This is a genomic window from Sphingomonas sp. (assembly GCF_004799495.1).
In the GTDB taxonomy this organism is placed as follows: Bacteria; Pseudomonadota; Alphaproteobacteria; order Sphingomonadales; family Sphingomonadaceae; genus Sphingomonas.
This window is the reverse complement of sequence record NZ_SSMY01000001.1, coordinates 1-57671: the sequence shown is the minus strand read 5'-3', so window position 1 is coordinate 57671 and position 57671 is coordinate 1. Positions and strand designations below refer to the sequence as shown.

Annotated in this window: 49 protein-coding genes (1 of these 49 running past the window's edge); 22 read left to right on the top strand and 27 right to left on the bottom strand. The window is 67.1% G+C overall.

Annotated features, from left to right (window positions below; genetic code table 11):
• Nucleotides 1–232, bottom strand: the beginning of a protein-coding gene (locus E7773_RS00245) for a CDC48 family AAA ATPase (RefSeq protein ID WP_293986747.1). Its footprint begins 2072 nt before the window's first position; the window shows 232 of its 2304 coding nt (coding positions 1–232); its start codon is at nucleotides 230–232; its stop codon lies off the left edge, out of view.
• Between the two features lie 177 nt (nucleotides 233–409).
• On the opposite strand from E7773_RS00245, the gene E7773_RS00240 reads away from it, so the two are divergent.
• The 3 genes from E7773_RS00240 to E7773_RS00230 all read left to right on the top strand — a co-directional run bounded on the left by E7773_RS00240 (nucleotide 410) and on the right by E7773_RS00230 (nucleotide 2214).
• On the top strand, nucleotides 410–811 hold the full coding sequence (locus E7773_RS00240) for a hypothetical protein (protein ID WP_293986745.1): 402 nt from the start codon (nucleotides 410–412) through the stop codon (nucleotides 809–811).
• Nucleotides 812–1082: 271 nt separating this feature from the next.
• Nucleotides 1083–1967 carry a LysR substrate-binding domain-containing protein gene (locus tag E7773_RS00235; protein ID WP_293986743.1) on the top strand — a complete coding sequence of 295 codons (885 nt, stop codon included), beginning with the start codon at nucleotides 1083–1085 and terminating at the stop codon, nucleotides 1965–1967.
• Between the two features lie 97 nt (nucleotides 1968–2064).
• On the top strand, nucleotides 2065–2214 hold the full coding sequence (locus tag E7773_RS00230) for a Flp family type IVb pilin (RefSeq protein WP_293987139.1): 150 nt from the start codon (nucleotides 2065–2067) through the stop codon (nucleotides 2212–2214).
• A 161-nt stretch (nucleotides 2215–2375) separates the two neighbouring features.
• Here the strand turns inward: E7773_RS00230 and E7773_RS00225 are convergent, their stop codons facing one another.
• Complete coding sequence (locus E7773_RS00225) at nucleotides 2376–2834, bottom strand: peptidylprolyl isomerase (protein ID WP_293986741.1); 459 nt, start codon at nucleotides 2832–2834, stop codon at nucleotides 2376–2378.
• A 126-nt stretch (nucleotides 2835–2960) separates the two neighbouring features.
• Here E7773_RS00225 and mgtE point away from each other — a divergent pair, with 126 nt between their 5' ends.
• Both mgtE and E7773_RS00215 read left to right on the top strand, forming a co-directional pair.
• Nucleotides 2961–4379, top strand: coding sequence for a magnesium transporter (mgtE, locus tag E7773_RS00220; protein WP_293986740.1), 1419 nt, complete (start codon nucleotides 2961–2963; stop codon nucleotides 4377–4379).
• Nucleotides 4380–4416: 37 nt separating this feature from the next.
• On the top strand, nucleotides 4417–4821 hold the full coding sequence (locus E7773_RS00215; protein WP_293986738.1) for a DUF1489 domain-containing protein: 405 nt from the start codon (nucleotides 4417–4419) through the stop codon (nucleotides 4819–4821).
• Here the strand turns inward: E7773_RS00215 and E7773_RS00210 are convergent.
• From E7773_RS00210 to E7773_RS00175, 8 genes are all read right to left on the bottom strand, one after another.
• Nucleotides 4818–5528, bottom strand: coding sequence for a DUF2807 domain-containing protein (locus tag E7773_RS00210; RefSeq protein ID WP_293986735.1), 711 nt, complete (start codon nucleotides 5526–5528; stop codon nucleotides 4818–4820). The two genes, E7773_RS00215 and E7773_RS00210, sit on opposite strands and share 4 nt — an antisense overlap.
• 61 nt (nucleotides 5529–5589) lie before the next feature.
• Nucleotides 5590–6306, bottom strand: coding sequence for a head GIN domain-containing protein (locus E7773_RS00205; RefSeq protein WP_293986733.1), 717 nt, complete (start codon nucleotides 6304–6306; stop codon nucleotides 5590–5592).
• A gap of 89 nt (nucleotides 6307–6395) precedes the next feature.
• The gene (locus E7773_RS00200; protein ID WP_293986731.1) at nucleotides 6396–7106 is read right to left on the bottom strand and encodes a DUF2807 domain-containing protein; all 711 of its coding nucleotides are present in this window, start codon (nucleotides 7104–7106) and stop codon (nucleotides 6396–6398) included.
• A 132-nt stretch (nucleotides 7107–7238) separates the two neighbouring features.
• On the bottom strand, nucleotides 7239–7772 hold the full coding sequence (locus tag E7773_RS00195) for a CarD family transcriptional regulator (protein ID WP_293986729.1): 534 nt from the start codon (nucleotides 7770–7772) through the stop codon (nucleotides 7239–7241).
• Nucleotides 7773–8082: 310 nt separating this feature from the next.
• Nucleotides 8083–10116 carry a M13 family metallopeptidase gene (locus tag E7773_RS00190; RefSeq protein WP_293986726.1) on the bottom strand — a complete coding sequence of 678 codons (2034 nt, stop codon included), beginning with the start codon at nucleotides 10114–10116 and terminating at the stop codon, nucleotides 8083–8085.
• Nucleotides 10117–10340: 224 nt separating this feature from the next.
• Nucleotides 10341–10682, bottom strand: a complete 342-nt coding sequence (fdxA, locus tag E7773_RS00185) for a ferredoxin FdxA (protein ID WP_293986724.1) — start codon at nucleotides 10680–10682, stop codon at nucleotides 10341–10343.
• Nucleotides 10683–10770: 88 nt separating this feature from the next.
• Nucleotides 10771–11043, bottom strand: a complete 273-nt coding sequence (locus E7773_RS00180) for an RNA-binding S4 domain-containing protein (protein ID WP_293986722.1) — start codon at nucleotides 11041–11043, stop codon at nucleotides 10771–10773.
• Nucleotides 11036–13507, bottom strand: coding sequence for a helicase-related protein (locus E7773_RS00175; RefSeq protein WP_293986720.1), 2472 nt, complete (start codon nucleotides 13505–13507; stop codon nucleotides 11036–11038). Before E7773_RS00175 ends, E7773_RS00180 begins: the two co-directional genes overlap by 8 nt.
• A gap of 241 nt (nucleotides 13508–13748) precedes the next feature.
• Between E7773_RS00175 and E7773_RS00170 the strand changes: the two genes are divergently transcribed.
• Together E7773_RS00170 and E7773_RS00165 are read left to right on the top strand one after the other, a co-directional pair.
• Nucleotides 13749–15245, top strand: a complete 1497-nt coding sequence (locus E7773_RS00170) for a M23 family metallopeptidase (protein ID WP_293986718.1) — start codon at nucleotides 13749–13751, stop codon at nucleotides 15243–15245.
• 55 nt (nucleotides 15246–15300) lie between these two features.
• On the top strand, nucleotides 15301–16002 hold the full coding sequence (locus E7773_RS00165; protein ID WP_293986716.1) for a DUF4336 domain-containing protein: 702 nt from the start codon (nucleotides 15301–15303) through the stop codon (nucleotides 16000–16002).
• A gap of 252 nt (nucleotides 16003–16254) precedes the next feature.
• Here the strand turns inward: E7773_RS00165 and E7773_RS00160 are convergent, their stop codons facing one another.
• The 5 genes from E7773_RS00160 to E7773_RS00140 form a co-directional block, all read right to left on the bottom strand.
• Nucleotides 16255–17913, bottom strand: a complete 1659-nt coding sequence (locus E7773_RS00160) for an ATP-binding protein (protein WP_293986714.1) — start codon at nucleotides 17911–17913, stop codon at nucleotides 16255–16257.
• A 67-nt stretch (nucleotides 17914–17980) separates the two neighbouring features.
• A complete protein-coding gene (locus tag E7773_RS00155; RefSeq protein ID WP_293986712.1) occupies nucleotides 17981–18697 on the bottom strand; it encodes a TIGR02186 family protein in 717 nt (238 codons plus the stop codon).
• A 158-nt stretch (nucleotides 18698–18855) separates the two neighbouring features.
• Nucleotides 18856–19770, bottom strand: coding sequence for a sulfite exporter TauE/SafE family protein (locus E7773_RS00150; protein ID WP_293986710.1), 915 nt, complete (start codon nucleotides 19768–19770; stop codon nucleotides 18856–18858).
• A 45-nt stretch (nucleotides 19771–19815) separates the two neighbouring features.
• Nucleotides 19816–20832: a hypothetical protein gene (locus E7773_RS00145; RefSeq protein WP_293986707.1), complete on the bottom strand. Its 1017-nt coding sequence runs from the start codon at nucleotides 20830–20832 to the stop codon at nucleotides 19816–19818.
• Nucleotides 20829–22184: a glycosyl transferase family protein gene (locus tag E7773_RS00140; protein WP_293986705.1), complete on the bottom strand. Its 1356-nt coding sequence runs from the start codon at nucleotides 22182–22184 to the stop codon at nucleotides 20829–20831. Before E7773_RS00140 ends, E7773_RS00145 begins: the two co-directional genes overlap by 4 nt.
• A gap of 157 nt (nucleotides 22185–22341) precedes the next feature.
• Between E7773_RS00140 and E7773_RS00135 the strand changes: the two genes are divergently transcribed.
• Both E7773_RS00135 and pbpC read left to right on the top strand, forming a co-directional pair.
• The gene (locus tag E7773_RS00135; protein WP_293986703.1) at nucleotides 22342–28158 is read left to right on the top strand and encodes an MG2 domain-containing protein; all 5817 of its coding nucleotides are present in this window, start codon (nucleotides 22342–22344) and stop codon (nucleotides 28156–28158) included.
• Nucleotides 28159–28351: 193 nt separating this feature from the next.
• A complete protein-coding gene (pbpC, locus tag E7773_RS00130) occupies nucleotides 28352–30388 on the top strand; it encodes a penicillin-binding protein 1C (protein WP_293987137.1) in 2037 nt (678 codons plus the stop codon).
• 293 nt (nucleotides 30389–30681) lie between these two features.
• Here the strand turns inward: pbpC and E7773_RS00125 are convergent, their stop codons facing one another.
• A complete protein-coding gene (locus E7773_RS00125; protein WP_293987135.1) occupies nucleotides 30682–31140 on the bottom strand; it encodes an outer membrane protein assembly factor BamE in 459 nt (152 codons plus the stop codon).
• Nucleotides 31141–31279: 139 nt separating this feature from the next.
• Between E7773_RS00125 and E7773_RS00120 the strand changes: the two genes are divergently transcribed.
• From E7773_RS00120 to E7773_RS00110, 3 genes are all read left to right on the top strand, one after another.
• A complete protein-coding gene (locus E7773_RS00120) occupies nucleotides 31280–31783 on the top strand; it encodes a ubiquinol-cytochrome C chaperone family protein (protein WP_293987133.1) in 504 nt (167 codons plus the stop codon).
• A complete protein-coding gene (locus E7773_RS00115; protein WP_293986700.1) occupies nucleotides 31780–32304 on the top strand; it encodes a DUF177 domain-containing protein in 525 nt (174 codons plus the stop codon). The genes E7773_RS00120 and E7773_RS00115 overlap by 4 nt, the downstream gene beginning before the upstream one ends.
• 97 nt (nucleotides 32305–32401) lie before the next feature.
• Nucleotides 32402–33289: an SDR family oxidoreductase gene (locus E7773_RS00110; RefSeq protein ID WP_293986697.1), complete on the top strand. Its 888-nt coding sequence runs from the start codon at nucleotides 32402–32404 to the stop codon at nucleotides 33287–33289.
• Nucleotides 33290–33323: 34 nt separating this feature from the next.
• Here the strand turns inward: E7773_RS00110 and E7773_RS00105 are convergent, their stop codons facing one another.
• Both E7773_RS00105 and E7773_RS00100 read right to left on the bottom strand, forming a co-directional pair.
• On the bottom strand, nucleotides 33324–34574 hold the full coding sequence (locus E7773_RS00105) for a divalent metal cation transporter (RefSeq protein WP_293986696.1): 1251 nt from the start codon (nucleotides 34572–34574) through the stop codon (nucleotides 33324–33326).
• Nucleotides 34571–34798 (bottom strand): hypothetical protein, encoded by a 228-nt coding sequence (locus E7773_RS00100; RefSeq protein ID WP_293986694.1) that lies wholly within the window; start codon nucleotides 34796–34798, stop codon nucleotides 34571–34573. Before E7773_RS00100 ends, E7773_RS00105 begins: the two co-directional genes overlap by 4 nt.
• A gap of 150 nt (nucleotides 34799–34948) precedes the next feature.
• On the opposite strand from E7773_RS00100, the gene E7773_RS00095 reads away from it, so the two are divergent.
• From E7773_RS00095 to E7773_RS00080, 4 genes are read left to right on the top strand one after another with little or no spacing between them, the layout of a single operon-like run.
• Complete coding sequence (locus E7773_RS00095) at nucleotides 34949–36769, top strand: non-ribosomal peptide synthetase (RefSeq protein ID WP_293986691.1); 1821 nt, start codon at nucleotides 34949–34951, stop codon at nucleotides 36767–36769.
• Nucleotides 36770–36777: 8 nt separating this feature from the next.
• Nucleotides 36778–38040 (top strand): cytochrome P450, encoded by a 1263-nt coding sequence (locus tag E7773_RS00090; protein WP_293986688.1) that lies wholly within the window; start codon nucleotides 36778–36780, stop codon nucleotides 38038–38040.
• 5 nt (nucleotides 38041–38045) lie between these two features.
• On the top strand, nucleotides 38046–42044 hold the full coding sequence (locus tag E7773_RS00085) for an amino acid adenylation domain-containing protein (protein ID WP_293986685.1): 3999 nt from the start codon (nucleotides 38046–38048) through the stop codon (nucleotides 42042–42044).
• The gene (locus E7773_RS00080; RefSeq protein ID WP_293986682.1) at nucleotides 42041–42733 is read left to right on the top strand and encodes a 4'-phosphopantetheinyl transferase superfamily protein; all 693 of its coding nucleotides are present in this window, start codon (nucleotides 42041–42043) and stop codon (nucleotides 42731–42733) included. Before E7773_RS00085 ends, E7773_RS00080 begins: the two co-directional genes overlap by 4 nt.
• Here E7773_RS00080 and E7773_RS00075 read toward each other — a convergent pair.
• From E7773_RS00075 to E7773_RS00065, 3 genes are read right to left on the bottom strand one after another with little or no spacing between them, the layout of a single operon-like run.
• On the bottom strand, nucleotides 42685–44205 hold the full coding sequence (locus tag E7773_RS00075) for a lipopolysaccharide biosynthesis protein (RefSeq protein ID WP_293986679.1): 1521 nt from the start codon (nucleotides 44203–44205) through the stop codon (nucleotides 42685–42687). The two genes, E7773_RS00080 and E7773_RS00075, sit on opposite strands and share 49 nt — an antisense overlap.
• Nucleotides 44206–44254: 49 nt before the next feature.
• Complete coding sequence (locus E7773_RS00070; protein ID WP_293986676.1) at nucleotides 44255–44797, bottom strand: histidine phosphatase family protein; 543 nt, start codon at nucleotides 44795–44797, stop codon at nucleotides 44255–44257.
• 14 nt (nucleotides 44798–44811) lie between these two features.
• Nucleotides 44812–47511: an ATP-dependent DNA helicase gene (locus tag E7773_RS00065; RefSeq protein WP_293986673.1), complete on the bottom strand. Its 2700-nt coding sequence runs from the start codon at nucleotides 47509–47511 to the stop codon at nucleotides 44812–44814.
• An 85-nt stretch (nucleotides 47512–47596) separates the two neighbouring features.
• On the opposite strand from E7773_RS00065, the gene E7773_RS00060 reads away from it, so the two are divergent.
• The 3 genes from E7773_RS00060 to E7773_RS00050 all read left to right on the top strand — a co-directional run bounded on the left by E7773_RS00060 (nucleotide 47597) and on the right by E7773_RS00050 (nucleotide 51043).
• Nucleotides 47597–49174, top strand: coding sequence for a lysine--tRNA ligase (locus E7773_RS00060; RefSeq protein ID WP_293986670.1), 1578 nt, complete (start codon nucleotides 47597–47599; stop codon nucleotides 49172–49174).
• Complete coding sequence (gene nhaA, locus E7773_RS00055) at nucleotides 49171–50364, top strand: Na+/H+ antiporter NhaA (protein WP_293986667.1); 1194 nt, start codon at nucleotides 49171–49173, stop codon at nucleotides 50362–50364. Before E7773_RS00060 ends, nhaA begins: the two co-directional genes overlap by 4 nt.
• A 172-nt stretch (nucleotides 50365–50536) precedes the next feature.
• The gene (locus E7773_RS00050; RefSeq protein ID WP_293986664.1) at nucleotides 50537–51043 is read left to right on the top strand and encodes a hypothetical protein; all 507 of its coding nucleotides are present in this window, start codon (nucleotides 50537–50539) and stop codon (nucleotides 51041–51043) included.
• Nucleotides 51044–51062: 19 nt separating this feature from the next.
• Here the strand turns inward: E7773_RS00050 and E7773_RS00045 are convergent, their stop codons facing one another.
• From E7773_RS00045 to E7773_RS00030, 4 genes are all read right to left on the bottom strand, one after another.
• The gene (locus E7773_RS00045; RefSeq protein WP_293986661.1) at nucleotides 51063–51995 is read right to left on the bottom strand and encodes an electron transfer flavoprotein subunit alpha/FixB family protein; all 933 of its coding nucleotides are present in this window, start codon (nucleotides 51993–51995) and stop codon (nucleotides 51063–51065) included.
• Nucleotides 51992–52738, bottom strand: a complete 747-nt coding sequence (locus tag E7773_RS00040) for an electron transfer flavoprotein subunit beta/FixA family protein (RefSeq protein ID WP_293986658.1) — start codon at nucleotides 52736–52738, stop codon at nucleotides 51992–51994. The genes E7773_RS00045 and E7773_RS00040 overlap by 4 nt, the downstream gene beginning before the upstream one ends.
• A 53-nt stretch (nucleotides 52739–52791) precedes the next feature.
• The gene (gene sucC / locus E7773_RS00035) at nucleotides 52792–53991 is read right to left on the bottom strand and encodes an ADP-forming succinate--CoA ligase subunit beta (RefSeq protein ID WP_293986656.1); all 1200 of its coding nucleotides are present in this window, start codon (nucleotides 53989–53991) and stop codon (nucleotides 52792–52794) included.
• Between the two features lie 64 nt (nucleotides 53992–54055).
• Nucleotides 54056–54367 carry a hypothetical protein gene (locus tag E7773_RS00030; RefSeq protein WP_293986654.1) on the bottom strand — a complete coding sequence of 104 codons (312 nt, stop codon included), beginning with the start codon at nucleotides 54365–54367 and terminating at the stop codon, nucleotides 54056–54058.
• A gap of 20 nt (nucleotides 54368–54387) precedes the next feature.
• Between E7773_RS00030 and E7773_RS00025 the strand changes: the two genes are divergently transcribed.
• Nucleotides 54388–54900: a sterol desaturase family protein gene (locus E7773_RS00025; protein WP_293986651.1), complete on the top strand. Its 513-nt coding sequence runs from the start codon at nucleotides 54388–54390 to the stop codon at nucleotides 54898–54900.
• Between the two features lie 142 nt (nucleotides 54901–55042).
• Nucleotides 55043–55333 (top strand): PilZ domain-containing protein, encoded by a 291-nt coding sequence (locus E7773_RS00020; RefSeq protein ID WP_293986648.1) that lies wholly within the window; start codon nucleotides 55043–55045, stop codon nucleotides 55331–55333.
• A gap of 130 nt (nucleotides 55334–55463) precedes the next feature.
• Here E7773_RS00020 and E7773_RS00015 read toward each other — a convergent pair whose 3' ends face one another.
• Nucleotides 55464–56399, bottom strand: a complete 936-nt coding sequence (locus E7773_RS00015) for a ribose-phosphate pyrophosphokinase (RefSeq protein ID WP_293986645.1) — start codon at nucleotides 56397–56399, stop codon at nucleotides 55464–55466.
• A 429-nt stretch (nucleotides 56400–56828) separates the two neighbouring features.
• On the opposite strand from E7773_RS00015, the gene E7773_RS00010 reads away from it, so the two are divergent.
• Complete coding sequence (locus tag E7773_RS00010; RefSeq protein ID WP_293986642.1) at nucleotides 56829–57026, top strand: hypothetical protein; 198 nt, start codon at nucleotides 56829–56831, stop codon at nucleotides 57024–57026.
• Between the two features lie 32 nt (nucleotides 57027–57058).
• On the opposite strand, the gene E7773_RS00005 is transcribed toward E7773_RS00010, so the two are convergent.
• Nucleotides 57059–57433 (bottom strand): hypothetical protein, encoded by a 375-nt coding sequence (locus E7773_RS00005; protein WP_293986639.1) that lies wholly within the window; start codon nucleotides 57431–57433, stop codon nucleotides 57059–57061.
• Between the last annotated feature and the right edge of the window lie 238 nt (nucleotides 57434–57671).

Genomic DNA, 57671 nt, shown 5'->3' with positions numbered 1-57671 from the left:
CGCGTTGCAGCCCGTCGATCCGGAGCAGTTCGAGCCCCTCGTCCTCGGGATAGGGCGCGACGGCACGCGCGGGCGTGTTGGTCTTGCCGACGATCTCGATCACGTCGCCTTCGCCGATCCCCAACGCCGCCATCAGCGCGCGTGGGATATGCGCGAGGCCGCGGCCGCTGTCCTCGGGCCGGGCATTGGCGACTTGGAGCTTGCGTTGGGGGGCGTCGTCGCCGTCTGCCATCGAAGAACCTCGCTCGAAAGAAGCCGAGCGCGCGAGATAGCGACGTGGTTCCCGATGTGCGAGAGGAGTCGATACGCCAACGACACAAAAACGCGGTTTGGTCATATCGCCGCGCGGTTGACAGGCGCGCGCGGCACGCGCCTATTCAGCCGATCGCAACCGTGAACGGGTGACGTCATGCGCTTGCTGATTCTGGCTTTTGCTACCGTGCCGGTGTTCGCCGCCGCGCAAACCCGGCCGGCGCCGGTGGTCGCGGGCCGGCCGCCGTTGCCGGTACCCGCGCGATGCGCGGTGCCGCTCGCCGACTACCACAAGATTCTCAAGCGGCTGTCGCAGAGCATGGCGGAGGGCGCCTATCCGGACGGCAAGACGGAAAAGCTTCGCTCGATAGAGGAGCAGAACCTGACGCTCCTCGCCCAAACGGCCGATTTGGAGAGTTGCGGCGGCCGGCCGCTACCGCTGTCGCCGCGGCCCTATCTGCTCGCGGCGATGAAGTGCGAACGCGCCCGGCGAGCGTCCAAGGCGCCGGCCTCTCCCCCGGCATGCGACCAGGCGAACTGGAAGCCCTACACCGAGTAATTCGCGCTCGATCGATCCGACGCACATTGGCGCTCGGGCACAAAAAAAAGGCCGGGCTGTGAGGCCCGGCCGGAATAAGTTTTTAGGAGAGGATGCCTGAAAGGCACGCGCTATGTGCGGCGCGGCATTTTATTGTGCAAGTGCGAAAAGAAACCGTTTGCATGCGCTTTTTGCAATCGCGGGTGGATTTCGGACGAGGGGAAATGGTACCAGTCGCATCGACGGAATGTGACGCGATGCACAACCGCGAGGATGACGTAAGGGAAACAGGATGCGCAGGCTCCCGCCGCTGACTGCGATCGAGGCCTTCGTGCAGGTCGCCCGCACCGGGTCGGTGAAGGCGGCGGCGCAGGAACTCGCGCTGTCGGCGCCCGCGCTCAGCCGCCGCGTCCAGGCGCTCGAACGCTTTATCGACAAGCCGCTGTTCGAGCGCCGCCACCAAGCGGTCGTGCTCAACGAGGATGGCGAGCGGTTGCTGCAACAGATCGCGCCGGTGCTCGACCGGTTAACCGATGCGGTCGAGTCGCTGACCAGCGGGACCGAAGTGCTGCGGCTGCGGCTCGGCGTGCTGCCGCTGTTCGCCGCGCAGCGCATCTTCCCGCACCTCGCCGAATTGCGCGCCAGGCACCCGCAGCTCCACCTCGATATCGACACCGCGGGACACAACATGGCGCGAGTCGGCGACGGCCTTGACGCGGCGATCACGATCACCCGCGACCCCGACCCGAGTCTCTACGCCAAGCGCCTCGACCGCAACCAGGTCTATGCAATCGGCGCGCGGTCGATGATCGAGGGGCCCGACCCGGTCACCGATCCGCAACAGCTCGCCAAGCTGACCGCTTTGATCCATCGCGACATGCCCGATACGTTCAGCGCGTGGCGCCATGCCGCCGGGCTCGACGAGCTCGAGCCGCTCGCAATCGACCATTTCGATTCGGGCGCGCTGATGCTCGAAGCGGCGGCGCAGGGGCTTGGCGTCGCGTTCATGCACGCCAGCCATTTCGACGAAGCGCATGATCCCCGGCTGGCCAAACTGTTCGATATCGAGGTGGCAAGCCCCTACAGTTACTGGTTCGTGTGCCGCCCGCGCGCGATGCAGCAGAAGCCGGTGCGGTTGTTCCACGACTGGCTGGTTGAGACACTGGTCGAGGAATAGGGCACAGCCGTTGCCGCATTAACCATATTGCAAGCTCGCCCCGTTATCCCGCCTCGAGGTGAAGGGGAGACGGATTGTGCTGCACTCTTTTCTCGCGATGATACGCAACACGCGCGCCGCGACCGCGATCGAATACGGCTTGATCGCCGCGTTGATCGCCGTTGCCGCGATCGCCGCGATGCAGGGCCTCGGCAACAAGCTCAAGACGACGTTCACGAACGTGTCGAGCAACATGAAGGCAAGCTGAGCGAAGCGAAGCCGGCCGGCGCGCATCATCGCGACCGACGGCGTGGTTTCGCCACGTCGATTTACATCCATCAGAAATTGTGCGTGGCAAAGCCACGCCGTCGGTCGTCGCCATAGCGACGCCGGCCGAGGCGGTGGCCGGGATAGCTATTAGCTTCGCTACTAGCTTGCCGCCGCCTTGACGATCTTCCCCGGCTCGCGCGGCGGCTCGCCCTTGGGCAATGCGTCGATCAACTCCATGCCGCTCTCGACCTCGCCCCACACGGTATATTGCCCGTCGAGGAAGCGCGCGTCGTCGAAGCAGATGAAGAACTGGCTGTTGGCCGAATTGGGATCGTTGGTCCGCGCCATCGATGCGGTGCCGCGCACGTGCGGCTCGCGGCTGAACTCCTGCGGCAGATTGGGCTTGGTCGACCCGCCCGTGCCGTCGCCGCGCCCGCCGTCACCGCCCTGCGCCATGAAGCCGGGGATCACGCGATGGAACGGGACGCCGTCGTAAAAGCCTTCGTTGGCGAGCTCGGCGATGCGCTCGACATGCTGCGGGGCGAGGTCGGGGCGCAGCTTGATCACGACGTCGCCGCCGTCGAGCGTCAGGGTCAGTTTTTCGAAGGTCTCGGCCATCGTGTTGCTCCGTGAAATAAATGCGTTGGATGCGCCCTAGACGGGTCGTTCGGTGCTGGCAAACCGCTGGAAATGGGGCTAACGGCGCCGCTATGGACATCCCCGCGCCCGAACCAAGGTCAGACGATGAGCGAGACCGATCTGGCGCCCGTGGACGGCGCACCCGAAACCGATAACGTAGCCGCGCAGCTGGACGAGGACGACCGGCTGAAGCCGGCGTTCGTGCGCGCCGTGCTCGACGCGGTCGAGGCGGGCGACGCCGATGCCGCGCGCGCGTTGGTCGAGCCGCTTCATCCCGCCGACATCGCCGATTTGTTCGAGCTGACCCCGCACGAGGACCGCGGGCCGCTCGCGCATGCGCTGGCCGACATGCTCGACGCCGACGTGTTCGCCGAGATGAACGATTACGTCCGCGAGGATCTGATCGACGCGCTCGAGCCGCAACAAGTCGCCGACATCGCCGCCGAGCTCGAGACCGACGACGCGGTCGCGATCATCGAGGACATGGAGCCCGCGGACCAGCGCGAGGTGCTGCGTGCGATGGAGCCCGACGATCGCGCCGCGATCGAGGAGGCGCTGTCCTACCCCGAGGAATCCGCCGGGCGCCTGATGCAGCGCGATCTGGTCGCGGTGCCCGAACATTGGACCGTCGGCGACGCGATCGATTACCTGCGCGGCCACGAGGAACTGACCACCGATTTCTGGGAAATCTTCGTAGTCGATCCGGCGCACAAGCCGGTCGGGACGTGCCAGCTGTCGTGGATCCTGCGCACGCCGCGCGGAATTGCGATGGCCGACGTGATGAAGCGCGAACAGACGCTGATCCCCGTCGACATGGACCAGGAAGAGGTCGCGCTGCGCTTCCAGAAATACGCGCTGATCTCCGCCGCCGTGGTCGACGCGGCCGGGCGGCTGGTCGGGATGATCACGGTCGACGACGTGGTCCACATCATTTCCGAAGAGGCCGGCGAGGATGCGCTGCTGCTGTCGGGCGCGGGCGACGGCGACATCAACGAGCCTTTGCCCTCGACGATCCGGACGCGGATGTGGTGGCTGTTCATCAATCTCGGCACCGCGATTCTCGCTTCGGCAGTGGTCGCCGTGTTCCAGGACACCATCTCGCGGCTGGTAACGCTGGCGGTGCTGATGCCGATCGTCGCGGGCATGGGGGGCAACGCCGCGACGCAGACGATGGCGGTGACGGTGCGTGCGCTCGCCACCAACCAGCTGACCAGCTCCAACACCTGGCGGATGATCGCGCGCGAATGGTGGATCGCCAGCGCCAACGGGCTCGGCCTGGGCCTGTTGATGGCCGGGGGGTGTCAGTTCATTTATCACGACTGGATGCTCAGCTTCGTGCTGTTCGCGGCAATGCTGATCAACAGCCTGAATGCCGGACTGTCGGGAGTGCTGATCCCGATCGGCCTCGACAAGGCCAATATCGATCCGGCCGTTACCTCCACCGTTTTCGTGACGACGATGACTGATTGCATGGGCTTCTTCTCGTTTCTCGGCCTCGCTGCTCTGTTCGGGCTGCACGGTTGAGCTTGACCGGCGCGCAGCGGCCTACCACCTGAATCGGGTGCCGCTTCATCTCACCAAGGTCGCGTTCGGGGTCGCCAGCCTCGACCAGTTCGCCGCGCGCTGGGCAGCGCGCGAAGGCGACCCGCCGTACGAGCTCGGCACGCGCTATTTGCCCAAGCGGCATGAGGAGATTGCCGGGCAGGGCTCGCTCTACTGGATCTTGAAGCACCAACTGATCGCGCGCTCGCCGATCGTCGGGTTCGGCGAGTTGCCGGGCGGGCGCGTATCGATCAGGCTCGACCCGCGGCTCGTGCTGGTCCAGGCGCGGCCCAAACGCGCGCACCAGGGCTGGCGGTACCTTGAGGGCGATGCCGCCCCGCTCGATCTCGGTGCGGGCAGCGAAGGCGTCGGGGCATTACCCGCCGACCTGATCGGGAAATTGGCGGACCTTGCCTTGATCTAGGGTTTCGCGCCGGGCCCGCACAGGATCGGTCCGCCGGCAACCGCCTTCGTGACGCAGGCGGGGGTGCCCGTTACGACGATCCGGCCCAGCCCGGTCGAAGTCAGATTGGCGGTGAAGCGCGCAGTGGCCTGGGTCTCGCCCGGCCCGTCGAGCAGCACGACCAGGTCGCCGACTGTCAGCGGCTTCGCTGAAATCGTGCCCGATCCGTTGGTCTGCAGCCGCGCGCGTCCGCTGCGCCCTGCCAGCGCAACGTTGCCCGCGCCCATTAGCGACACGACCATTTCGTTGCTGTCGATTCCGCCAGCGTCGATCGATCCGCTGCCGGTCACCTGGAGGTCGAGCCGCTGACTGCGAACGCGGCCGCCGATCGCCAGCCTGCCGCCGCCGATCACAGTCGCGCTGCGCAGGCTGGGCGCAGTGAGCGTGATCACCGGCGCGGGGCCGCCCGCCGGACCGCGCTCGGCCCAGCCGCTCGCGCCCTTGCGAACGATCAGCGTCGTTCCCTGCACCTGGATGTCGAGGCTTGCCAGCACCTCCGGGTCGCCGCTGGCGACGCTCGACGCGCTGGTGCCGCCCACCGTCAGCCGAACCTCGAACGGACCGTCGACGCGCACGCGGTCGAAATCGGTAACGACGTAGCGGCGGTCGGCGGCAGTGGCGGGTAGCGCCAGCGCCGCTAGCGCGAGGCCAAGGATCAGGCGAGACATGTGGCGAGCATCGCACCGCCTGGGCGGCGCGCGCAAGATCATTCGATGGTTAGAGTTCGCCTCAGCTACAGCTGACGCTGCCCGATCCCATCTTGCTCGTCGTGCATTTCGCGCCGCCGGTCAGCGTCACGTCGCCCGATCCCATCACGTCGACCTTGGCCGGGCCGGCGACCGCGGCGGACACGTTGCCCGATCCCATCACGCTGACGTCGGCCTGGCCGAGCGACAGCTTGGCGGCATCGATATCGCCCGACCCGGTGATCGAGAAGCTTCCCATCTTGGCGGTGCCGGCGGCGGTGACCCCACCCGATCCGGTCAGCGAGAAATCGGCGCGCTGGACGTTCATCGCCGCGATCGACAGGTCGCCCGACCCGGTCGCGCTGACCTTGAAGCCGTCGCCGTCCACATGGTCGATCGCCATGTCACCCGAACCCGTCGTGCTCGCCGCGGTGATGCGCGGCATCGTGACGTAGATCTTGACGTGGCCGCGCTCCCCGCCGCCCCAGTGGAACCCCGAGCTCGACTTGCGCCGGATTTCCAGCGTGTCGCCGTTCTTGACGATCTCCACATTGGCCATGATCCCGGTGTCGCCCTCGGCGCGGACCGAGAAGCCCGATCCGACGCGGACGTCGACATCGTCGGGCCCCGTGGCATCCACCGCGTTGAACCCGTCGAGCGCGAAGCTCTTGGTGCCGTTGACGCCGCTGGCTTTGGACGTGGCATTACCCCCGGAGCAGGCGGCGAGCGGGATCAGGGCAAGCAAGGCAAGATGGCGCATTGGTTTCACTCCGTCAGCGTGTATTGGTCTAATAACACACCAGAATGCGCGGTCAAGCGCCTACGCACCGCAATGGATTTGCGCCTTGCCTATGCGCGTGACCGAACAACGCGCGAGTTTCGGCCGAGATCGATCTGGCCGCTGCCGACGACGGAGACGGTCGCCGGACCGTCGACCGTCGCGCGGACAATGCCCGATCCGGCGGTCGAGACTCGCGCGCTGGCCGCGCGCAGGTCGGGTGCTTGAAGGCTGCCCGACCCGCCGACGCTGACCGCCAGGCTACGCGCCGATCCGCGTGCGGTGATGCCGCCCGATCCGCCGATCGCGACCGTGGCGCGGTCGACCTCGATCGTGCCGAGTGACAGGCTGCCGGACCCGCCGACCGTCGCCTCGAACGCTGACCCGCGCACCCGATCGACGGTCATCCGGCCCGATCCGCCGAGCATCGCGCCGGCGATGCGCGGCAGCGTGACGACGAAGTGCACTTGCCGCTCGAGGTCGCGGTTGGTGTCTTGGTTGCGATAGCGGTGCGCGATTTCGAGCGTGCCGTTCTCGCGGACGATGCGCAGGTTGGCGAAGGCGGCGGCGGGGCCGGTCGCGCGGACCGACCAGGCCGGACCAACCCGGACATCGACATCGCCGGCCAGCCCGAACGCGACCTTGTCGAAATCCATGGCGCGATAGGTAGTGGTGTCGCCTTGGCGCTCGCCGGTCAGCCCGGGACCGCGATCGTTGTTGCCGTCGGTCGCCATCGCGGCGGTTACGAGGAATGGTAAGGCAAGCAGCGGCAACAGGCGCATTATCTCTCTCCCGATGATCTAGGGGCGAGATACGCTTATCGATTACAGTTGTAAACATAATCTCTGAACGCGAAGCAAAAAGGGCGGCCCGTCAGGACCGCCCTCTTCGAATGGATTGCGATGTTCGCGGCTTCAAGCCGGCACCTTATCCTTGTTCCAGATCGCCGCGGCCTTGCGCAGGATGTCGAGGATCTTTTCCAGCGCGCCCTTTTCGTCGGTCTCTTCCATCGCGCCCAGTTCGCGCGCGAGGCGGCTCGCCGCCGCTTCGAAGATCTGGCGTTCGGAATAGCTCTGTTCGGGCTGATCCTCGGCGCGGAACAGGTCGCGGACCACTTCGGCGATCGACACCAAGTCGCCCGAATTGATCTTCGCCTCATATTCCTGCGCGCGGCGCGACCACATCGTGCGCTTGACCTTGGGCTTGCCCTTCAGCGTCTCCATCGCTTCCTTCATCGTCTTGTCCGACGACAGCTTGCGCATCCCGACGCTCTCGGCCTTGTTGGTCGGCACGCGGAGCGTCATGCGCTCCTTCTCGAAGCGCAGCACGTACAGCTCGAGCTGCATGCCCGCGATTTCCTGCTTCAGCAGCTCGACCACACGGCCGACGCCGTGCTTCGGGTAAACGACATAATCACCGACATCGAAGGACAGTGCCTTGGCAGCCATGTGGCTAAAACCTTTCTTGTAACGGACCCGGCGAGTCCGGCGCCTGAAGCAGCGCCGACCGGGGAAATGGTTCGGATGCGTGTGTCTCCACGCGAGAGGATCACGACTCTCGTCACCGCCTATTTAACAGGTTCGTAATAAAATTACCAGCCTTGCGTTGCGAAATAGGACCGGAATGTTTCCCAATTTGGGTTAGGGGCGCGATGGTACGCCGCCGGCAAAGCCGTCGTCCGGATTGGGCTTAGCCCGTCCGCCGTTCGCGCTCGGGCGCGCGACGCCGATTAGCTTGCGCTAATTGGCTCGCCCGAGCTCACCACACATGCACTCGATCCGCGGGCGCCAAGTACAATTTATCCCCCGGCTTCACCCCGAACGCCGCGTACCAGGCGTCCATGTTTCGCACGATCCCGTTGACGCGATACTCCTCCGGGCTGTGCGGGTTGGAGAGGAGTTGCGCGCGCAAAGCGCCCTCGCGCGCCTTGCCCTGCCAGCTTTGTGCATAGGCGATGAAGAAGCGCTGGTCGCCGGTGTAGCCGTCGATCACCGCGGGCTCGCCGTGCCGCGCGACATAGCGGCGGTACGCGGCGTACGCTGCCTCGAGTCCGCCGAGATCGCCGAGATTCTCGCCCAGCGTCAGCTCGCCCTTGATATGCACCCCGGGGATCGGCTCGTAGCCGTTGAACTGCTCGACCAGTTTCTGCGCGTGTGCGGTGTAGCGGTCGGCCGATTCCTTGGTCCACCAGTCGCGCAGCTTGCCCGTCGCATCGAACTGGCGCCCCTCGTCGTCGAAGCCGTGCCCCATTTCGTGACCGATCGTGGCACCCGTCTCGCCGTAATTGACTGCGGGGTCGGCATTGGGATCGAAGAACGGCGGCTGCAGGATCGCCGCCGGGAACGTCACCTGGTTGGTCAGCGGGTTGTAGTACGCGTTCACTTCTTGGACGTTCATGTCCCACAGCGCGCGGTCGACCGGCTTGCCGAGCCGCGACAGTTCGAGCTTCCACCCGAAATCGTCGGCCGCCATCGCGTTGGCGAGCGGGTCGGTCGGCGACACCGTCAGGTTCGAATAATCGATATATTTGACCGGATGCCCGATCCGCGGGTCGAACGCGGCGAGCTTGATCAAGGCTTCCTTACGCGTGGTCTCGTCCATCCAGGCGGCGTTCTCGATCTTCTCCTTGTACGCCGCGCGCAAGTCGCCGAGCAGCTCGGTCATCTGGCGCTCGGTGTCCGCGGTCCAGTGCTTTTGCGCGTAGAGCTCGCCGACCGCTTCGCCGAGATCGTCGTTGAGCAGCCGCACGCCGCGCTTCCAGCGATCGGGCTGCGCTTGCACCCCCTGGAGCGTGCGTCCGTAGAAATCGAACTGCGCGTCGTCGAATGCCTTGGGCAGGAATTGCGCGTGGCTCGTGATGAAGCGCAGCGTCATCCAGTCCTTCCACACCGCCAGCGGCGTGTCGGTGATCGCCTTGCCCGCATCGGCGACCGCGCTCGGCTCGGCGACGATCACGGTCGGCATCTTGCCGAGCCCGATCTTCGCCAGCACCGGCGTCCATTCGAATTGCGGCGCGAGGGCCGCGAGCTGCGCGCGCGTCATCGGATTGTAGGTCTTGACCGGATCGCGCCGCGCCTCGGGGGTCCACTGGCTCTTGGCGAGTCGGGTCTCGAGCGCGATGATCGCATCGGCGCGGCTTGCCTGCGCGGCGGGGTCGGTCACCCCGGCCAGCCCCATCACCTTCATGATGTACGCGCGATACGCCGCGCGGAACGCGACATACTTGGCGTCGGGCAACAGGTAGTAATCGCGCGAGCCGAGCCCGAGCCGCGCCTGCCCGGCATCGACCGTGTACTGCGTCGGGTTCTTCGCGTCGGGGCTGATCCCGATATTGACCGGCGCGGCATAGCCTGGCTCGGCCATCAGCGCGACGAGCTCGCTGGTGTTTTTCACGTTGTTGATGCGGGTGAGGTACGGCCGTATCGCCGCATTGCCGCGCGCCTCGATCCCGGCCTGGTCCATATAGGCGTGGTAAAAGTCCGTCACGCGGCGCATCTTGGGATCGGCCGGGCTGGCGCCGGCATCGTCGACCATTTTGCGCACTTCGGCTTCGGCATCGTCGGGCATGTCGTAATTGTACCCGGCGCGCGACTTGTCCGGGGCGATCGGCGCGTCGCGCAGCCACGTGCCCTCGGCGTAGCGGAAGAAGTCGTCGCCCGGCTTCACGCTCTTGTCCATCGAGGTGTAGTCGACGCCCCACGCGCCGTACTTGGCCTTGGGCGCAGTAGTTTGCGCGAGCGCGATGCCCGAGATGCCCAGAAGGAAAAGGCCGGCTACCCGCTTGATCGCCATGACGAAAGACTCCGCGCTCGAATGTGGTTTGGGCGGTGTGTTGTCAGACTATGGCGGCGCGGGGAAGGGGCAAATTACCACCAAACCCGTCATCCCGGCCTCGAGCCGGGATCCATTGGGCGGCCAGCGAACCCCTTGAGGCTCATGCGGTGCGCGCGCGGCGCCATGGATCCCGGCTCAAAACCGGGATGACGGCAGTTCGATCGGCGCGGTCGGACCGAAGCTCAGTCGCCCTTGCCGGGTTCCGCAGAGAAGTATTTATCATACTTGCCCTCTTCACCCTTATGCTCGTCGGCATCGGCGGGGGTCTGGTCGTTCTTGCGCGTGACGTTGGGCCATTGCGCGCTGAACGTGTTGTTGAGCTCGAGCCACTTCTCCAGCCCGTTCTCGGTGTCGGGCAGGATCGCCTCGGCCGGGCATTCGGGCTCGCACACCCCGCAATCGATGCACTCGCTGGGGTTGATGACGAGCATGTTGTCGCCTTCGTAGAAGCAATCGACCGGGCACACCTCGACGCAATCCATATATTTGCAGCGGATGCAGGCGTCGGTGACGACATAAGTCATGGTCGGCTTCCCCGTGTTTAGCGTTTGACGGCTAGCTATGCCGCTCGCGGATTCGCGTCAATCGATCCGGGCTTGCTGCGAGACGTTCTTAGTTTCCGAGCTGCAGGTCCTGGAAGCATGCTTGCGCTTCAGAGGGTGGCCCGCGGCGGATGGGGAGAGCCTCGACGCGGATCGTGCGGACCTGCCCCAGATGCGTCGCGAAGGTCAGGATGTTGCCGACGCGGACGGGTGCGGCGGCGCGGTCGATCGGGCGACCGTCGATGCGCAGATGGCCCCGTTCGGCCAGCGCCTGCGCGAAGCTGCGCGTCTTTACGATCCGCGCGAACCACAGGAATTTGTCGAGGCGCATGCTGTCAGCCATTCAACATGTCCGCGAGCGCTGCGAAGGCATTGTCCCTGGGTGGCGCGGTCGGCTTGGCGTTGGGGGTCAGGCCCTGCCACGTCCATTGCGGGCGGCCTTCGGCATCGGGGCGGGCAGTGCGGAAGCCGAGCTGTGCCATCAGGCGGGCAAGCGTGTCGGGTCGTAGCCCGATCGAGGTCGCGAGCGCGGGATCGGGTGAGAAAGGCGTACGGCCCTTGCGCCCGTCATGCGCCGCGCGGGCGATACGCTCGACCAGATCGACGCGCACCGCCTGCTGGCCGAACGGGCGGAAACCGTGGGGCAAAGCCGCGCCCGCTGCGTTGCGCGGCAGGACGGTCGCGCCTTCTCGCGGGGCATCGGGCAGGTGCATCACCAACCGCCGCCACTGCGCCGCGGCGGGCTTGAGCAACGCGGGCGCGAACAGGTCGAGCGTGCCGATCGTCACGCCGATCTTGCCGAGCCGCTTGCGCGCCGCCGGATCGAGCGCCTCGACCTGCGGGCCGACCGCGCGGCGCGGGAGCAGCCCGCCCGCCGCCAGCACCGCGCCCGCGACCGCGCGCAACGGCCCGCCCGCGGCGGCATCGCGCAGCACTGCGTCGAGCTTGCCGAATATGGGCAGATGCCGCGCCATCTGCGCCGCGAGCCAAAGGTCGAGCCGCGCCTGCACCGCCTTGCGCGACCTTGGATCGAGCGCGGCAAGCGCGCGGTCGAGCTTGACTTGCGGCTGCGCGAGATTGGGTCCGGGCGCGATGCTGCCAACGGGAAACTTGCGCCACGCGATTGTCAGGTTATCGAGCGCGAACTGATCGTCGCTCGCACCTGCCAACTCTCCCGCCCGCCGCGCCAATTCTGCTGCTAGCCGTTTCTCCGCCGCCGCGAGCAACAAGCGTTTGTCCGCCGCGCGCGCATCCGCCGCGACGGTGAAGGTGAACCCGGCGAGCGTCCCGATCGGGTGATCCTCGACCAGCACCTCGCCCTGCTCGCCGATCATGACGGGTAATGCGCCGGCATCCTTGCCGATCTGGCGCAGCAGCACCGTGCTGCGCTTGTCGACGAAGCGCTGCGTCAGGCTCGCATGGAGCGCATCCGACAGCCGTTCCTCGACCTCGCCGGTCCGCGCCGCCCAATGCGCCGGGTCCGCCAGCCAGTCGGCGCGGTGCGCGATATACGCCCAGGTGCGGATCGCGGCGATGCGGCCCGCGATCGTCTCGACGTCGCCGGTCACGTCGTCGAGACGCGCGACCTCGCTCGCGAACCACGGCGCGGGGATCCGTCCGTCGCCCTCGCTGAGATGCTGGAACACGCGGGCGACGAGCCGCTGATGCTGGTCGGCGCCGAGTTTGCGGAAATCGGGTACGCCGCACGCGGCCCACAGCCGCGCGACCATCGCCGGCGATCGCGCCCGGTCGCGCACCCAATCCTCCTCGGCCAGCCGCTTGAGCACGCCGAGATCGACCGCCGGCGGCGCGGCGCGCAGCGCGGGGTGGGCGGGGCGCGTCTCCAGGCTCTCGATCAGGCCGTCGATCGAATCCAGATTGGGCTCGCCCTCGCGCCAGTAGAGGAAATCGAGCGCCGGGAAGCGATGCTCCTCGATCGCGTAGACCTCTTCGGGGGTGAACGCGCCCAGCCCTTCCGCGACCAACGCGCCGAACGTCCCGTCGCGCTGGTGCCGCCCGGCGCGCCCGGCGATCTGCGCCATTTCGCTGACCGTCAGCCGGCGCGTGCGCTGGCCGTCGAACTTGGTCAGGCTGGCGAACGCGACATGGCTCACGTCCATGTTGAGCCCCATCCCGATCGCGTCGGTCGCGACGAGATAGTCGACCTCGCCCGCCTGGAACATCGCGACCTGCGCGTTGCGCGTGCGCGGCGACAGCGCCCCCATCACCACCGCCGCGCCGCCGCGCAAGCGCCGGATCATCTCCGCCACGGCGTACACCTCCTCGGCGCTGAACGCGACGATGGCGGATCGCTTGGGTAGCCGCGACAGCTTCTTCGCCCCGGCATAGCTCAGCGTCGAGAAACGCGGCCGGTTGACGATCTCCGCCTCGGGCACCAGCGCCTTGATCATCGGGCGCAGCGTCTCCGACCCCAGGATCATCGTTTCGCTACGGCCCCGCGCGCGGAGCAGCCGGTCGGTGAAGACGTGCCCGCGCTCGGGATCGGCGCCGAGCTGCGCCTCGTCGAGTGCAACGAAACTCACCTCGCGGTCGGCCGGCATCGACTCCGCCGTGCACAGGAACCAGCGCGCGTCGGGCGGGACGATCCGCTCCTCGCCAGTCATCAGCGCAACGCGTTCCTTGCCCGTGATCGCGACGACGCGATCATACACTTCGCGCGCCAGCAAGCGCAGCGGAAAGCCGATCATCCCGCTCGAATGCCCGCACATCCGCTCGATCGCGAGGTGTGTCTTGCCGGTATTGGTGGGCCCGAGCACCGCGGTGACCGGGTTACTGTACGCGCTCATGTTCCCGACAACATCGGCGTGGTGCGCGGCCGACGCAAGCCAGGGCATCGAAAAGAGTCGCCGATTCCCAGACCATTAGACGGTTCCCCAACGATCTAGCGTCCATCCCTCGGCGTGCACGGCCTGCCGCAACCTAGTGCCCGCAAGGCCGCCTTTAAATTGACTTTAACCACTCCCCCACACAGTGCTGCCGCCTGCGCCGGGGGTGGATCGGCGATACGTTTCGGGAAATGTTTTCGCCGTGTATTTGCGCAATGACCAGTTCGATTCCGCGGGCGGTGCCGCCGCGCGCGCGAGCGAACTTGTCCTGTTGCCCGAACCGACCCGGCTCGAACGCCTGCGCCACGCGATCGACGATATCGACTGGACGCCCGATCTCGGCGCGCGGATCGGGTCGCGCGACTGGTTCCGCGGGCTTGCGACCTGCACCACATTGCTGTGCGCGACCTGGGCGCTGTCGCCCGGTTTCGCGCGCCCGATCGTGGGTGAGACGCCCAGGGCGCTGAGCGGCGCCGCCTGGGACAATGCCCGCGCGCAAGCGATCGCGCCGCTCGCCTGGGGCGCCGATACCGGCCAGCGCATGGCGGCGAACGACCTCGTTCGCCCACTCGGCGAGACGCCCGACCGCCCGCATCTGCCCTTCTCCTCGGCGATGAGCGATGGCGACAGCCTCGCCGCATTGCTGCGCCGCGCCGGCGCCACCCGGACCGACATCCAGACCATTTCCGATCTCGTCGGCGGCACGATGTCGCTCGACGACATCCGCCCCGGCACGCGCTTCGAAGGCGTGCTCGGCCCGCGCGCGAAGAAGAGCGACCCGCGCCCGATCGAGCAACTCGCCTTCCAGCCCGCGTTCGATTTCCGGCTAACGATCACGCGCACCGCCAACGGCCTGTCGATGCAGCGCCAGGCGATCTCGGTCGACGACACGCCGCTGCGCATCCAGGGCCTCGCCGGCGCGAGCCTTTACAAGTCGCTCCGCGCCGCCGGCGTACCGTCGAAGGCGGCGGCGGATTACCTCAAGGCGATGGCGACGCGCATTTCGCTCGGCAGCGACGTGACCGCGGGCGACCCGTTCGACATCATCCTCAAGCAACGCCGCGCCGCGACCGGCGAGGTCGAGCTGGGCGATATTCTCTACGCCGGGCTCGATATGGGTGGGCGCAAGGTCCAGCTCGTCAAATGGGCCGGGCAGGACAGCGACGGCGACGACGAGGACAGCAGCGGCGAATGGTACGACGCCAACGGCCAGACCCGGCAGAACGGGTTCGTCGGGCTGCCGGTGAACGGCCGCGTCAGCTCGTCGTTCGGGATGCGGATGCACCCGATCCTCGGTTACTACCGCATGCACAAGGGCATCGACATCGCCTGCCCCTACGGATCGCCAGTCTATGCGGTGGTCGCGGGCACGGTGAACTGGGCCGGGTACAAGGGCGGCTACGGCAATTTCATCGGCATCCAGGGCGGGGGCGGGGTCGGCACCGGGTACGGCCACCTCAGCCGGGTCGCGGTGCGCAACGGCGAGCACGTGTCGCGCGGCGAGCTGGTCGGCTATTCGGGCAATTCGGGGCTGTCGACCGGACCGCACTTGCATTTCGAGGTCTATCGCGGCGGCAATGTGGTCAACCCGCGGGGGTTCTCGTTCTCGACGATGGCGGCGCTGACGGGGAGCGCGCTGCGGGCGTTCAAGGCGAAGGTGAGCGAGTTGCTCGCGGTGCGGCCGGGGACGGCGCGGTAGGGCGGACGGCCACTAATGGGTGGCTGACGTTCCTCTACAGGCGTAGGATCGGCTGATGCTTCAGCCGCTTGGGCAAGACCTTTGGTTCGCGGATGGCGGAATCGTGTCCTTCAAGGGCTTCGATTATCCGACGCGAATGGTCGTCGTGCGGTTGGCCGGCGGAGCATTATGGCTGTGGTCGCCGATCGAAAAGACAGCGGCGATCGAGCAGAAAATTCGGGCGCTGGGCCCGGTCGGATACATCGTCAGCCCGAACCGCCTGCACTATCTGTTTTTGGCCGAATGGCAGGCTGCGTTTCCCGAAGCCCAGCTGTCGGGTACAGCCTCCACCATCGCCAGGTGCAAGTCTCTTCGTTTTTCCGAAGCGTTGGCGGATGCAGCTCCAGCGGCATGGGCCGGCCAGATCGATCAATTCTATTTTCCGAACTCGCTGTTTATGGACGAACTGATCTTTTTCCACCGCGCATCCCGAACTGCGATTATCGCCGACCTGTCCCAGACGTTCAGCCAAGCATTTCTGCGTGACCATTGGCCGTGGTGGATGAGGTGGGTCGCTCGCTGGTTGAAGATGGTGGAGGGCCGGAGGTATCCGCCGATTGATTACCGGATCAGTTTTCGTGATCACGCCAGCGCGCAGCCGAAGGTACGCGCCTTGCCCGGGGAGCATCCGGCGCATGTGGTCGTCGCGCATGGAGAGGTCGTGCGGTCGCAAGGCGAAGCTTTTTTGCGCAACGCCCTCTCCTGGTTGCTGCGATGACCCGAGCTTCTGCAATCGGGTCGTCAGCCGCCCCTCACGACACGCTTGCGATGTAGGGTTTCGCCTGACAGGCTTGCCAGGCTCTTTGACATCGCGACGCCTTCCACCGTCCTATCGGACGCAGAAACCCGATCGGTCGAAACCATGTGAAGTTTGGGCCGGCGCAGGAGCGCGTTAGTGTGAAGTGAGTGTGAAGTTAGGCCGCCGGCCGCGGTTCGGCTTATCGCGATTTAGCTTGCGCTAAATCGCGGCCTAGCGCCCTTGCGTCCGCCACCGCCTGATCGTGCGGTCGATGATCTGGTCCTCGCCGCCGGTTTCGCGCCACAGGTCGGAGAAGACCGGGTCGGCCGAGGCCGGGCGCTTGGCTTCCTCGAGCCCGTCGAACGCGACGCGGATCGGGATCGCGACGCCTTCGCCGCAGATGATGCACTCGCGGTTGCGCAAGGCCGGGATCGAATCGAGGAAGCCGCGCGCGCCTTCGGGCATCGCGGCGCGGACGAACGCCTGGTCGCGGTCGTTGTTGAGCCGCATCGAGATGATCGTGCCGCACTGCGACAGCACGCCTTCGGCGAGGTCGGACGGGCGCTGCGTGATCAAGCCGAGCGACACGCCGTACTTGCGGCCTTCCTTGGCGATGCGGCTCAGAATCTTGCCGACCGACGATCCGTCGGCATTGCGCTCGTTGGGGATGTAGCGGTGCGCTTCCTCGCAGATCAGCAGGATCGGGCGCTGCGGCTCGTTGCGGCTCCAGATCGCGAAGTCGAACACCATCCGGCTCAGCACCGCGACCACCACGGATGTGATCTCGTTCGGCACGCCCGACACGTCGATGATCGAGATCGGCTTGCCATCGCCCGGCAGGCGGAAGATGCGGCCGATGAAGTCGCTCATCGTATCGGCGACGAGCATGCCCGAGAACATGAAGCCGTAGCGCGGATCGGCCTTGATCTCGTCGATCTTGGTCTTGAGCCGCAGGTACGGCGCGGTATCCCCGGCGCGGTCCATCTTGCCCATTTCGAGCTGGATCAGATTGGTCAGGTCGCTGAGCAGATACGGGATCGGCGCGTCGACCGTCAGCTTGGCCATTTCCTGCCCCAGCCGGCTCTTGCCGCGCGCCATGAGCAGGCACTTGGCCAGGATGTCGCGGTCGATCTGCGCTTCGTTGCCGGTCGTCGTCAGGAACACTTCGCAATGTTCCTCGAAATTCATCAGCCAGTACGGCATCTGCAGGTTCGACACGTCGAAGATCGCACCGGTGCTGTCGAACGCCGCCGAATATTCGCCGTGGGGGTCGATCATCACGATATGCCCCTGCGGCGCGAGCTCGCAGATGCGGTGGAGGATCAGCGCAGCGCTGGTCGACTTGCCGGTACCGGTCGAGCCGAGCAGCGCGAAATGTTTGCCGAGCATCGCGTCGATGTACAGCGCGGCGCGGATGTCCTTGGTCGGATAGACGTTGCCGATCTCGACGCAGGCGCGGTCGTCGGCGGCGTAAATCTGCTTGAGGTCGCCGGTCGAGACCGGAAAGGCATCGGCGCCGGGGGTCGGATAGCGCGTCACGCCGCGGCGGAAATTATAGAGCTTGCCGGTCAGCCGTTCCTCGTCGCCTTCGCCGAGGAAGTCGATCTGCGCGAGCACGCCCGCCTCGGTCAGGCGGAGCGAGCGGATGTTGGCGATCATCCAGGTCGCGCCGACGCGGATCTTGAGCTGCGCGCCAACCGACCCGGCACCGGCCAGCACGGGATCGGCATCGCCGGCATAGCTGTCGACCGCTGCGCGATCGAGCAGCACCTGGCCGCCCGACCCGGCGATGTCGATCAGCGCGCCGATCTCGCGCATGCCGATCGGCGCGGCGGGTGCCGCCGCTGGCGTGGCGTTGGCGAACGCGCCGTCGCCTGGCATCTCGGTCATCGTGATCCCCTGGTCATTCGCGCGGGTTATGCACGGGGAGGGGTAAAGAATGCGTGATTAACCGTGATCAGACTCTTCGCGCGACATAGCCGGCTGCCCAGCCGAGCAGCACCGAAAGCGCGACCGCGACGAGGCCATAGGTGATCGACCAGCGCTGGGCAGAGCGCGCGACGAAGCGCTCGAACCCCGATTTGCGGATCTCGATCTCCTTGGTCGCGACCGCGAGCACATGACCGTCGCGGATCAGGAAGGTCTCCGCGGTGAAGCGCCCGACCGGCACGCGCGCCGGGATGTCGACGCGCGCGCGGTACAGCACGCCGTCGCTGATCTCGACCCCGGCTTTCTGGTAGTAGAGTCCGCCGCGCTCCTTCAGGTCGGACAAGCCGCGCGCGAAGCGGTCCTGCTCGTCGGGCGGCGCGCTGGAGGCGGGCGACAATTGCAGACTGTCGAGCCCGAGCTCGTAGATCGCGCGCGTGCGCTCATCGACGATCTGGTCGATCGGCCGCGACGAGACGAGGCCGTAGAAGCTCGGCGCCGAACGATAGCGCAACCGCGCCGCGTTGACCCAGATGCCCGCGATCCGCGTCTTCTCGCGCACCAGGATCGATTGCGTCGGGCCCTTCACCACCACGACGATGTCGGTCGGCTTGTCGTCGTTGGGCAGCCGGCCGCCGGGATAGAGGATCGCGCCGAACAGCAGCAGCTCGGCGCCGGTGAACGAATAGGCGATCTCGATCTGGCGCTGCGACACGTCGGGGACAAGGACCGGCTTGGATTGCCCCATCAGCAGCGGCGCGAATAGCAGAAGCGCGGGGAGTCCTTTGCCCGGCTTCGCCGGGGTGCGGCACCGGCCCGCTCCCCCACCCGACCGCCCATAGGATAAGCTGATTGGGCGACCGGGTGGGGGAGCGGGCCGGTGCCGCCATGCCGATGCAATCGGCATCAGGAAAGCTCGACCGAGAAGATTTCGTCGGGGCGCAGCGTCAGCCCGACCAGCATCCGGATCCCGACGAGCAGCACCAGCACCGCGAGCGCGAGGCGGAGATATTCGGGCTTCCACTTGGTCGCGAACCGCGCGCCGATCTGCGCCCCCGTCACTGACCCGACCAGCAGCAGCGCCGCGAGCACGATGTCGACCGCCTTGGTCGTGGTCGCATGGACCATCGTCGCCCAGGCGGTGACGAACAGGGTCTGGAACAGGCTGGTCCCCACCACGACCTGCGTCGCCATGCCGAGCAGGTAGATCATCGCCGGCACCAGGATGAACCCGCCGCCGACCCCGAGCAGGATCGTCAATATGCCGACCCCGAACCCGAGCAGCAGCGGCGCGAGCGGCGAGATGTAGAGTCCCGAGCGATAGAAGCGCATGCGGAACGGCAGCGACGCGACCAGCGGGTGATGCCGCCGCTTTGCCGCGCGCGGCGCCTGGCCTGCCCGCGTGGCACGGATGAACTGGATCGATTCGCGCGCCATCAGCGTCCCGATCGACCCGAGCAACAGGACGTAGACCACGGCGATCACCGTATCGAGCTGGCCGCTCGCCTGGAGCGCCTTGAAGATCCACGCGCCGAACGCCGAACCGGCGAACCCGCCCGCGACCATGATCCCGCCCATGCGGAAATCGACCCCGCGGCGTTGCAGGTGCGCGAACACGCCGGACACGCTCGCGCCCGTCACCTGGCTCGCCGACGAGGCGGCGGCGACGGTCGGCGGGATGCCGTAGATGATGAGCAGCGGCGTCGTCAGGAACCCGCCGCCGACGCCGAACATTCCCGACAAGAGCCCGACGAACCCGCCGAGCAGGACGATGACGAGCGCGTTGACCGACAGGTTGGCGATGGGGAGGTACAGGTCCACATCCCGGCTTAACGCGTGGGCGCGCGATGCGGAAGGTTGCGGTCGCTAGAAATCGCTGCCGATCACCAGCACGGGCCCCGAGCCGGGGCGAGCGCTTCCCGCAACGCGCTGGCGCCAGTCCAGCGAGAGGCGGAGCGACTTGCCGGCGACGGGCACGCGCACGCCGAGCGACGGGCCGATGTCGAGCCGCTGTGCGTCGCGCTGGGCGCCGCCCCAGGCGCCGAGGGCGAGGTCGACCTTGGCACCGCCCAACGCGACGACGGGCCGCGACAGACGGGCGGCCCCTTCGGCGAACGGCTCGGTACGGCGGCGGCGGATTGCGCCGGCCTGGCCGTAGGTCTCCAGGTCGAACCCCAGGGCGAGCGGTGCGGGCCCGGTACCCGCGATGATACCGAGCGCCGGGCCGCTCGCGCCGCCGTCGAGCGAACGGCGATATTCGGCGACGAGCCGGACCGGGAGCTTGGTCGGGCGCCATTCGACGCCCAGCGCCGCTTCGCGACCTCTGCCGCGGAGCGGGCTGGCGACGCGGCCGACGATCGCGACGCGGCGGGCCTCGCCGATCGCATAAGCGACGCGCAGGCCGGCCTGGCTGCCGCCCAATTGCCCGCTGCTCAGCCCCGGCGCGATCCCCTGCCCGTCGCGCAACACGAACCACGCGCTCGCCGACCAGCGGCTCGTTCGGGAGCGGGCGGGCGGTGCGGTAGGCGGTGGCGGCGCGAGCAGCGTCTGCGGCGCGGTTTGTGTCGACAGCGGCGCCGCCGCTTCGGAGGCAGGTGGCGACGGGGGATCGGCAATCATCGTCGGTTCGACGCGTGCCACGTCAGGTCGCCCCGGGCGCTGTAACCGACCGGCGGTCGATGCCGCACTGATCTGTGTGTTGATTGGTGCGACCGCCGGCGCGGAACGCCGACCCTCGATTCGCGGCGCGTCGTCGGCGAACGCGGCGGGCACGAGTGCGCGCGGGATCGCCGCCGGTCCCGCCACCGGCCACAACACAAAGGCGCGCAGTGCGACCCAGCCGACTATCGTGGCGCCGAGGAAGCGCAACGGACGGCCGTTCATGGTTCGACCGTTTCAGGAAAACGATGGCGTGTCTTGTCCCACGCCGGGCGCTGGCCCCGGAGTGCCACGACGTAGCGGCCGATCGCGGTGCGCGCCGCCATCAGTGCGATGTAATTGCCGACGACGACGCGCGGGACCGATAACAGTGCCTGCCACAGGCCGTAGGCGCGGCCAGTGAACCACGCCCGCATCGCCATACGCCAGACCATCAGCGCGAGGTTGACCAGCAGCAGTTGGTGGGTCGTCTCGCCGAACACCGGCCCGCTGTCGCCTGCCAGCACATGCACCATCCACGACGCGCCGCAGGCGAGCATCGATAGATAGGCAATCGCAAGTAGGAGCAGCGCGAGCGGCGCGCGGCGGTCGCGCATCCGCATCCAATGGTCGCGCCAGTCGCCGGTCCGGCCCCAGCCGATCCGATCCCAGCCGTCGAGCGCGATTCCGATCATCCACCGCGCCTTCTGCCGCACCGCTTCCTTGACGCGGTTCGGGAAATATTCGGCGACGGCGATCAGCCGGCCGTCGGAGTCGCGGACGCGCGCGAAGACCTGCCGCCCGCCGAGCATCGCGGTGCGCAAACCAAGCTCATAGTCCTCGGTCAGGCTGGCGGCGTCGAACGGATCGCCGCCGCGCGCAGCCGCGACCTTGCCGAGCAAATCGCGGTCGATCGCGCATCCGACCCCGGCGAGCGGCATTGGCGCACCGAGCCAGCCGCGCACCACCAGCCGCTCGCCGTGAGCCTCCGCAAACTCGTCCGCATAGTGCCCGGAGACGAGCGGCGACGCGTGATCGATCAACGGCGACACCGGCAGCTGCACGACCTGATGCTCGCCGAGCAATCCGCGGTATACGCGCAACTCGTCGCGATGGACGACGTCCTCGGCATCGTGAAATGCCACCGCCAGCGCTTGCCAGCCCTGGAGGCGCTCCTCGCGTAACAGCGCTGCCCATAATTGGTTGAGGCAATCGGCCTTGGTGGTCGGACCTTCGCATGGGTTCAGCACCAGCCGGACGCGCGGCTCGCCCGCGGCGACGCCTGCGACCGCATCGATCGTCGCGGGGTCGTTGGCGTAGGCGCCCACATAGAGGCGGGCATCCTCGTCCCCGAACCGCGCGAGCGTCGTCGTCAGCATCGGCCCGATCACCGCCGCTTCGTCCCACGCGGGCACGAAGACGGCGATCCGTCCCGTGACACCCGGCGGGAGGTCGGCAACGTTCAGGTCGCGGCGGCCGTACAACCGCCCGAGCCAATACACCGCGTCGAGCGCGAGGTCGTCGATTCCCCCGATCAGGAAGCCGATACAGGCCAGGATCACGCTTTCGCGCGCGATCGCGTCAACCAATATTGTCACGACCCCCAATAGCGATCCCCCGATTCGCCAATGACTTAGCTTCGCCAAGTAATGGAGCGCGATCAACCCCCCGGTTTTACTCGTGAATCCGCTGGACTTCGGGTGCGGTTGGGATAGCGTATCGTCCTGCTCACCGAAGCCGATGGAGGGGGTTGGAATGAAGCTCGCGGTCCGTGTCGCGTCGCTGGCCCTGGCGTTCGCGCCGATCGCCGCATTCGGTGACAATTCTCCCCATGTCGTGGTCGCTACCCCGGGCGTCGGCGATGGATCGATCGAGCGCTTCACGGTGCGCTTCGACACCCCGATGGTGGCACTGGGCGATCCGCGCGCAGCGAACCCGTTCCTCGTCGAATGCCCCGTCGCCGGGACCGGGCGCTGGGCCGACCAGCAAACCTTCGTCTACGAATTCGCCTCGCCGCTGCCCGGCGGGATCAAGTGCACCTTCACGACGCGCACCGGGGTGAAGAGCGTGTCGGGCTATGCGCTGGCGGGCGACCAGGTGTTCACGGTCGATTCGGGCGGGCCGATGGCGCGCGCGGTGCTGCCGGGCGAGAACAGCAGCGAGATCGAGGAGGATCAGGTCTTCCTGGTCGCCGCCAATTTGCCCGCGACGGCGCAGTCGGTCGCCGCGAACGCCTATTGCTCGGTCGAGGGGCTGGGCGAGAAGATCCCGGTCGACGTGCTGCCTGCCGATACCGCCGCCAAGATCCTCGGCGAGATGGGCACCGACGATAATTACGAAGTGACGAGCTTCCTCGACAGCGGCGGGATGCCCAACACGCTGCCTGCGAGCCTGACCGACCGGCAGAAGATGCTAGCGAGCGTGACGGCGCTCAAATGCCGCCGCCCGTTGCCGCCGGGACACGACATGTCGCTGGTCTGGTCGGGCAAGATCGCGTCGGCGAACGGCAAGCTCGCGGGCACTGACCAGCGCTTCGATTACACCGTGCGCAAACCCTTCGCGGTGAAGTTCGAATGCAGCCGCACCAACGCGCAGGCCGGGTGCAACCCGGTCGAGAAGGCGTATCTGCGTTTCACCGCGCCGATCGCGATGAGCCTTGCCCGGCAGATGCGGATCACCGCCGCCGACGGCCACGAGATCCAGCCGGTGTTCGACAAGGACGAGCTGAAGTCGGCGACGATCAGCGACATCACCTTCGCCGGCCCGATGCCGTATGCGACCACCGCCAAGGTCAGCATCCCCGCCGACGTGAAGGACGAAAGCGGGCGCCCGCTGACCAATGCCGCGCGCTTCCCGCTCGATATCCGTTTCGATGCCGCGCCGCCGCTGGTGAAGTTCGCGGCCAAGTTCGGCATCCTCGAACTGCGCGAAGGCGGGGTGCTGCCGGTCACGGTGCGCAACGTCGAACCGTCGCTCCAAGGCCAGAATCTCGCGGTCGCCGGCCAGTCGCTGCGCGTCGATGGATCGGACGGCAAGATCGCCGAGTGGCTGCGCACGGTCGACAGCGCCGACGATTACGATGTCGAGGATATCAAGAAAGGCGACGAAGTCGTCGGCCATATCCAGAATACCGGTTCGAAACCGATCCTGACCGGCGCCGATGCCGGCTCGCACATGTCGATCGGGCTTCCCGGCAAGGGCAAGGATTTCGAGGTCGTCGGGATTCCGCTGTCCAAGCCCGGCTTCTACGTCGTCGAGCTGGCCAGCCCGGTGCTCGGCCAGGCGCTGCTCGGACGCCGCGCGCCGCGCTACGTCGCGACCGCCGCGCTCGTCACCAACATGGCGGTGCATTTCAAATGGGGCCGCGAAAAGAGTCTTGCCTGGGTGACCAGCCTCGATAGCGGCCAGCCCGTGGCGAACGCCGCGGTGACCGTGACGGACAGCTGTACGGGGGAAGTGCTCGCGAACGGCAAGACCGACCGGTCGGGCGCGGTGTTCATTCCCGAAGGCCTGCCCGAGCCGCAGGCCTATGGCGGGTCATGCTATGCGGGGTCGACGGACCAGCCGCTGATGGTCTCCGCGCGCGCCGGGGACGATTACAGCTTCACGCTGACCGGCTGGGGCGAGGGCATCCGCCCGTCCGATTTCGACCTGCCCTACGGCTATTCGAAGGCGAGCGACGTTTTCCATACGGTGTTCGACCGCGCGCTCGTCCGCCAGGGCGAGACGATCCACATGAAGCACATCATGCGCCGCCCGGAAGGCGCGGGCTTCTCGATCGCGCCCGCCTTCACCGGCACGCTGCGGCTCTCGCATCGCGGGTCGGACGCGCAGTTCGACCTGCCGCTGACGATCGACGGCAACGGCGTGGGCGAGACCGAATGGACCGCGCCCAAGGGCGCTCCGATGGGCGATTACGACGTCCAGATGATCGGCGCTGACGGCGAGACGCACTACACCGAGCAATCGTTCAAGGTCGACGAGTACAAGCTCCCGACGATGCGTGCGAGCGTGACCGGGCCGAAGGAAGCGTCGGTGCGGCCCAAGACGCTGCCGCTCGATCTGTTCGTCGGCTACCTCTCGGGCGGGGGCGCGTCGAACCTGCCGGTCGAGATGCGGGTCGGCTATTTCGGGCGTTCGGCGACGCCCGAGGGATATGACGGCTACACCTTCGGCGGTACCGAAGTGAAGGAAGGGACCAAGCCGCTCAACGGCGACGGCGAGGAGGAAGAGACCCCGCTGCCCCCGACGCAGACGCTGCCCGCGACACTCCGCGCCGACGGTACCGCGCAGACCTCGGTCGACGTGCCGACGCTCGACAGCCCGACCGACATGCTGGTCGAAATGGATTACCAGGACGCCAATGGCGAAACGCTGACCGCGTCGAAGCGAATTCCGATCTTCCCCTCGGCGGTGCAGCTGGGGGTCAAGACCGACGGCTGGCTGATGAAGCAGGACGACCTGCGCCTCAATTTCGTCGCGCTCGACACGGACGGCAAGCCGCTGAAGGGCCAAAACGTCCAGGTCGCGCTCTACAGCCGCCAGATCCTGACCGCGCGGCGGCGGTTGATCGGCGGGTTCTACGCCTACGACAACCAGATGACGACCAAGCGGATTTCGGGGACGTGCTCGGCGACCACCGACGAGCTCGGGCTCGCCAAGTGCAGCATCGACCCCGGCGTGTCGGGCGAAGTCTATATCGTCGCGACGACGACCGACGCGAACGGCAACGTCAGCCGCGCGGTGCGCTCGGTGTGGCTGGCGGGCGACGACGAATGGTGGTTCGGCGGCGACAATGGCGACCGCATGGACGTCGTCCCCGAAAAGCTGACCTACAAGGCGGGCGAGACCGCGCGGTTCCAGGTGCGCATGCCGTTCCGCGAAGCCGAGGCGCTGGTGACGGTCGAGCGCGAGGGCGTGCTGTCGAGCTTCGTGACCAAGCTGTCGGGGTCGAACCCGGTGATCGAGGTCGCAATGCCGGCGAGCTACGCGCCCGACGTCTATGTCTCGGTGATGGCGGTGCGCGGGCGCGCCAAGCCGGGGGCGTGGAGCTGGCTCCAGGGTATCGGGCGCCAGCTCGGGCTGTCCAGCGCACCGGTCGAATCGCAGGAACCGACCGCGCTCGTGGACCTCGCCAAGCCGAGCTACCGTCTCGGCATCGCCAAGGTGAAGGTCGGGTGGGAAGGCCATCAGCTCGCCGTCGCGGTCAAGGCCGACCACGAGCGCTATGCGGCGCGCTCGACCGCGTTGGCGGACATCACCGTCAAGACCCCCGACGGCAAACCGGCGAAGACCGCCGACGTCGCGTTCGTCGCGGTCGACCAGGCGCTGCTCCAGCTCGCCCCCAACGACAGCTGGGACGTGCTGACCGCGATGATGGGCGAGCGCCCGCTGTCGGTCGTCACCGCGACCGCGCAGACTCAGGTCGTCGGCAAGCGCCATTACGGCAAGAAGGCGGTCGAGGCGGGCGGCGATGGCGGCGGCGGCGATTTGTCGGGGCTCAACCGCGAGAATTTCCAGCCGGTGCTGCTGTGGCAGGGCAAGGTTCCGCTCGATGCGGGCGGCCATGCCGCGGTCCATGTCCCGCTCAACGATGCGCTGTCGAGCTTCAAACTCGTCGCGATCGCCACCGACGGCGCGCAATTGTTCGGCACCGGCAGCGCCGACATCCGCACCGCGCAAGACCTGACGGTCTATGCCGGGATTCCGCAGATGGTGCGCACCGGCGACCAGTACGCCGCCGGGTTCACGCTCAGGAACGGCTCGGACAAGCCGATGACGGTGACGGCGAACGTCGACCTCGAACCGCGGATCGCGGTCGGCAAGCCGCTGACCGTGACGATCCCCGCCGGGGGCGCCGCGCCGATCGCGTGGAACCTCACCGCGCCGATGGGCGCCGGCCAGCTCAAATGGACGGTCAGTGCCAAATCGAGCGACGGCAAGGCGGTCGACCGCGTGACCACGACGCAGGACGTGATCGACACCTATCCGACCGACGTCTGGGCGGCGACGCTGACGCATGTCCAGCCGACTGGGGGCATGATCGCGGTCGCGCCGCCGGCGGGTGCGCTGCCCGGGCGCGGGGTGGTCGACATCCAGCTGACCGACACGCTCGCGCCGCCACTGGCGGGCGTGCGGCGGTTCATGTCCTTCTATCCCTACGATTGCTTCGAACAGCGGCTGAGCCGCGCGGTCGCGCTCGGCGACATGGGGCAATGGCAGGCGCTGGTCGGCGACTTGCCGACCTATCAGGCGGACGACGGCCTGCTGCGCTACTGGCCCGACCCGAGGATGGCAGGGTCGGAGGCGCTCACGGCGTACGTCCTGTCGATCACCGCCGATGCTGGGCTGCCGATCCCCGACGCCGCCAAGACCAAGATGGTCGAGGGGCTGAAGGCGGTGCTCGACGGGCGCTTGCGGCACGAGGATTACGGCGACGTGCGGCTGATGCGGCTGGCGGCGTTCAACGCGATCGCACGGGCGGGGGCGGCGACCCCGGCGATGCTCGGCCAGATCAGCATGATCCCGCAGGAGATGCCGACCTCGAACCTGGCCGACTATCTCGTCGCGCTCGACAAGGTGCCGGGGCTGGCCAACGCCAATGCGCTCAAGGCCAAGGTCGAAGCGGTGCTGCGGACGCGGCTGGTGTACGAGGGCACGCGGCTCGACCTGTCCGACCAGGACAAGGCGCCGTGGTGGCTGATGTCGTCGGGTGACGAGGGGTCGATCAAGGCGGTCATCGCGACGCTCGGCCGGCCCGGCTGGAACGACGAAGCGGCCAAGATGATGGTCGGCGTGGCGCTGCGCCAGGCGCACGGGCGGTGGGACACGACCACCGCCAATGCCTGGGGCACGATCGCGGCAAAGAAGTTTGGCGGGCTGTATCCCGCGGCGGCGATCATGGGCACGACGACGCTGTCGCTCGGCACGCAATCGATCAGCCGGTTGTGGCCGCTCGCGGGCGACCAGCGCACGGTCAGCTTCCCGCTGCCCGCGGCGCAGACCCCGCTGATGCTGCGCCAGGCGGGCGGCGCGGGGCCGTGGGCGGTGGTGCAGGTGTCGGCGGCGGTGCCACTGACCCAGCCGGCGTTCTTCGGCTACAAGCTGACCAAGAAGATCGAGCCGATCAGCCAGCGCGTGGCCGGCCAATGGACCAAGGGCGACGTCGCGCGGGTGATCATCACGGTCGAAGCCACCGCCGAACGTAACTGGGTGGTGGTCAACGATCCAATCCCGGCGGGCGCGACGATTATCGGCAATTTCGCCAACCAGTCGCAATTGCTCGGCAGCCAGGAAAGCGGCGGGGGCGGGAGCAATTTCCAGGCGGTCGATGGTGATGGCAAGCTGTGGGACGTCCAGGTCGGGGTGCAGCCGTCGTACGTCGAACGCCGCAACGATTCGTATCGCGGCTATTTCGGCTGGGTGCCGCGCGGCAGCTTCACGATCGCCTATGTCATGCGGCTGAACGCGCCGGGGACGTACAACCTGCCGTCGAGCCGGGTCGAGGCGATGTATTCACCCTCGATCAACGCGCAGGTGCCCAACGCGGCGTTCACGATCCGCGACAAGTGAGCGGCGTATGATCGCGCGCGAACGCATTCTGGCCACGTGGCGCTGGGCGCGTGCGGTCGAGGCGCGCGTGGACGAAGGGATCGCGCGGGGCGGCGGCTGGCTGCGCGATCATCGGCCCCGCACGCGACGGCAATGGATATGGACCGGGCTCGGCGGCCTGCTCGCCGTGTTCCTGCTGCTCGATTTTCTGACTATGCCGCCGCGGATGCCCGATTACGCCATGGTGCGCGCGGCGTGGCAGCCGTCCGAGGCGTGGCTGTACGACCGTAACGGCGTGCTGATCGATTCGTCGCGCGTCGATTTCGCACGGCGGCGGCTCGGCTGGACCCCGCTCGACAAGATCGCGGCGCCGGTCGGCGAGGCGGTGGTCGCGGCCGAGGACCATCGTTTCTACGCGCACGACGGGGTCGACTGGCTGGCGACGCTCGGCGCGCTGCGCGACCGGATCGAGGGGAAGCGCTCGCGCGGTGCCTCGACGCTGTCGATGCAGGTCGCGGCGTTCCTCGCCCCCGATCTCGCGCGGCCCGGCGCGCGCGGCTGGCTCGACAAGATCCGCCAGATGCGCGCGGGACTCGAAATCGACGGGGCGTGGAGCAAGCCGCAGATCCTCGAGGCGTACCTGAACCTCGCCGGCTATCGTGGCGAGGCGCAGGGTATCGGCGCGGCGGCGCTCGGACTGTTCGGCAAGACCCCCGATGCGCTGAGCCGCGACGACGCGTTGCTGCTCGTCGCGCTGCTCCCCGAACCGCAAGCTGGCGCGCCGACCGTCGCGCGGCGCGCGTGCGCGATGGCGCACGACAAGGATTGTGCGCGATTCGAGGCGGCGGCGTGGTCGATGCTTGGCCCGGCGCGCAGCCTGCAACTCGACCCCGGCCTCGCGCCGCACCTCGCGCAGCGGCTGCTGATCCGGCCGGGGCTCAAGGTCAGGACCACGCTCGACATCAACGTCCAGCGCGTCGCGATCGCCGCGCTCAAGCGCCAGCTCGAGGGGCTGGGCAGCAGCCGCGCGCGCGACGGCGCGGTGGTGGTGCTCGACAATGCGACGGGCGACGTGCTCGCCTATGTCGGCGGGATCGGCGGCAATTCGACCGCCGCGTCGGTCGATGCGGCGAGCGCGTATCGCCAGGCCGGATCGACGCTCAAGCCGTTCCTCTACGCGCAAGCGATCGAGAAGGGGTATCTCACGCCCGCCTCGATCCTCGACGATTCGCCGGTCCAGCTCGACACCGCGTCGGGGCTCTACGTGCCGCAGAATTACGACAAGGGGTTCAAGGGACCGGTGTCGGTGCGCTCGGCGCTGGCGGGCTCGCTCAACGTGCCGGCGGTGCGGACGCTGTTGCTGGTCGGGGTCGATGCGTTTCGCGACCGGTTGTGGGACACCGGTTATCAGGGGCTGGTCGAGGACGGCGATTATTACGGCTACAGCCTCGCGCTCGGCTCGGCCGAGGTCACGTTGCTCGAACAGGCCGACGCCTATCGCAGCCTCGCCAACGGCGGGCGCTGGAGCCCGGTGCGGCTGACTGCCGACGACCCCCGGCGCGATCCGCGCGCGATCACGACGCCGCAGGCCGCGTGGATCGTCGGCAACATGCTGTCCGACCCCAATGCGCGCGCGGTGACGTTCGGGCTCGATTCCTCCCTCCGCCTACCCTTCTGGGCGGCGGTCAAGACCGGCACGTCGAAGGCGATGCGCGACAATTGGTGCGTCGGTTTCTCCGACCGCTACACCGTCGCGGTATGGGTCGGGAACGTCGAAGGCGACGCGATGCGCGCGGTATCGGGGACGAGCGGCGCGGCGCCGGTGTGGCGCGACGTGATGCTCGCGCTGCACGACGGCTTGCCGAGCCGCGCGCCGGCGATGCCGACCGGGGTGGAGGCGCGCGCGATCGCCTTTGCCGGCAACATCGAACAGCCGCGCCGCGAATATTTCCTTCAGGGGACGGGAATGAGCCTGGTCGCCGCCGCCCCCGCCGAATCACGCCGTCCGCGCATCACCAATCCGGTGTCGGGCAGCGTCTATGCGATCGACCCCGACATCCCGATCGACCGCCAGCGGCTGGCGGTCGCAGTGACCGGCGACGCCGTGACGCATCGGCTGACGCTCGATCAAAAGGATCTGGGCGATGCGAGCACCGCGCCGCTGATCCTGCCCGGGCCTGGGCGGCACCGGCTCGCGCTGCTCGATCTCGGCGGCAAGGTGGTCGACCAGGTCGTCTTTACGATGCGGTGAAAACAAAGGCGCCCGGGCGGGCATTGAGATCGCCCGGGCGCCTGCCACTACCGGGGTTGCCGGTAGAAGGGGTGGGTTGCGGATTTGTTGCGGCGCGAATCGGTTCGCGCCATCGTGGGGGAAGCTTTAAGCGAACCGGACTGAACGAGTCGCGAACACGCGAGTCAGGTTAGAGCAAGGGAGCATAGACGTCGGCGAAGCCGCCGCCGGACGGGTTCGGCTGGCGCCACCCGCCGGCCGTGCCGGGCGGTGCGCTTTGCGCACCGGTGCGGACGTTGCCCCGCCTGCGCCCGTCAGGGCTGGCTGTCGTCTCCGCCACCCTTGCCCGCACCCTGCGCGCCGACCGTGCCGATATTGCCGAACAACTCCTCGAAGAAGCTGCGCTTGCGGCCCAAAGTCGGTGTGGTCTTGCCGTACGGGTTGATCGACGCGACCCGCTCCACGCCGGTCCGCGTGATGTCCTGAACGACCCCGGTTTGCGTGAAGCTGATCTTCAGCGTGATCTGGCTCTTCGCCTTGGGCTTCAGGTACGCGAGGTTGCGGCTGTCGCGCGCGATATAATACCAGTCACCGGTGTTGAACTGGCTGGCGAAGCTCGGCTTGCCGAGCGTCTGCAGCACCGAATTGCGGTTATCGACCCCGGGCTGGACCGAGTTCACCAGGTCGGCATCGATGATATATCCCTGATGCGAGCGCAGCGGCGCACACCCGGCGGCGAGCGTCAGCGCCGATAGTGTCGCGGTGAGGGCCATGATCCGGCCAGCCTTGGTCAATTCGATTCTCCCGCGCGCACGCTCGTCACTAGGGACCGCGATTGCATCGCGGGCCGTTCGCCTCAATATGCGGACCATGCCGGTGGCACAAGCCGCTGCCTTTTTCCGAGAGTGAATGATGGGTTTTTTCGACCGATTTAAGGCGAAGCGCGACGAGACCGCGGCGCTCTACGCCGCCGTCGTGGCGCGGGCGCGCGCGCCGCACTGGTATGTCGAGGGTGGCGTGCCCGATACCGTCGACGGGCGGTTCGACACGATCGCGGTGGTGCTGACGATGGTGATGCTGCGGCTCGAGGGCGAACCGGCGGGCGTCCCCGTCGCGACGCATCTGGCCGAGGCTTTCGTCGACGACATGGACCCGCAATTGCGCGAGATCGGGATCGGTGACTTGCTCGTCGGCAAGCATATCGGGCGGATGATGGGGATGCTCGGCGGGCGGCTCGGCGCGTATCGCGACGCGCTGGCGGCGGGCGATCTCAAGCCGGCGCTGGTGCGCAACCTCTATCGCGGCGAGGCGCCGAACGATGCGGCGCTCGCTCATGTAGAGCGCGAGGTGTTGATGTTACACACCGCGTTGGCTGGCACGACTGTCGACCGTTTGATCGCCGGTCAGCTGCCGTGAGCATACCCGAATTCTCGCGGCCGTTACGCGCCGACACGATCGGCGGCGAGCCGCGCTCGGTCGAGATCGATGCCGACGCGGTTGAACGGGCAGCATTGGCTAAGCGCTTCGAGCTGATCGCGATCGAGCGGCTCACGGCATCCTTCACGATCCGCCGTGACGCCGCCGGGGTCGTCGCCGACGGGCGAGTCGAGGCCGACGTGACCCAGGCGTGCAGCGTTACTGGCGACCCCCTCGCTACCGGCGTGGACGAGACAGTCGAACTGCGCTTCGTCGAGGCGAGCGACAGCGGAGATGACGAGGTCGAACTGGGCGATGACGACCTGGACGTGATGCCCTACGACGGCGCTGCGATCGACCTGGGCGAGGTCGCCGCCGAGACGATGGCGCTGGCGCTCGACCCGTTTCCGCGCGGGCCGGGTGCGGAGGCGTTGCTGAAGGCGGCCGGGGTAATGAACGAGGAAGAGACCAGGCCGATCGGCGCGCTGGCCGGACTGAAGGACAAACTGGCGGGGCGATAACCGCTGATAGGATATTCGCGGAGCAACCCCTGCGGCGGAATTGCGTTCTGGCTCGGTAAGCATCGCGCTTTCGGGCGCGCCAGACCGAGGACGCGCCATGGAAGCCGAGTTGATCGACCCGCAGGATAAATATCACAGCGACGGCTTCAGCGAGCAGCCGCAGGAATGGCCCGGGCTCCAGCGCGACATGGACCCGGTCCCGGACTGCGGCGAAGAAAGCTATGCGGGGACGGGCCGTCTCAAGGGCCGGCGCGCGCTGGTCACGGGCGGGGATTCGGGGATCGGCCGTGCCGCCGCGATCGCTTTCGCGCGCGAGGGCGCGAAGGTCGCGATCAACTATCACCCCAAGGAGCAGCCCGATGCCGACGACCTGAAGGCTGTGCTCGAGCGCGACGGGCACGATCTGGTGCAATTGCCCGGCGACCTGACCGACCTCGATTTTTGCCTGAAGCTGATCGACGACGCGGTCGGTCGGCTCGGCGGGCTCGATCTGCTCGTGATCAACGCCGGCTATCAGCAAGCGCGAAAGTCGATCGCCGACATCACGCACGAGCAGTTCGATCGCACGATGAAGACCAATATCTACGCGATGTTCTGGCTGTCCAAGCGCGCCGCGGAGGTGATGCCCGCGGGTTCGGCGATCATCAACACAGCGAGCGTCAACAGTTTCAATCCGGTCGAGGAGTTGCTCGACTATGCGACGACCAAGGGCGCGATCGAGATTTTCACCAAGGGGCTGGCCAAGCAGCTCGCGTCCAAGGGCATTCGCGTGAACGCGGTGGCGCCCGGCCCGGTGTGGACGCCGCTCCAGATTTCCGGCGGTCAGCTCGAAGGCAAGGTCGAAAAGTTCGGACAGGACACCCCGATCGGCCGCGCCGGCCAGCCGGCCGAGCTCGCCGGCCTGTACGTGACCCTGGCCGAGGAGAGCAACAGCTTCACCACCGGGAGCGTGTTTGGTGCGAACGGCGGGACGGGTGTCAGCTGATCGACCGGCGCCCCGGGATCGCGCGGGCGATTGCCTAGCCCGGGAATACCGCCATGCCGATCACGGCGGCCGCCATCACTGCCGTCGTCAGCCAACCGAATATCTTGAGCACTAGCCCGGCGGTGAACTCGCCCATCACCGCCTTGCGCGACGCGACCAACATGGTGCCGATCAGGATGGGTACCGCGACGACCCCGTTGACTACCGCGCTCCAGAACAGCGCGCGGATCGGATCGATCGGTGACCAGTCGATGCCGATCCCGAGCATCATCGCCACCGCGATCACGACGTAGAATGCCTTCGCGTCTCTCGGCTTCTCCTCCAGCCCCGTGTTCCAATCGAACGTTTCGCCGATCGCGTACCCCGCCGATCCGGCGAGCACGGGGACGGCGAGCAGCCCGGTGCCGATGATGCCGAGGCTGAACAGCGCAAAGGCGAGCTTGCCCGCGACCGGCTCGAGCGCCTTCGCGGCATCGGCGGCGGTCTGGATGTCGGTCTTGCCCGCCGCATGCAGCGTGGCCGCGGTGCCCAGCATGATCGCGAGCCCAACGATGTTCGAAATCGCCATGCCCCCGAACGTATCGTAACGGATCCGGCTGAGCGCCTTGGGGCCTTGCTCGGGCACATCGACGAGCGGTTGGCGGCGGTCCCGTTGACCGACTTCCTCGACCTCTTGGGAGGCTTGCCAGAAAAACAGGAACGGGCTGATCGTCGTCCCGAAAATGGCGACGATTGTCGTGGCCGCCGCGGTCCCTGCGATCGTCGGAACGACCATTCCCCTGGCGGCGGCGATCCAATCGACCTTCACCATGAATACCAGCGCGATATACGCGGCCAGTACCAACGTCAGCCATTTGAGGAAATTGGCGTACCTGCGGTACGGCACGAACATCTGGAGCAGCAGCGAGGCCACGGCGAAGACGATCGTGAAGACATGCTCGCCCCGCCCGACCACGAGCTGGGCGGACTCGCCCATCGCCGCGAGGTCGGCACCGATATTGATCGTGTTGGCAATGAACAGCAGCGCGACCAGGATAGCGACAGCCCAGCGCGGCATGACCCGGCGCAGGTTCCGCGCAAGACCGCTGCCGGTGACTCGACCGACTCTTGCGCTGATCAACTGGACGGCGCTCATCAGCGGATAGGTGAGCACCAGCGTCCACAGCAATGTGGGTCCGAACTGCGCCCCCGCCTGTGAATAGGTGGCGATGCCGCTCGGATCGTCGTCGGCCGCGCCGGTAACGAGCCCTGGGCCCAGCTTCTTGAAGATACTTTGGATATTCACGCGCCCGGCGTACCCTTTTCCCTGCTTTTTTCTTCGCGCCCCTGCACCTGGTAGGAAATCCAGCGGAGCAGCATGCCAATCGCGGACGCCGCCATGCCGGCGATCAGGCAGAACATGAGGAGCGGCTTTTCGGACGCGGCTTTCCAGGACACCGCGCCAAGCAGGATCACGCTCAGCGTCGAGACGAAATAGCCGCTTGTCTTGATCGTGTTAGAGGCGCGCATGATCCCCTGTTCAATGCCTCCGATCGTTTTAGGTTTCGACTAACTCGATCAATGTGTCGCACCCCCCGCTTGCCGACGTGCCGCAACGAAGGGAAACGCGATTGACGGGCGGTTAAGTGAAATCAAACAATTTTGTGATTTTACTCGGCCATGGCCAGTCAATATCCCAATCCGCAGGTTTCGCCTGCGCACGCTTCGGCGGCGCCGGTGGACGTTATCGCCTCGGTCGCGAGTGACCACCCCAGCCGGACCGCGCTCGTCGCGGAGTGCGGCACGCTCAGCTACGCTGAGCTCGACCGGCGCGCGAACCGCGTCGCGGCGTGGCTGCGCGCGCAAGGTGTCGGGCCGGAGAGTCTGGTCGGCATCTGCATCGAGCGGTCGTTCGACCAGCTGACGGTGGCGCTGGGCGTGTGGAAAGCGAACGCCGCCTACCTTCCGCTCGACCCGTCGTGGCCCGACGGCCGCCTTCGCATGATCGTCGAGGACGCCGCCTGCGCGGTCGTGATCGGCCGCAGCGAAGCGGTCGAGCGGCTGGACGGGGTCGATACTCCTGTCGTCGCGCTCGACTGGGATACGTTGCCTGCTGCCGAAGAGAGCCCCGCGACACCTGTCGATTCGGATGCGCTGGCCTATGTCATCTACACCTCGGGCACCACGGGGCGTCCCAAGGGCGTCGAAGTCACCCACGGCAACCTCGCGCACCTCATCGCGTGGCATAATGACGCGTTCGGGGTCACCGCGGACGATCGCGGCAGTCACTTAGCCGGGCTCGGGTTCGACGCATCGGTATGGGAAGTGTGGCCGTATCTCGCGGCCGGCGCCTCGGTCGTGCTCGCGACGGACGATGTCCGCACCTCGGACGTGCGGCTCAAGGCGTGGTTGATCGTGCAGGGCGTGACCGTCGCGTTCGTGCCGACAGCGCTCGCGCAGGACTTGATCCGCGACGATTGGGCGAGCGGCGCGAAATTGCGTTATCTGCTGACGGGCGCCGACCGTTTGCTCGGCCGCCCGCGCGCGGGGCTGCCGTTCGCGCTGGTCAACAATTACGGCCCGACCGAATGCACCGTGGTCGCGACGTCCGCGATCGTGCCGCCCGAAGCGACCGAGAAAGGCTTGCCCCCGATCGGCCGCCCGATTGGCGCGACCGTGATCCGTATCCTCGACGCCGCCGGCCAGCCCGTCGCGGGCGATGCGCAGGGCGAAATCTATATCGGCGGGCCGCAGGTGGCGCGCGGCTATCGGCACCAGCCGGCGATGACCGCCGAGAAGTTCGTGACGATCGACGGCGCCCGTTTCTACCGCACCGGCGACTTGGGGTCTTGGCGCGCGGACGGGCAGATCGCGTTTCATGGCCGCGTCGACGATCAGGCCAAGGTGCGCGGCCACCGCGTCGAGCCCGAGGAAACCGCAAGCGTGCTGCGCGAGCATCCGGCCGTACGCGCCGGCGCGGTGATCGCCGCCCCCGCGGCCGACGGCGGCGACATGCTTGTCGGCTATGTCGTGGCTAGCGATACGGCGACGGCGGAGGACTTGCGCGACTATTTGGCGCAGACGCTGCCGGAGTACATGATCCCCGCGGCGTTCGTACGCATGGACGAGCTGCCGATGACGGCCAATGGCAAGCTCGATAAGAAAGCGCTGCCCGCGCCGTCCGACGACAACGCCTTGTCCTCGGCCGGCTTCGCCACCGCGCAGACCGCCGCGGAAGAGCGGCTCGTCGGCATCCTCGAAGACGTGCTCGGCCGCGGCAATGTCGGGATCGACGACAATTTCTTCCTGCTCGGCGGGCACTCGCTGCTCGGCACGCAGGTGGTGCTGCGCGCGGGCGAGGCGTTCGGGATCGACCTGACGCTGCGCGACCTGTTCCAGGCGCCGACGATCCGCCAGCTCGCGCTCAGGATCGAGGAAGTCGTCATGCAGATGATCGAGCAGATGAGCGACGACGAAGCGCAAGCGCGCGTCGCCGGATAGGACCGCCGATGACCGATCAATCCCCGATCCAGGCGGCCGCGCCGTTCGACCCGAGCCTCAGCCTGTTCCAGCTGCTCGACCCGAAGGTCCATGCCGATCCGTTCCCCTTCTATCGCCGCCTGCGCGAGGAAGCGCCGGTGATGTGGGACCCGTTCATGCACACCTGGGTCGTGACCCGGTACGAGGACGTGCATCTCGTGCTGAAGGAGTTCAGCGCCGACCGCACGCCCGACCCGAAGAAGATGGAGGCGCTCGGCCTGCCCTCACTCGGTCCGGTAGCCGACCTGATGGCGCGCCAGATGCTGTTCCTCGACGCGCCCGACCACACCCGGCTGCGCAAGCTCTGCATGAGCGCCTTCACCCCGCGCCGGGTCGACGCGATGGAGGACAAGGTCCGCGATATCGCGCACGGCCTGATCGACGATATGGTCAAGGGCGGCGAGTGCGAGCTGATCGCCGATTTCGCCGAGCCCTTTCCGGCGATCGTCACCGCCGGGCTGCTCGGCGTGCCGCTCGAGGATCACCGCCAGCTCAAGGCATGGTCGGCGACCTTTGCGGAGATGCTCGGCAATTTCCAGCACAACCCCGACCGCATCCGCGACGTCTTGAAGTGCGTTGCCGACATGACCGGCTATTTCCGCGACGCCGTGCGCGAGCAGGAGCGCAACCCGACCGACGGTCTGATCCGTTCGCTGATGGACGCCGAAGTCGACGGCCAGAGCCTCAGCGAAGACGAGGTCATCGCCAACACCATCGTGACGATGGTCGGCGGGCAGGAGACCACCACCAACCTGATCGGCAACGGCATCCTCACGCTGATCCGCCAGCCCGACAAGCAGGCGCAATTGCGCGCGCATCCCGAGATCATCGAGAGCGCGGTCGAGGAATTGCTGCGCTACGAAACGCCGAGCCAGCACACCGCGCGGATCGTCAAGCAAGACACGGTGATCGGCGGCAAGCTGCTCAAGAAGGGCGAAGCGGTGATGGCGGTGATGGCCGCGGGCAACCGCGACCCCGAACGCTTCGCCAATCCCGACGAGCTCGACCTGACGCGGACCGACAACCGCCACCTCGCGTTCGGCTGGGCGGCGCATTTCTGCTTCGGCGCGGCGCTGGCGCGGATGGAGGCGCGGATTTCGTACCTCGCTTTGCTCGCGCGGATGGAGGACCTTCGCGTCGCGGTGCCCGAGAGCAAGCTCGAATGGCGGACCAATTCGGGGCTGCGCGGCCTCTCCGCGCTGCCGCTCGCTTTCCGTCCCGTCGCGGGCTGAGCCGCATGAACGCGCACGTCGATCTGTCCGCGTCGAAGCGGGCGCTGCTCGAAAAGATGATGCGCGGCGGCGGCGCGACCGCCGTCGACAAGCCGCAGCCGATCACGAAGCGCGCGCCCGACGCGCTGATCCCGCTGTCGGCCGACCAGCGCCAGGTGTGGCTCCACGCCATCATGGCGCCGGACATGCCGCTCTATAACGAATCGATCACGATCCATCGTTTCGGCAGCTTCGACAGCGACGCGATGGCGCGGGCGGTCAACGAAATCCTGCGCCGTCACGAAGCCTGGCGCACCGCCTTCGTCGAGGAAGACGGGGTACTGGTCCAGCGCGTGCGCGAGCATCGCGACATCGCGCTGCCGTTCGACGATGTCAGCCACCTGCCCGAGGAAGAACGCGACGCCGCCGCGCTGGCGATCGGCCAGGAAGATGCGCGCCGCGCGATTGAACTTTCCGACGCGCCCTTGTTCCGCGCGCGGATCGTCAAGCTCGCCGACGACAATCACCGGCTTTATTTCACGCTCCACCACATCATCTTCGACGGTGTCGCGATTTATCGCGTGATCGTGCCCGAGCTCGCCAAGCTCTACCACGCCTTCGCGATCGGCATTCCGTCGCCGCTGCCGATGCCGGCGCTGCAATATGGCGATTACGCGATCTGGCAAGAAGAGCACCTCAAGAGCGCGCCGATCCAGAAGCAGATCGATTACTGGCGCCGCACGCTCGCCGATGCGCCACCCAAGCTCGAACTGGTCGGCGACCGCACCAAGCCGGCGCGCCCGACGCATGCCGGGTCGATGGAAGTCTTTATGATCCCGCCCGACCTGATCGAGCGGTTGAAGCACGTCGGCCGCCGCCACAACGTCACGCTGTACATGACGCTGCTCGCCGCGTACCACGCGCAGCTCCACCTCTATTCGGGCGAGCAGGACATCATCGTCGGTGGGGTCACGGATCTCCGTCGCCGTCCCGAGCTCGAGCATGTCGTCGGCTATTTTCTCAACACGATCGCTTTGCGCGCCAAGCCGAAGGGCGAGACGCGGTTCGCCGACTTCCTGATCGAGGTGCGCGATTCGGTGCTCGGCGCGCTCGCGGCGAGCGAAGCGCCGTTCGACGAGGTCGTCCGCGCGCTCGACGTCAAGCGCCAGCCCGGCACGCACCCGCTGTTCAACTGCCTGTTCTCGATTGAGCCGCCGGTCGACCCGTTCGCCGACGGCTGGGACCTGACGCAAATGGACGTCGTCGTCGGCGGCGCCAAGTTCGACCTCTACCTCGAACTCGACGAGCGCCACGGCGAGGGGATGCACGGCCGCTTCCTCTATTCGACCGAATTGTTCGATCCCGCGACCGTGCGGCGGATGATCGGGCATTACCTCAACATCCTCGAAGGCGTGGCGGCCGACGCCACCTTGCCGCTCAAGGACCTGCCGCTGATCGGCGAGGACGAGCTACAGAAGTTGCTGATTGAGTGGAACGATACCGCCGTTCCGCCGCCTGCCGCGCTGTCGCCCGACGCTTTCCGTGCCCAGGTCACGACGCGGCCCGAGGCGACCGCAATCCGGTTCGACGACCATGCCGTCAGCTATGCGACGCTCGACGCCTGCGCCGAGGCGATCGCCGCGTCGCTGCATGCGGCCGGGATCGGCCGGGGCGATCTGGTCGGCATCTGCCTCGACCGCTCGCCCGACATGGTTGCGTCCTTGCTCGCGGTGCACCGGCGCGGCGCGGCCTATCTGCCGCTCGACCCCGATTTCCCCGCCGCGCGGCTCGATTACATCGCGAAAGATGCCGGCGCGAAGGCGTTGCTCAGCGAGCGCAAGCTCGACCATGTCCTCGCCGATTGCGGCTTGCCGCGCATCCTGATCGACGATGTCGGCGAAGCCGTACCCGCGCCTGCCCAGGTGACGGTAAAGCCCGACGACCTGGCCTATGTGCTCTACACCTCGGGCTCGACCGGCAACCCCAAGGGCGTCGAGATCAGCCACGGCGCGCTGATCAACCTGCTGGAGTCGTTCCGTGCCAACCCCGGTTTCACCGCGCAGGACTCCCTGCTCGCGGTCACCACGCTCTCGTTCGACATCGCCGGGCTCGAACTGTTCCTGCCGCTGATAGCCGGCGGCGAGTTGATCCTCGCGCCGAAGAGCGCCACCGCCGATCCGCGCGAGCTGAAAGCCTTGTTCGCGGCGGCGAAGCCAAGCGTTATGCAGGCCACCCCCGCCACCTGGCGCGCGCTGATCGAGGCGGGCTGGCAAGGCTCGCCGACCCTGCGCATCCTGTGTGGCGGCGAGGCGCTGCCGCGCGACCTCGCCGAGGCATTGATCCAGCGCTCGGGCGAATTGTGGAACGTCTACGGCCCGACCGAGACGACGATCTGGTCGACCATGGCGCGCGTGACGCCGGGCGACGGCCCGGTGCCGATCGGCCGTCCGCTCGCCAATACGAGCATCCACATCCTCGACCAGTACCGCCACACCACGCCGATCGGGATCGTCGGCGAACTGTTCATCGGCGGCGCCGGTCTCGCGCAGGGCTATCGCCACCGCCCCGATCTGACTGCGGAGCGTTTCGTCGAGATCGGCGGCGAACGGCTGTATCGCACCGGCGACCTCGCCCGTTACCAGCCCGACGGCACGATCCTGTGCCTCGGCCGGGTCGACAACGACGAGAAGATCCGTGGCTATCGCGTCGCGGTCGAGGAGATCGAGGGCGCACTCGCCGAGCACCCCGACGTGGTCGCCGCTGCCGTCCGCAGCTGGCCCGACGCCTCGGGCGAACGCGCGCTCGCGGCGTACGTCGTCACGCGTGGCGACGAGATGCCGAGCCGCGCGGCGCTGCGCGAGCACCTCGGCAAGACGCTGCCCGATTACATGATCCCCTCGCATTTCGAGCATCTCCCGACCTTGCCGATGACGCCCAATGCCAAGGTCGACCGCAAGGCGCTCCCACAGCCCGGCGGCGGCGGTGGCCGGCAGATCGAACCGCCCCAGGGCGAGACCGAACAGCAGCTCGCCGCGATCTGGTGCGACCTGCTGCGGATCGGCCAGATCAGCCGCGACGACAGCTTCTTCGAACTGGGCGGGCATTCGCTGTTGGTCGCACGCCTGCTGGTGCGGATCGAGCAGCAATGGGGCCGCCGCATCGGCATGGCCGAGTTCTTCCAGGCGGCGACGCTCGACAAGCTTGCCGCGCGGATCGAAGGCGATGCCACCGACGATCTCGGCGAATGGGTGCCGCTCCAGCCCAAGGGCGACGGCTTGCCGTTGCTGTGGCTCGACGGCGGCCCGACCTTCATGGCGCTCGCCGAAGCGATGGGCGAGGACCGTCCTTTCCTTGGCCTGCCGCTCGGGCCGATCCTCGAGCGCACGCTCAAGCCCGGCATGACCTTCGAGCAGATGGCGTCGGCGATCGTCGCGGTGATCCGCGAGACGCGGCCCAACGGCCCGTATCTGATCGGCGGCTGGTGCACCAACGGCATCATGGCGTTCGAAGTCGCGCGGCAATTACGCGCGGCGGGCGAGAACGTGCCGCTGCTCGCCCTCGGCCACACGATGAACCCGGTCGCGTTCCAGCGCATCACGTCGACCCAGATGCGCGGCAGCAAGGCGCGCTATCATCTCGGCGTGTGGAACAAGCTGCCCGCGGCGAAGAAGCTCGGCTACGCCTTCGACCGCATGCGTGGGGTGATGGAGGAAGCCGGCGTCGCGCAGGCGCCCGAGCGCGAGGGCCGCTACCGTGCCTTCGCCGAGGCGATGGAACTGGCGGCGTACGACTATTTCCCTGGTGACTATGACGGCGCGGTCGCGCTGTTCCAGCCGGCCGAGCGCCTCGCGGTGCTCGACAGCCGGCCGGGCTGGGCCGAGGTTGTGCGCGGGCCGCTGGGGTCGTTCGACATTCCCGGCACGCACGGCACAATGGCCGATCCGCCCAACGCCGCGACCTTCGCGACGCGGTTGCGTGACGCGATCGAGCGCGCCTTGGCGGGGCGGATCGCGACGGCGGCATGACCGCGGCGGCGCAGGCCGTGGCTGACTTGCCGCAATCGGCCGAGGTCGCGTTGGCAATGTCCGACCTCGATCTGGCTCCCGACGCGCTCGCAGCTTGCTCCGAGCTGCTTGACACACAAGAGCGTATTCGTGCGGCGTCCTTCCGGTTCGCGCGCCACCGCAACCGCTATGTCGCGCGGCGCGGCCAGCTACGGATGCTGCTGGCGGCGGAGGTCGATTGCCGGCCCGCGGCACTGACCATCGCGCAGGATGCGTATGGACGGCCGTTCCTGCCCGATCATCCCGCCCTGCATTTCAACCTGTCGCATTCCAACGGTCGCGCGCTGTTCGCGATCGGGCACGGCGTCCGGGTCGGCTGCGATCTCGAGTGGCGCAACCCCGAATTGGCGTGTCCGAAGGTCGCCGCGCGGCTGTTCGCGCCGGCCGAATGTGTCGCGCTCGACGCGCTGCCGCCCGAGCAATGGCTCGCCGGCTTCTACAATTGCTGGACGCGCAAGGAAGCGTTCGTAAAAGCGATTGGCCTCGGCCTGTCTTACCCGCTCGACGCCTTCACCGTGTCGGTCGCGCCCGGCGAGCCTGCGCGGCTGATCGAGGGCGGGGCGGGCTGGTCGCTGACCTCGTTCGAGCCGGCGCCCGGGTTTCAGGCGGCGCTGGTCAGGGGAGAGGCGGGGCGCTCTTCCGCCGCCTGATACCGCTTCCCGCGCGCCATCGCGATCGCTTCGAGCAAGGTGTGCTTCGCGAACAGCCGCAGCCAGCCCACGTAGACCGCGCCGCCGAACGTTACCAACAGCAACAGCCGTGCTTGCACCACCATCGGCGGCAGGACATTGTCGAGCAACGTCACCAGCGCGCCCATCGCCAGCGCCGCGGTCACGGTCGGAACGATTGCGCGTGCCAAGGTCGCTGCCGACAGGCCGAGCACCGGGAGAATGCGCCACGCGGTGATCGCGAGATAGAGCAGGTAGGCGAAGAACCACGACGCCGCGAGGCCCGTCACGCCCCAGCGCAACCCCACCACGAACGCCACGGGCAACAGCACCGCGCCGATCATCCCAGTATGGACGTTGATCCCCGGCCGGCCCATCGCGCTGCACGCTGGGCTGAACAGCACCTGGAGCGTCATCGCCGGCATCGCTACCGCGAGCAACCGGACGAGCGGCGCCGCGGCGATCCATTTCGGCCCCAGCACCGTCGCGACCAACGGCTCGGCGGTAACCGCCAGCCCGACGTAAAAAGGCATCGCCGCCAGCATCACCATCCGCGCCGATCGCGCAAATCCTTCGGCGACGGCGGGGCGATCGTCCTGCATCCGCGCGTAGATCGAAAAGGCGACGTCGTTGATCGCGGGCACGAATTTCGACACGAGGATCTGCGTGAGGAACAGCCCGGTCGTGTACAGCCCGAGCGTCGCCGGATCGAGCACGCGCCCCGCGATGAACACGTCGGCCTGGCTTTGCAGCACCCAGAAGAATTGCCCCGCCGCCATCAGCCCGCCGAACTTCGCCAGTTCGCCCGCGCCGCGGAAATCGAACAGCGGGATGTAGCTGCGGTCGAGCGCGCGCATCATGCCGATCGCGCGTGTCACATAGAGCACGGCCGGCGCCAGGATCAGTGTCCACACGCCCAGCCCGCCATAGGCGCCGGCCAGAGCGGCGACAGCGCCGGTGATCGACGACAGGAAATAGACCTTGGCCTGCACCTTGAAGTCGATCGCCCGCGCGAGCAGCGCATAGGGGAAGGCCACGAACGGCGTCGTCGCATAGACGAACGCCTGCACGCGCAGCAGGTCAGTTACGATCGGCTGGTGGAAATAGGCCGCGACGAGCGGCGCGATCGCGAATTGCAGCGCGCCGAGCGAGAAATTGAGGACGATCAGCATGCCGAAGAGCTGGCGGATCGTGCGCTCGTCGGCATCGGGCTTCTGGATCAGGCCGCTCGCCAATCCCGCGCCGTTGAGCATGTTGAGCACCGCCAGCACCACCTGCGTCATCGCGAACAGCCCGTAATCGTGCGGGTTGAGGATGCGGATGACCAGGAAGGTCGCGCCCCAGGTGATCAGCTGCCCGACGATCTGCGCGCCCGAACGCCAGATCACCGCCGATCGCGCTTGCGCGAACAGCGGCCCAGGCTCGCGATTCGAGTCGGCGGCGGCATCGGTCATGCGGCATTTGTGCACGAAAGATGCTTAAATGCGCCTAACGCGGGGCGTCTCAATCCGCGTCGGGGCCGAGGTCCGGATCGAGGTCGCGCGGGCGGGTGAAGGCGGTCAGCGTGCAGGTGCCGGGGGCGATGGCGGCCCAATTTTCGCCGGCGCACGTCATGACGGCGAGGCTGGCGGTAGGAAACTTGGCCTCGACGGTGTCGCGCAACCGATCGTCCGCGCGATCGGGGACGAGCAGCAAAGTCAGTTCCTCCAGCCCCGGGTTGTGCCCTGACAGTAACAGGGCATCGGCACCGGCGGGCGCGTGGTGGATCAGATCGAGCAACATCGACGCCGAGGCGAGATAGGCGCGGCGATCCCATTCGGGCTCGATCGCGCGGCCATAGCCGGCGGAAACGCGTTCGAGCGTCTCGACAACGCGCGCGGCGGGGCTGGCGATCGCGTGATCCCAGCTGAGCCCGCTTGAGCGCATGTGCTGCCCCATCGTCCGCGCGGCGCGCTCGCCCTTGGCGTTGAGCCGGCGGTCGAAATCGCGCGCGCCGTGATCGTCCCAGCCCGATTTGGCGTGTCGGAGGAGGATCAGGGTCTTCACGGGGCGCCTTCTCGTCAGGTGTTGCTGGTTTCTTGCACGACGTGAGGAGCGGAAGAAAGCCGCGATTGCACGCGCGCCACGGCTTCGTCGAGCGGCACGCGCGCGATCGGCACGCCGGGCGGGAAGGCGGCGAGCAATCGGCTGGGCATCGCCGCGGACAGGAGCACGAACGCGCCGCGGTCGTCGGCGCGGCGAATGAGGCGGCCGAACGCTTGCGCGAGCTTGGCGCGGACGAGGCGGTCGTCGTACGCGCTACCGCCGCTCGCGAGCCGCCGCGCGGCGTGGAGCACGGTCGGCTTGGCCCAAGGCACGCCCTCGAGGATGACCTGGCGCAGGCTTTCGCCGGGCACGTCGACGCCGTCGCGCAACGCATCGGTGCCGATCAACGAGGCGCGCGGCTCATCGCGGAACATGTCGACCAGCGTGCCCGGGTCGATCGGGTCGACGTGCTGCGCGTAGAGCGGCAGGCCGTCGCGTGCGAGCCGGTCGGCGATCCGCGCATGGACCCCGCGCAGCCGCCGGATCGCGGTGAACAGCCCGAGCGTCCCGCCGCCCGCCGCCGCGATCAGCCGGGCATAAGCGTTGGCGAGCGCCGCCAGGTCGCCGCGCTTGACGTCGGTGACGATCAGCACCTCCGACTGCGTCGCGTAATCGAACGGGCTGGCGACGTCGAAATGTCCGGCGGCGCGGTCGAGGTGCGGGACGCCCGCGCGCGCGTCGGCGATCTGCCAGTCGGGATCGCCGCCCTTGAGCGTCGCCGAGGTGACGAGCACGCCGTGCGCAGGCTTGAGCACCGTTGCCGCCAGTGGCCGCGTCGGGTCGAGCCAGCGGCGGTGGAGGCCGATGTCGATCTCGCGCCCCTCGATCCGCTCGACGCTCAGCCAGTCGACGAAATCGGGGTCGGCCGGGCCGCCGATCCGCGCGAGCAGACTGATCCACGCGCCGACCGTCTCGGTCCGCCAGCCAAGCGACGCGACCGCCCCTTCGACCCGCGCGCGCGCCGCGCCGTCCAGCCAGTCCGGCCCTTCGGCGAGCACCGCTTCGAGCCGCTGGCCGAGCGTCATCAGCGGGCGAAGCAGGGTCTCCAGCGCTTGTGCGGCCACCGCGGCTGCTTCGATCAGCGCGGGGAGGGGTTCGGCCAGCTCGGTTTCGAGGCCATAACCCGCATCGCCGTCCTGCGCGGCGCGGGCATAGACCATGCCGCGCACTGCGCTCAGCAGCTTCTCGACCGCGCCGAACGGATCGCCCTCCGCCACGCGTTGCAACCAGTCGCCGCTGGCGAGCGCGCGCGCCGCCTCGACCGCGTCCTGGATCGCGACGCCGCCCGCCTCGTCGTAGCTCGCCACATCCGACAGCCGTGCCGCCAGCCCGCGCCGCCGCCCGCGCGCGGTCGCTTCGGGGCCGATGATCCAGCGGCGCAACTCAATCGATTCCTGTCCGGTCAGCGCGACTCCGAACATCGCGTCGGCCGCCTCGAACAGGTGATGCCCCTCGTCGAACACGTAGCGCGTCGGGCGAGCGTTGGCCTCGCGCCCGCGCACGGCGTTGACCATCACCAGCGCGTGGTTAGCGATGACGATATCGGCTTCCGCGCTGGCGCGCGCCGCGCGTTCGATGAAGCATTTGCGGTAGTGCGGGCAGCCGGCATAGACGCACTCGCCGCGCCGGTCGGTCAGCGCGGTCGATCCGTTGCGGCGGAACAGCGTCGGCAGCCAGCCGGGCAGATCGCCGCCGATCATGTCGCCGTCGGCGCTGTATGCCGCCCAGCGTGCGACGAGATGCGCGAGGATCGCGGCGCGTCCGGCGAACCCGCCCTGCAACGCATCCTCCAGATTGAGCAGGCAGAGGTAATTCTCGCGGCCCTTGCGTGTCACGACCCGGCGGCGACGTTCGGTAGCATCGGGGATCAACCGCGCGGTTTCGTGGTTCAACTGGCGTTGCAGCGCCTTGGTGAAGGTCGAGATCCACACTGCACCCCCCGCCTGCTCGGCCCAAAGCGATGCGGGGGCGAGGTAACCGAGCGTCTTGCCGATTCCGGTCCCGGCTTCGGCGAGCAGCATGTTGGGATTGTCGCGCAGGACGCGCGGCGCGAACGCGGACGCCGATGCCTCGGCGAAGGCGCGCTGGCCGAGCCGCTGTTCGGCGCCGTGGCCGGTCAGCAGGCTCAGCCGCTCGGCGATCTCGCCGTCGTCGAGCGTCACGGTTTTGGGAGCGGGGCGCGGCGCCGTCTCTTCCCATTCGGGCAGTTTGGAGAACAGCCAGCGCTCCTGTTGCGCGGGCTTCGCGATGCGATCGGCGAGCAAGGGCGCCCACGGCCAGCGCAGCCGCATGAGGCTCTGCGCCGCGGTCCACGCGCCTTCGCGTTCCGGCCAGTCGCCGTCGGGGATCGCGAGCAGTGCGCTCGCCGCGTCGCGCAGGAAAGCGGCGATCTGCGCCTCATCCGCGGGCGGTGTCAGCCCGAGAATCCGCGCCAGCCCGCGCGGGGTCGGCGGCAGGAAGGTCGCGGGACGCAGGAACGCGAAGAGCTCAAGCAGGTCGAGTCCCGACAGCTCGGCATAGCCCAGCCGTTGCCCCACCAGCGGCGCGTTGAGCACGATCATCGGTGTGTCGGCGGCGCGCCGGATCGCCTCGCCGCGCCCGATGGCTCGCGCGCCTTCCGCGTCGGCGATCCAGACCCCGGCGTGGCTGGCGTGAAGGGCGGGATAGGGGAGCACGGTAGAACCGTGGGCGCTCCGGAACAGAATGGCAACGGCGAAGCAGGGTGACGTTTCGGGCGCAGCCCGCTACGGCAGCGCGATCATGACCGCCGACACCCTCCGCACCGCTGCACTCGAGTCCAAGGCCTGGCCATACGAAGAAGCGCGTAAATTGCTGAAGCGCTATCCCGACGGCAAGCCCGGCGGTGAACCAGTCCTGTTCGAGACTGGCTACGGCCCCTCGGGCCTGCCGCATATCGGCACGTTCCAGGAAGTGCTGCGCACGACGATGGTGCGCCACGCGTACGAGGAGATGACCGGCCTGCCGACGCGGTTAGTCGCGTTCTCCGACGACATGGACGGCCTGCGCAAGGTGCCTGACAACGTCCCAAATCAGGCGCTGCTCGCCGCCAATATCGGCAAGCCGCTGACGCGCATCCCCGACCCGTTTGAAAAATATGACAGCTTCGCCGCGCACAACAACGCGATGCTGCGGGAATTCCTCGATCGGTTCGGGTTCGATTACGAATTCGTTTCGTCGACCGACTATTACGAAAGCGGGCGGTTCGACGAGAAGTTGAAGGCCGTGCTCCGCAACTACGATGCGATCATGGCCGTCATGCTGCCGACGCTGCGCGCCGAGCGGCAGGCGACCTATTCGCCCGTACTGCCGGTCAGCCCGACCAGCGGCGTGGTGCTGCAGGTCCCGGTCGAAGTGGTCGATGCCAATGCCGGCACGATCCGCTTCATCGATGCGGACGGATCGGTGGTCGAGCAATCGATTCTGGCCGGGCGCGCCAAGCTGCAGTGGAAGCCCGATTGGGGGATGCGTTGGGCCGCGCTCGGCGTCGATTACGAGATGCACGGGAAGGATCTGATCGATTCAGCGATCCTCGGTGGCAAGATCGCGCAGATCCTCGGCGGGAGGAAACCGGAAGGGTTGATCTACGAGCTGTTCCTCGACGCCAAGGGCGAGAAGATTTCCAAGTCGAAGGGCAATGGTCTCTCGATCGAGGAATGGCTGACCTATGGCCCCGACGAGAGCCTGGCCTTCTACATCTATCGCGAGCCGAAGAAGGCCAAGTCGCTCCACCTCGGGCTGATCCCGCGCGCGGTCGACGATTACTGGCAATTCCGCGGCAATTATCACGGCCAGGACAACAAGGAGCGGCTGGGGAACCCGGTGCACCATGTCCATAACGGCGCGGTACCGCAGGACGCGATGCCGGTGACGTTCGGGCTGCTGCTCAACCTTGTCGGGGTGATGGGCGGTGGCGCGACCAAGGAGCAGGTGTGGGGGTATCTCGCCAACTACCTGCCCGGCGCGACCGCGGCGGACTATCCCGAACTCGACAAGCTGATCGGTTACGCGCTGGCCTATGCCCGCGATTTCGTCGCGCCGACGCTGGTGCGGCGCGCACCCGAGGGCGTCGAGGTCGCGGCGCTGCAGCGGCTCGATACCGACCTCGCGACCTTGCCCGCCGATGCGCGCGCGGAGGACATCCAGAATATCGTCTACGAGATCGGCAAGAGCGGGGGATTCGCCGAGCTGCGCGATTGGTTCAAGGCGCTGTACGAAACGCTGCTCGGGTCGAGCCAGGGTCCGCGCATGGGCAGCTTCATCGCGCTCTACGGCATTGGCAACACGCGCAAACTGATCGCCGAGGCGTTGGCGCGGTGAGCAAGCGGTCGCGCGGTGTGGGGTCGACCCTGCGCGACTTCCTCCACGACGAAGCGGCGGGCGGGATCGTGCTGATCGCGGCGGCGGCGCTCGCGATGGTTGGGGCCAATTCACCGCTGGCCGGGGCGTGCGATCACCTTCTCCACCTGAAGACCGGCCCGGTGCTCGCGTCCGCGCTGGGTCCGATGACCGTGCATCTGTGGATCAACGACGCGGCGATGGCGGCGTTCTTCCTGCTCGTCGGGTTGGAGATCAAGCGCGAGCTGGTCGATGGCGAACTGTCGCGCCCTTCCGACCGCACGCTGCCGGTGATCGCGGCGGCGGCGGGGATGCTGGCGCCGGCGATCGTCTATCTCGGGGTGAACGCGCACGATCCGACACTGGCGCGCGGCTGGGCGATCCCGGCGGCAACCGACATCGCGTTCGCGGTCGGCGTGATGGCATTGCTCGGCAGGCGCGTGCCCGCCGCGCTCAAGCTGTTCCTGACCACCGTCGCGATCGTCGACGATATGGGCGCGGTCGCGATCATCGCGATCGCGTACAGCCATGGGTTGAACCTGCTCGCGCTGGGCGGCGCGGCGGTGGTGCTCGCGGCGATGGCAGCGATGAACCGGTTGGGGGTGAAGCACTTGGCGCCTTATCTGATTGCGGCGGGCCTGCTGTGGTGGCTGGTATTAGTGTCGGGTGTGCACGCGACCGTCGCGGGGGTGCTGGCCGCCTTGTTCATCCCGATTCGCCCGTCGCCCGGCGCGCCCGACAGCGTGGAATCGCCGCTTCACCGGCTCGAACACGCGCTCAGCCCGTGGGTCGCGTTCGCAGTTCTGCCGCTGTTCGGGTTCGCGAATGCCGGCGTTTCGCTGGGCGGGCTCGGCTGGGGCGTGCTGGCCGATCCGCTCGTGATCGCGGTTGCTGCGGGGCTGTTCGTGGGCAAGCAGGCCGGGATGCTCGCCGCAGTCGCGGCTGCCGTTAAGCTCGGCTGGGCGGAACGGCCCGGGCGCGCCTCGTGGACGCAGCTCTACGGCGTACTGCTGCTCGCCGGGATCGGCTTCACGATGAGCTTGTTCATCGGCGGCTTGGCGTTCGGCGATCCGGCGCTGATCGACCGGGTCAAGGTCGGCGTGCTGGCCGGATCGATCCTGTCGGGGCTGAGCGGCTACGTCGTGCTGCGCTGGATAGCGCGGCCGGCATGAGGCGTTTTTTTGAACCGCGCAGCATTCCACGTATCGAGGCGCGAGCTGCAGAATGGTCATGAAAACGCTATGCGGTCGATCCACACGGTGAGAACGACGCGCATGTGCTAAATGGATTCAAGGGCAAATGACGGTCAACCGATTGGCAAGGTGACGGCGATATATCGAGCGGGTGACCATTCAGATGCCCATCGCTGCCGCGACAGACCCATGGCCGGCGACCCAAGCCGCGGTGAACGCATGGCGTGGTCAATGCCTCGCGCACTTGGCGCGCGCCGAAACGGCAGTCAGCGAAACGCTAGTCATGCTGGCGCAAAACCGCGAGGTGGCTATCAAGTTGCCGCATCTGATCGGCCAACGTTGCGACGAGCTGGCAAAGGCCATCGCCCCCGACGGGCCATTTCACGCCCAAGGTGGGGACGTGCGGGAGGCTCTCGACGCTTATCGCGGTCACGCGTCGCTGCGCAATTTCCTTTGCCATGCCCCGGGCAAGATCACGTGCGACCGGAGCGGCCGGTGGGTGCTGGTGCTCAGGATTTTGACGTTCCGGGCAAACCGTCCGGAGCGCAGCGTTCATATCGTCGAAGAATCGGAAAGCAGCGAGCTACTCGACCGCTTACGCGTCGACTGCCGGCGTTTGACCGACCGGCTAGTCGTGTTGCGGAAGAAGCTCGCCTGATTTTTCCGTTCTGGACAGGCTACAGCTTCTCGGTCAGCTCCGGCACGATCTTGAACAGGTCGCCGACCAGGCCGATGTCCGCGACCTGGAAGATCGGGGCGTCCTCGTCCTTGTTGATCGCGATGATCGTCTTCGAATCCTTCATCCCCGCCAGATGCTGGATCGCGCCGGAGATACCGATCGCGACATAGACTTCGGGGGCGACGATCTTGCCGGTCTGGCCAACCTGGTAATCGTTCGGGGCATAGCCCGCGTCGACCGCGGCGCGGCTCGCGCCGACGCCGGCGCCGAGCTTGTCGGCGAGCGGATCGATCAGCGCGTGGAACTGTTCCGACGAGCCGAGCGCGCGGCCGCCCGAGACGATGACCTTGGCGCTGGTCAGTTCTGGGCGTTCGAGCTTGGCGATTTCGCTGCCGACATAGGTGGAGACCGACTGTTCGAGGCCCGCGCCGTCCGACGCGATGACCTTGGCATTGCCGCCCTCGGGCGACGCCTTGTCGAACGCGGTGCCGCGCACGGTGATGACCAGCTTCTTGTCGCTGGTCTGCACGGTCGCGATCGCGTTGCCGGCATAGATCGGGCGGGTGAAGGTGTTGTCGCTCTCGACCGACAATATGTCCGAGATCTGCATCACATCGAGCAGCGCGGCGACGCGCGGCGCGATGTTCTTGCCGTTCGACGTTGCCGGCGCGAGGAACGCGTCGTGATCCGCCATCAGCTTGGCCACCAGCGGCGAGACTGTCTCGGCGAGCGGATGCTCGAGCGAGGCATTGTCGACCGTGTGCACTTCGGCGACGCCGGCGATCTTGGCGGCTTCGGCGGCGACGCCGTCGATACCCTTGCCGGCGACCAGCAGGTGGACGTCGCCGAGCTTCGCGGCGGCGGTGACCACGGCGAGTGTGGCGTCCTTGACGGTCTTGCCGTCATGTTCGACCCAGACGAGCGTCTTCATTTCGCGACTCCCATCGCCTTGAGTTTGGCCACGAGTTCGTCGGTGTCCGCGACTTTCACGCCCGCCGTGCGCTTGGGCGGCTCGACGACCTTGAGCGTGGTGAGGCGCGGCGCGATGTCGACGCCGTAATCGGCCGGCGTCTTCTGATCGAGCGGCTTCGACTTGGCCTTCATGATGTTGGGGAGCGACGCGTAGCGCGGCTCGTTGAGGCGAAGATCGGTGGTGATGATCGCGGGCAGCGACAACTTCTCGGTCTCCGACCCGCCATCGACCTCGCGCGTCACGGTGACGCTGTCGCCCGCAAGCTCGACCTTCGACGCGAACGTCGCCTGGCCCGCGCCCATCAGCCCGGCGAGCATCTGGCCCGTCTGGTTGTTGTCGTCGTCGATCGCTTGTTTGCCGAGGATCACCAGCTGCGGCTGCTCGGCATCGACGATCGCCTTCAGGAGCTTGGCGACGCCGAGCGGCTCGACCTTGTCTTCGGTCTGGACCAGGATCGCGCGGTCGGCGCCCATCGCGAGCGCGGTGCGTAGCGTTTCCTGGCACTTCGCTTCGCCGATCGACACGGCGACGATCTCGGTCACGCCCTTGTCCTTCAGACGGATCGCTTCCTCGACCGCGATTTCGTCGAACGGGTTCATCGACATCTTGACGTTGGCCAGGTCGACCCCCGTCCCGTCCGCCTTCACCCGGGGCTTCACGTTGTAATCAAGCACGCGCTTGACCGGCACCAAGACTTTCATTCCATCCACTCCTGTGGTCCGAACTTCTCCCTGGGGAGGGAAGTCAGGTCAATTCAAGCCGCCTTCTTCACCTCGGCGACGATCTTTTGTGCTGCGTCGCCCAAATCGTTGGCCGCGACGATCGGCAGGCCCGAATTGGCCAAGATATCCTTGCCCTGCTGGACGTTGGTTCCTTCCAGGCGAACCACCAGCGGCACCGAAAGGTTCACTTCCTTCGCCGCGGCGACGATGCCGTCCGCGATGATGTCGCAGCGCATGATCCCGCCGAAGATGTTGACCAGGATGCCCTTCACATTGGGGTCCTGCAGGATGATCTTGAACGCCGCGGTCACCTTCTCCTTCGACGCGCCGCCACCGACGTCGAGGAAGTTCGCGGGGAACATGCCGTTCAGCTTGATGATGTCCATCGTCGCCATCGCGAGCCCGGCGCCGTTGACCATGCAGCCGATGTCGCCGTCGAGCTTGATGTAAGCGAGGTCGTATTTCGACGCTTCGAGCTCCGCCGGATCCTCCTCGGTCTCGTCGCGCAGTTCCATCAATTCCTTGTGGCGGAACATTGCGTTGCCGTCGAAACCGACCTTGGCGTCGAGCACCATCAGCTTGCCGTCGTCGGTGACCGCGAGCGGGTTGATCTCGATCTGCTCGGCATCGGTGCCCAGGAAGGCGTCGTACAGCTTGGAGGCGGTGGACGCGGCCTGCTTGGCGAGGTCCCCGGTCAGCCCGAGCGCCGCCGCGACGGCGCGGCCATGATGCGGCATGAATCCGGTCGCCGGGTCGATGTCGACCGAATGGATCTTCTCGGGCGTGTCGTGCGCGACCGCCTCGATATCCATCCCACCCTCGGTCGAGGCGACCATCGAGATGCGACCGCTCGCCCGGTTGACGAGAAGCGCGAGGTAGAATTCCTTCGCGATATCGACGCCGTCGGTGACGTAGAGCCGGTTGACCTGCTTGCCGTGCTCGCCGGTTTGGATCGTCACCAGCGTGTTGCCGAGCATTTCCCTGGCTGCGGCTTCGACCTCTTCAAAGGTCTTGGCGAGGCGCACACCGCCCTTGGCATCCGGCCCCAATTCCTTGAACTTGCCCTTGCCGCGTCCGCCGGCGTGGATCTGCGCCTTCACGACATAAAGCGGCCCGGGGAGCTTCTTCGCCGCCGCGACCGCTTCCTCGACCGACAGCGCGGCGAAGCCCGCGGGGACGGGAACGCCGAACTTGGCGAGCAACTCCTTGGCCTGATATTCGTGAATGTTCATGGAAGGCTGCGGCCCTTCGAATATTGGGAATGCACCGGCCTTAAGCACAGTGCGCCCCACGAATCTACCCCGCGAGGCCCGTGGCGCAGAGTCCGGCGGAGCTGGTCACCACACCGAGGATTTCGGGGTCCTTGAGCGACCGCACGCGATAGAGGAACTGGTCGACGCTCTTCGACCGCCCGGCCTTGGCGAGCCCCGACAGCCGGCGGAGCTGAAGCAGCGACAGGCGGTGCACCATGCGGTCGGCCATGCATGCCGCGGTCGGCCTGGGAATGCCCGCGCTGACGAGTCCCGCGCGCGTCATCGCCTCGGGCGTCGAGCAAGCGGCGAGCGCGAGCAGCGCGGCGGGCAAGATCAAGCGTCGCAACATGGTCATCGCGTCGCTATATATTGGCGATGCATTGGGCAATCGGCATCCTGCTGTTCGTGACCACGGTCGCGGCGATGGAAGGCGTGGCGTATGTCGCGCACCGCTGGGTAATGCACGGGCCGGGCTGGTTCCTCCACGAAAGCCACCATCGCCCGCGTGACGGCAGGTGGGAGCTCAACGACCTCTACGCGGTGATCTTCGCCGTCCCGTCGATCGTGCTGCTGCTCGGCGGGGTCCAGCTCGGATGGTGGCCGGGGTTCACGTGGATCGGCGCGGGGATCGCGGCGTACGGCGCGATCTATTTCGGCTTTCACGACATCATCGTCCATCGCCGCGTCGCGACGCGCTATTTGCCGCGATCGGCGTACATGAAGCGCATCGTCCAGGCGCACCGGCTGCACCATGCGGTCGAGACCAGGCGCGGCACGGTGAGTTTCGGGTTCCTGTGGGCGCCGCGGCCCGACACGCTCAAGGCCGAACTCAACCGCCGCGCCCGCGCCGGAGTGCGCCGCCCGCGTGCCGCGACCCCGGCTGACTGACGAGGCCGCGCCAGCTCCGTCTGGCGGTCTGTCCCGTTTTGGGCAATTTTTTCGGCCAAATTTCCTGAATGTTAAGACCCGAGGGCGCATTTTTTACAACATGGACGCGCGTACGTTCGGATTTGATGCGCCGGCCGGTGGAATGAACGACCACCGCCGTCAGCAACGCGTCGGCATGGCGAGCGTCGCCAAGCTGCGCGATCGCGCGTCCAACAAGTACGACGTCCATTTACTCGACCTGTCGATCACGGGCTTTCGCGCGGAGGCGCATTACTCGCTCGACGCCGGGAGCATCGTCTGGCTGACGATGCCGGGGCTGCAGGGACTCGAGGCGACCGTTGCGTGGCGGCGCGGGACGGTGATCGGCTGCCGGTTCCGCCAGCCGCTGTATCCGGCGGTGTTCGATCACATCGTAAAGACGCTGGGGCGTTGAGTTTTTGATCCGCCCAGGCGGATGACGGTACCGGCCCGCTCCCCCGCCCGACCGCCCAGTCATTGTACCCCTATGGGCGGCCGGGCGGGGGAGCGGGCCGATACCGCCTTATCGCCGAGAGCCGACCAAATCAGTCGAACAGGCTCGAAACCGACGTTTCGTCGGCGATCCGGCGAATCGCTTCGGCGATCAGCGGGGCGATGGTCAGGTGGCGGACCCTGCCGGCCTGCGCGATCGTGTCGTGGTTGCCGATCGAATCGGTGATCACCAGCTCCTCGAGCACCGACCCCTCGACCCGCGCGATCGCGCCGCCCGACAGCACGCCGTGCGTGACATAGGCCACGACGCCCGCGGCGCCGGCCTCCTTCAGCGCGGCGGCGGCGTTGCACAACGTCCCGGCCGAATCGACGATGTCGTCGATCAGGATGCAGAAGCGGCCCTCGACGTCGCCGATGATGTTCATCACTTCCGATTCGCCCGCGCGCTCGCGCCGCTTGTCGACGATCGCCAGCGGCGCGTTGTTGAGCCGCTTCGCCAGCGCGCGCGCACGGACCACGCCGCCCACGTCGGGCGACACGACCATCATGTTCCTGGCGGAATGTCGCGCCAGGATATCGACCGACATCACGGGGGCCGCGAACAAATTGTCGGTCGGGATGTCGAAGAAGCCCTGGATCTGCCCGGCATGGAGATCGACCGACAGCACGCGGTTGGCGCCGGCTCCCGTGATCAGATTGGCGACGAGCTTGGCCGAAATCGGCGTGCGCGACCCCGATTTGCGGTCCTGCCGGGCATAGCCGAAATACGGGACGACCGCGGTGATCCGCCGCGCCGACGCCCGCCTGAGTGCGTCGATGCAGATCAGCAATTCCATCAGGTTGTCGTTCGCGGGGTAGCTCGTCGATTGCAGCACGAACACGTCCTCACCGCGGACGTTCTCGTTGATCTCGACGAAAATCTCCTCGTCGGCGAAGCGGCGCACGAGCGCGTCGGTCAGCGGGATTTCGAGATAGTCGGCAATCGCCCGGGCCAGGGGCAGGTTCGAATTGCCGGTCATTAACTTCATCGGAAGCGCCCCTTCGCGGTTGCGGCTTCCTTAGGGGCGTCACACAAGTTTCGCAAAGGGGGTTTGGTTGCGGCGCGGAGTTAATCCGCGCCGTCGGTCGGGCGGCCTTGCCGCCCGCCGGCCGGACAAAACGCCTGTGAAATAGCAGCGCTATTTCACCGCGTTTTGCCTTGGTGCGCCACGCAGTCTGCAGCGAACCAGTCTCTCCTGTTTTTCCCTGCTATCTGGGAATTTACAGGGAAAATATGTTTTTCCAGAGCCTATTTCGAAGTGTCGATCATCAGGAAATGGCAGAGTTCTGCCGTTTCCAAGCCTCTTCCTTTGAATCGATAACAGGGAATTCAAATGCAGCTATCAGGGAATTTGAAATGTCCGAACAGGGGTCCGCGGGCCCGACAACAGGCGCCAAGGCGTTGATCAGCGAAGTGCGTGAAACGCTCCACTTTCATCACCATCCTCGTCTTCGTCGGACACCTCGGCATGGAGGAGCAGCATGGCAAATCCTCTCCGCTGAGCCAGCATTTGTTCGGTGAGGATCTCCATCGCTCATTTCACGCCGATGCCTCTCGCGAGGGCAAGACGCTCGACGAATATCGCAAAAAGTTTGCAAAGCGCCGAGGAGATTGAATGTCCGCTAAGGGTGGAAAGCGGCCGTTCCGCTATTCGCCGGTGACAGACCTACGAATAGCGTGAGGGACACGAACTAAGGCCAGCACCAAGTTCACTCCGTAGAGCCATGCAAACGCCCCGGCGGCGTATTTGACGCCTCCCAGCAGCCCCCCGGCACCAAACCCAGCTAAAAAGAACATTAGCGCTGCAAAGAGGCAGAATATCATCCCGTGAAGACTACGAAGATCATAACGCAGCCTGCATCCATCGAAACCTTGGTCGATCCAAAACCGTCCTTGGTCGTAGATGACCGTCGCAAGCCAGTTCGGGCCGAAAAAGTTGCTCCAAAGCGGATCGCTAAACTCAACATAGTCTGCTCCGCGTCGGCTGATCCTCTTATTTTGTTTCTTTATCAGCGCGGCCACGCGGTCGAGGATGGTAGCGTTATCACCGGTTCTATTTAAAGGGACCGAACCACGAAGATGCCAACCAAAGTCCCACATTTGAGGATGGCTACTTAGACGGCGGAATGTCCGCAATTGGGTCGGAAGCGGCCCGGCGGGTTACGCCCCAGTTTCGGTCGTCCGACTAGCAGAGCTTCGATATTGAAAGCGATCGGCTTTCGCTGTCACGTTGCTTGGCTGTCGGCGAATTGTTTTCCTA

Excerpts from the sequence above, each read along its gene's own strand:
- E7773_RS00095 (WP_293986691.1), top strand. The coding sequence starts at position 34,949 with ATGGCCAGTCAATATCCCAATCCGCAGGTTTCGCCTGCGCACGCTTCG.
- E7773_RS00015 (WP_293986645.1), bottom strand. The coding sequence starts at position 56,399 with ATGAAGTTAATGACCGGCAATTCGAACCTGCCCCTGGCCCGGGCGATT.
- E7773_RS00100 (WP_293986694.1), bottom strand. The coding sequence starts at position 34,798 with ATGCGCGCCTCTAACACGATCAAGACAAGCGGCTATTTCGTCTCGACG.
- E7773_RS00110 (WP_293986697.1), top strand. The coding sequence starts at position 32,402 with ATGGAAGCCGAGTTGATCGACCCGCAGGATAAATATCACAGCGACGGC.
- E7773_RS00165 (WP_293986716.1), top strand. The coding sequence starts at position 15,301 with ATGCTTCAGCCGCTTGGGCAAGACCTTTGGTTCGCGGATGGCGGAATC.
- E7773_RS00180 (WP_293986722.1), bottom strand. The coding sequence starts at position 11,043 with ATGGCTGACAGCATGCGCCTCGACAAATTCCTGTGGTTCGCGCGGATC.
- E7773_RS00075 (WP_293986679.1), bottom strand. The coding sequence starts at position 44,205 with ATGACCGATGCCGCCGCCGACTCGAATCGCGAGCCTGGGCCGCTGTTC.
- E7773_RS00125 (WP_293987135.1), bottom strand. The coding sequence starts at position 31,140 with ATGGCCCTCACCGCGACACTATCGGCGCTGACGCTCGCCGCCGGGTGT.
- E7773_RS00030 (WP_293986654.1), bottom strand. The coding sequence starts at position 54,367 with ATGACCATGTTGCGACGCTTGATCTTGCCCGCCGCGCTGCTCGCGCTC.
- E7773_RS00025 (WP_293986651.1), top strand. The coding sequence starts at position 54,388 with ATGCATTGGGCAATCGGCATCCTGCTGTTCGTGACCACGGTCGCGGCG.
- E7773_RS00200 (WP_293986731.1), bottom strand. The coding sequence starts at position 7,106 with ATGCGCCTGTTGCCGCTGCTTGCCTTACCATTCCTCGTAACCGCCGCG.
- E7773_RS00195 (WP_293986729.1), bottom strand. The coding sequence starts at position 7,772 with ATGGCTGCCAAGGCACTGTCCTTCGATGTCGGTGATTATGTCGTTTAC.
- mgtE (WP_293986740.1), top strand. The coding sequence starts at position 2,961 with ATGAGCGAGACCGATCTGGCGCCCGTGGACGGCGCACCCGAAACCGAT.
- fdxA (WP_293986724.1), bottom strand. The coding sequence starts at position 10,682 with ATGACTTATGTCGTCACCGACGCCTGCATCCGCTGCAAATATATGGAT.
- E7773_RS00090 (WP_293986688.1), top strand. The coding sequence starts at position 36,778 with ATGACCGATCAATCCCCGATCCAGGCGGCCGCGCCGTTCGACCCGAGC.
- E7773_RS00210 (WP_293986735.1), bottom strand. The coding sequence starts at position 5,528 with ATGTCTCGCCTGATCCTTGGCCTCGCGCTAGCGGCGCTGGCGCTACCC.
- E7773_RS00080 (WP_293986682.1), top strand. The coding sequence starts at position 42,041 with ATGACCGCGGCGGCGCAGGCCGTGGCTGACTTGCCGCAATCGGCCGAG.
- E7773_RS00020 (WP_293986648.1), top strand. The coding sequence starts at position 55,043 with ATGAACGACCACCGCCGTCAGCAACGCGTCGGCATGGCGAGCGTCGCC.
- E7773_RS00230 (WP_293987139.1), top strand. The coding sequence starts at position 2,065 with ATGATACGCAACACGCGCGCCGCGACCGCGATCGAATACGGCTTGATC.
- E7773_RS00145 (WP_293986707.1), bottom strand. The coding sequence starts at position 20,832 with ATGAACGGCCGTCCGTTGCGCTTCCTCGGCGCCACGATAGTCGGCTGG.
- E7773_RS00155 (WP_293986712.1), bottom strand. The coding sequence starts at position 18,697 with ATGGGGCAATCCAAGCCGGTCCTTGTCCCCGACGTGTCGCAGCGCCAG.
- E7773_RS00160 (WP_293986714.1), bottom strand. The coding sequence starts at position 17,913 with ATGACCGAGATGCCAGGCGACGGCGCGTTCGCCAACGCCACGCCAGCG.
- E7773_RS00205 (WP_293986733.1), bottom strand. The coding sequence starts at position 6,306 with ATGCGCCATCTTGCCTTGCTTGCCCTGATCCCGCTCGCCGCCTGCTCC.
- E7773_RS00190 (WP_293986726.1), bottom strand. The coding sequence starts at position 10,116 with ATGGCGATCAAGCGGGTAGCCGGCCTTTTCCTTCTGGGCATCTCGGGC.
- E7773_RS00240 (WP_293986745.1), top strand. The coding sequence starts at position 410 with ATGCGCTTGCTGATTCTGGCTTTTGCTACCGTGCCGGTGTTCGCCGCC.
- E7773_RS00060 (WP_293986670.1), top strand. The coding sequence starts at position 47,597 with ATGACCGCCGACACCCTCCGCACCGCTGCACTCGAGTCCAAGGCCTGG.
- E7773_RS00175 (WP_293986720.1), bottom strand. The coding sequence starts at position 13,507 with ATGAGCGCGTACAGTAACCCGGTCACCGCGGTGCTCGGGCCCACCAAT.
- E7773_RS00135 (WP_293986703.1), top strand. The coding sequence starts at position 22,342 with ATGAAGCTCGCGGTCCGTGTCGCGTCGCTGGCCCTGGCGTTCGCGCCG.
- E7773_RS00225 (WP_293986741.1), bottom strand. The coding sequence starts at position 2,834 with ATGGCCGAGACCTTCGAAAAACTGACCCTGACGCTCGACGGCGGCGAC.
- E7773_RS00120 (WP_293987133.1), top strand. The coding sequence starts at position 31,280 with ATGGGTTTTTTCGACCGATTTAAGGCGAAGCGCGACGAGACCGCGGCG.
- E7773_RS00085 (WP_293986685.1), top strand. The coding sequence starts at position 38,046 with ATGAACGCGCACGTCGATCTGTCCGCGTCGAAGCGGGCGCTGCTCGAA.
- sucC (WP_293986656.1), bottom strand. The coding sequence starts at position 53,991 with ATGAACATTCACGAATATCAGGCCAAGGAGTTGCTCGCCAAGTTCGGC.
- pbpC (WP_293987137.1), top strand. The coding sequence starts at position 28,352 with ATGCCGCCGCGGATGCCCGATTACGCCATGGTGCGCGCGGCGTGGCAG.
- E7773_RS00045 (WP_293986661.1), bottom strand. The coding sequence starts at position 51,995 with ATGAAGACGCTCGTCTGGGTCGAACATGACGGCAAGACCGTCAAGGAC.
- E7773_RS00040 (WP_293986658.1), bottom strand. The coding sequence starts at position 52,738 with ATGAAAGTCTTGGTGCCGGTCAAGCGCGTGCTTGATTACAACGTGAAG.
- E7773_RS00235 (WP_293986743.1), top strand. The coding sequence starts at position 1,083 with ATGCGCAGGCTCCCGCCGCTGACTGCGATCGAGGCCTTCGTGCAGGTC.